This window comes from Companilactobacillus sp. y65-5, from assembly GCF_057541095.1.
In genome coordinates this window covers 115344-173014 of the sequence record NZ_BAAJOA010000005.1, presented here as the reverse complement: position 1 = coordinate 173014, position 57671 = coordinate 115344, and the positions used below count along the sequence as shown (strand labels likewise).

Annotated in this window: 59 protein-coding genes and 1 tRNA gene (2 of these 60 cut by a window edge); 36 read left to right on the top strand and 24 right to left on the bottom strand. The window is 40.5% G+C overall.

Annotated elements, in window-relative coordinates; genetic code table 11:
- The 8 genes from AC27FM_RS10085 to nrdH all read right to left on the bottom strand — a co-directional run.
- Nucleotides 1-719, bottom strand: partial view of a hypothetical protein gene (locus tag AC27FM_RS10085; RefSeq protein ID WP_487087924.1) — the 5' portion only. The gene continues 457 nt to the left of window position 1, outside the view; the window shows 719 of its 1176 coding nt (coding positions 1-719); the start codon lies at nt 717-719; the stop codon falls past the left edge of the window.
- A gap of 23 nt (nt 720-742) precedes the next feature.
- Nucleotides 743-2146 (bottom strand): hypothetical protein, encoded by a 1404-nt coding sequence (locus AC27FM_RS10080; protein WP_487087922.1) that lies wholly within the window; start codon nt 2144-2146, stop codon nt 743-745.
- A 251-nt stretch (nt 2147-2397) separates the two neighbouring features.
- Complete coding sequence (locus AC27FM_RS10075; RefSeq protein WP_487087920.1) at nt 2398-3741, bottom strand: DUF711 family protein; 1344 nt, start codon at nt 3739-3741, stop codon at nt 2398-2400.
- A gap of 10 nt (nt 3742-3751) precedes the next feature.
- A complete protein-coding gene (locus AC27FM_RS10070) occupies nt 3752-4021 on the bottom strand; it encodes an ACT domain-containing protein (protein ID WP_487087918.1) in 270 nt (89 codons plus the stop codon).
- A 138-nt stretch (nt 4022-4159) separates the two neighbouring features.
- Complete coding sequence (nrdF, locus tag AC27FM_RS10065; RefSeq protein ID WP_487087916.1) at nt 4160-5170, bottom strand: class 1b ribonucleoside-diphosphate reductase subunit beta; 1011 nt, start codon at nt 5168-5170, stop codon at nt 4160-4162.
- Nucleotides 5171-5182: 12 nt separating this feature from the next.
- Nucleotides 5183-7348, bottom strand: a complete 2166-nt coding sequence (gene nrdE, locus AC27FM_RS10060; protein WP_487087914.1) for a class 1b ribonucleoside-diphosphate reductase subunit alpha — start codon at nt 7346-7348, stop codon at nt 5183-5185.
- Nucleotides 7335-7706, bottom strand: coding sequence for a class Ib ribonucleoside-diphosphate reductase assembly flavoprotein NrdI (gene nrdI / locus AC27FM_RS10055; protein WP_487087960.1), 372 nt, complete (start codon nt 7704-7706; stop codon nt 7335-7337). Before nrdI ends, nrdE begins: the two co-directional genes overlap by 14 nt.
- 2 nt (nt 7707-7708) lie before the next feature.
- On the bottom strand, nt 7709-7939 hold the full coding sequence (gene nrdH / locus AC27FM_RS10050) for a glutaredoxin-like protein NrdH (protein WP_487087912.1): 231 nt from the start codon (nt 7937-7939) through the stop codon (nt 7709-7711).
- Between the two features lie 284 nt (nt 7940-8223).
- Between nrdH and AC27FM_RS10045 the strand changes: the two genes are divergently transcribed.
- On the top strand, nt 8224-8859 hold the full coding sequence (locus AC27FM_RS10045) for an LVIS_2131 family protein (protein ID WP_487087910.1): 636 nt from the start codon (nt 8224-8226) through the stop codon (nt 8857-8859).
- 48 nt (nt 8860-8907) lie between these two features.
- Here AC27FM_RS10045 and AC27FM_RS10040 read toward each other — a convergent pair whose 3' ends face one another.
- Entirely contained in the window at nt 8908-9108 is a 201-nt protein-coding gene (locus tag AC27FM_RS10040; RefSeq protein WP_487087908.1) for a DUF2187 domain-containing protein, read from the bottom strand.
- Nucleotides 9109-9192: 84 nt separating this feature from the next.
- Between AC27FM_RS10040 and AC27FM_RS10035 the strand changes: the two genes are divergently transcribed.
- Together AC27FM_RS10035 and AC27FM_RS10030 are read left to right on the top strand one after the other, a co-directional pair.
- A complete protein-coding gene (locus tag AC27FM_RS10035) occupies nt 9193-9750 on the top strand; it encodes a guanylate kinase (RefSeq protein WP_487087906.1) in 558 nt (185 codons plus the stop codon).
- Between the two features lie 227 nt (nt 9751-9977).
- Complete coding sequence (locus AC27FM_RS10030) at nt 9978-10685, top strand: C40 family peptidase (protein WP_487087904.1); 708 nt, start codon at nt 9978-9980, stop codon at nt 10683-10685.
- A gap of 152 nt (nt 10686-10837) precedes the next feature.
- Here the strand turns inward: AC27FM_RS10030 and AC27FM_RS10025 are convergent, their stop codons facing one another.
- From AC27FM_RS10025 to AC27FM_RS09990, 8 genes are all read right to left on the bottom strand, one after another.
- Nucleotides 10838-11215 (bottom strand): hypothetical protein, encoded by a 378-nt coding sequence (locus AC27FM_RS10025; protein WP_487087902.1) that lies wholly within the window; start codon nt 11213-11215, stop codon nt 10838-10840.
- Between the two features lie 116 nt (nt 11216-11331).
- Complete coding sequence (locus AC27FM_RS10020) at nt 11332-12657, bottom strand: MFS transporter (RefSeq protein WP_487087900.1); 1326 nt, start codon at nt 12655-12657, stop codon at nt 11332-11334.
- 7 nt (nt 12658-12664) lie between these two features.
- Nucleotides 12665-13177, bottom strand: coding sequence for a DUF1440 domain-containing protein (locus AC27FM_RS10015; RefSeq protein WP_487087898.1), 513 nt, complete (start codon nt 13175-13177; stop codon nt 12665-12667).
- A gap of 1569 nt (nt 13178-14746) precedes the next feature.
- On the bottom strand, nt 14747-16027 hold the full coding sequence (gene hflX, locus AC27FM_RS10010) for a GTPase HflX (protein ID WP_487087896.1): 1281 nt from the start codon (nt 16025-16027) through the stop codon (nt 14747-14749).
- 170 nt (nt 16028-16197) lie between these two features.
- The gene (locus tag AC27FM_RS10005; protein ID WP_487087894.1) at nt 16198-16482 is read right to left on the bottom strand and encodes a hypothetical protein; all 285 of its coding nucleotides are present in this window, start codon (nt 16480-16482) and stop codon (nt 16198-16200) included.
- A gap of 105 nt (nt 16483-16587) precedes the next feature.
- Nucleotides 16588-17325 carry a LytR/AlgR family response regulator transcription factor gene (locus tag AC27FM_RS10000; protein ID WP_487087892.1) on the bottom strand — a complete coding sequence of 246 codons (738 nt, stop codon included), beginning with the start codon at nt 17323-17325 and terminating at the stop codon, nt 16588-16590.
- 12 nt (nt 17326-17337) lie between these two features.
- On the bottom strand, nt 17338-18636 hold the full coding sequence (locus AC27FM_RS09995; protein WP_487087890.1) for a sensor histidine kinase: 1299 nt from the start codon (nt 18634-18636) through the stop codon (nt 17338-17340).
- Between the two features lie 26 nt (nt 18637-18662).
- Nucleotides 18663-19304: a CPBP family intramembrane glutamic endopeptidase gene (locus AC27FM_RS09990; RefSeq protein ID WP_487087888.1), complete on the bottom strand. Its 642-nt coding sequence runs from the start codon at nt 19302-19304 to the stop codon at nt 18663-18665.
- Nucleotides 19305-19521: 217 nt separating this feature from the next.
- On the opposite strand from AC27FM_RS09990, the gene AC27FM_RS09985 reads away from it, so the two are divergent.
- From AC27FM_RS09985 to AC27FM_RS09895, 19 genes are all read left to right on the top strand, one after another.
- A complete protein-coding gene (locus tag AC27FM_RS09985) occupies nt 19522-19878 on the top strand; it encodes a bacteriocin immunity family protein (protein WP_487087886.1) in 357 nt (118 codons plus the stop codon).
- Nucleotides 19879-19966: 88 nt separating this feature from the next.
- Complete coding sequence (locus AC27FM_RS09980; protein ID WP_487087884.1) at nt 19967-20281, top strand: bacteriocin immunity protein; 315 nt, start codon at nt 19967-19969, stop codon at nt 20279-20281.
- A 148-nt stretch (nt 20282-20429) separates the two neighbouring features.
- A complete protein-coding gene (locus AC27FM_RS09975) occupies nt 20430-22061 on the top strand; it encodes an ABC-F family ATP-binding cassette domain-containing protein (RefSeq protein WP_487087882.1) in 1632 nt (543 codons plus the stop codon).
- Nucleotides 22062-22274: 213 nt separating this feature from the next.
- Complete coding sequence (locus tag AC27FM_RS09970) at nt 22275-23027, top strand: ABC transporter ATP-binding protein (protein ID WP_487087880.1); 753 nt, start codon at nt 22275-22277, stop codon at nt 23025-23027.
- Nucleotides 23028-23047: 20 nt separating this feature from the next.
- Entirely contained in the window at nt 23048-24835 is a 1788-nt protein-coding gene (locus AC27FM_RS09965) for an FtsX-like permease family protein (protein ID WP_487087878.1), read from the top strand.
- Between the two features lie 286 nt (nt 24836-25121).
- Nucleotides 25122-26156: an SLAP domain-containing protein gene (locus AC27FM_RS09960; RefSeq protein WP_487087876.1), complete on the top strand. Its 1035-nt coding sequence runs from the start codon at nt 25122-25124 to the stop codon at nt 26154-26156.
- A 402-nt stretch (nt 26157-26558) separates the two neighbouring features.
- Nucleotides 26559-27290, top strand: a complete 732-nt coding sequence (locus AC27FM_RS09955; RefSeq protein WP_487087958.1) for an amino acid ABC transporter ATP-binding protein — start codon at nt 26559-26561, stop codon at nt 27288-27290.
- 17 nt (nt 27291-27307) lie between these two features.
- Nucleotides 27308-28135: a glutamate ABC transporter substrate-binding protein gene (locus tag AC27FM_RS09950; protein ID WP_487087874.1), complete on the top strand. Its 828-nt coding sequence runs from the start codon at nt 27308-27310 to the stop codon at nt 28133-28135.
- The gene (locus tag AC27FM_RS09945; RefSeq protein WP_487087872.1) at nt 28132-28770 is read left to right on the top strand and encodes an amino acid ABC transporter permease; all 639 of its coding nucleotides are present in this window, start codon (nt 28132-28134) and stop codon (nt 28768-28770) included. The genes AC27FM_RS09950 and AC27FM_RS09945 overlap by 4 nt, the downstream gene beginning before the upstream one ends.
- Before the next feature lie 13 nt (nt 28771-28783).
- Complete coding sequence (locus AC27FM_RS09940) at nt 28784-29437, top strand: amino acid ABC transporter permease (protein WP_487087870.1); 654 nt, start codon at nt 28784-28786, stop codon at nt 29435-29437.
- 115 nt (nt 29438-29552) lie between these two features.
- Complete coding sequence (locus tag AC27FM_RS09935) at nt 29553-29798, top strand: hypothetical protein (RefSeq protein ID WP_487087868.1); 246 nt, start codon at nt 29553-29555, stop codon at nt 29796-29798.
- A 29-nt stretch (nt 29799-29827) separates the two neighbouring features.
- Entirely contained in the window at nt 29828-31234 is a 1407-nt protein-coding gene (gene nhaC / locus AC27FM_RS09930; protein WP_487087866.1) for a Na+/H+ antiporter NhaC, read from the top strand.
- A 178-nt stretch (nt 31235-31412) separates the two neighbouring features.
- Nucleotides 31413-32321, top strand: coding sequence for an efflux RND transporter periplasmic adaptor subunit (locus AC27FM_RS09925; protein WP_487087865.1), 909 nt, complete (start codon nt 31413-31415; stop codon nt 32319-32321).
- 12 nt (nt 32322-32333) lie between these two features.
- Nucleotides 32334-33011 carry an ABC transporter ATP-binding protein gene (locus tag AC27FM_RS09920; RefSeq protein WP_487087863.1) on the top strand — a complete coding sequence of 226 codons (678 nt, stop codon included), beginning with the start codon at nt 32334-32336 and terminating at the stop codon, nt 33009-33011.
- Nucleotides 33004-34161 carry an ABC transporter permease gene (locus tag AC27FM_RS09915; protein WP_487087862.1) on the top strand — a complete coding sequence of 386 codons (1158 nt, stop codon included), beginning with the start codon at nt 33004-33006 and terminating at the stop codon, nt 34159-34161. The genes AC27FM_RS09920 and AC27FM_RS09915 overlap by 8 nt, the downstream gene beginning before the upstream one ends.
- Before the next feature lie 14 nt (nt 34162-34175).
- Complete coding sequence (locus tag AC27FM_RS09910) at nt 34176-34634, top strand: hypothetical protein (protein WP_487087860.1); 459 nt, start codon at nt 34176-34178, stop codon at nt 34632-34634.
- Nucleotides 34635-34727: 93 nt separating this feature from the next.
- Complete coding sequence (locus AC27FM_RS09905) at nt 34728-34937, top strand: hypothetical protein (protein ID WP_487087858.1); 210 nt, start codon at nt 34728-34730, stop codon at nt 34935-34937.
- A 129-nt stretch (nt 34938-35066) separates the two neighbouring features.
- Entirely contained in the window at nt 35067-35555 is a 489-nt protein-coding gene (locus AC27FM_RS09900; RefSeq protein ID WP_487087857.1) for a prolyl-tRNA synthetase associated domain-containing protein, read from the top strand.
- Nucleotides 35556-35709: 154 nt separating this feature from the next.
- Entirely contained in the window at nt 35710-35928 is a 219-nt protein-coding gene (locus AC27FM_RS09895) for a P8 family protein (protein ID WP_125565891.1), read from the top strand.
- A gap of 112 nt (nt 35929-36040) precedes the next feature.
- Here AC27FM_RS09895 and AC27FM_RS09890 read toward each other — a convergent pair whose 3' ends face one another.
- A complete protein-coding gene (locus AC27FM_RS09890) occupies nt 36041-37735 on the bottom strand; it encodes a phosphoenolpyruvate carboxykinase (RefSeq protein ID WP_487087856.1) in 1695 nt (564 codons plus the stop codon).
- Nucleotides 37736-38018: 283 nt separating this feature from the next.
- Here AC27FM_RS09890 and AC27FM_RS09885 point away from each other — a divergent pair.
- Nucleotides 38019-38091, top strand: a tRNA-Asn gene (locus AC27FM_RS09885).
- 34 nt (nt 38092-38125) lie between these two features.
- Here AC27FM_RS09885 and AC27FM_RS09880 read toward each other — a convergent pair.
- Nucleotides 38126-38956 carry a DNA-binding domain-containing protein gene (locus tag AC27FM_RS09880; RefSeq protein WP_487087854.1) on the bottom strand — a complete coding sequence of 277 codons (831 nt, stop codon included), beginning with the start codon at nt 38954-38956 and terminating at the stop codon, nt 38126-38128.
- The gene (locus AC27FM_RS09875) at nt 38953-40251 is read right to left on the bottom strand and encodes an ATP-binding protein (RefSeq protein ID WP_487087853.1); all 1299 of its coding nucleotides are present in this window, start codon (nt 40249-40251) and stop codon (nt 38953-38955) included. Before AC27FM_RS09875 ends, AC27FM_RS09880 begins: the two co-directional genes overlap by 4 nt.
- A gap of 110 nt (nt 40252-40361) precedes the next feature.
- On the opposite strand from AC27FM_RS09875, the gene argF reads away from it, so the two are divergent.
- The 5 genes from argF (at nt 40362) to AC27FM_RS09850 (ending at nt 46102) form a co-directional block, all read left to right on the top strand.
- On the top strand, nt 40362-41360 hold the full coding sequence (gene argF / locus AC27FM_RS09870) for an ornithine carbamoyltransferase (RefSeq protein ID WP_487087851.1): 999 nt from the start codon (nt 40362-40364) through the stop codon (nt 41358-41360).
- A gap of 13 nt (nt 41361-41373) precedes the next feature.
- A complete protein-coding gene (gene arcC, locus AC27FM_RS09865) occupies nt 41374-42303 on the top strand; it encodes a carbamate kinase (RefSeq protein WP_487087849.1) in 930 nt (309 codons plus the stop codon).
- 80 nt (nt 42304-42383) lie between these two features.
- Nucleotides 42384-43961: a YfcC family protein gene (locus AC27FM_RS09860; protein WP_487087847.1), complete on the top strand. Its 1578-nt coding sequence runs from the start codon at nt 42384-42386 to the stop codon at nt 43959-43961.
- Nucleotides 43962-44050: 89 nt separating this feature from the next.
- The gene (locus tag AC27FM_RS09855) at nt 44051-44779 is read left to right on the top strand and encodes an NUDIX hydrolase (protein ID WP_487087845.1); all 729 of its coding nucleotides are present in this window, start codon (nt 44051-44053) and stop codon (nt 44777-44779) included.
- Between the two features lie 135 nt (nt 44780-44914).
- Nucleotides 44915-46102 carry an MFS transporter gene (locus tag AC27FM_RS09850; RefSeq protein WP_487087843.1) on the top strand — a complete coding sequence of 396 codons (1188 nt, stop codon included), beginning with the start codon at nt 44915-44917 and terminating at the stop codon, nt 46100-46102.
- Nucleotides 46103-46225: 123 nt separating this feature from the next.
- Here the strand turns inward: AC27FM_RS09850 and AC27FM_RS09845 are convergent, their stop codons facing one another.
- The gene (locus AC27FM_RS09845) at nt 46226-46885 is read right to left on the bottom strand and encodes a histidine phosphatase family protein (RefSeq protein ID WP_487087842.1); all 660 of its coding nucleotides are present in this window, start codon (nt 46883-46885) and stop codon (nt 46226-46228) included.
- A 55-nt stretch (nt 46886-46940) separates the two neighbouring features.
- On the bottom strand, nt 46941-47597 hold the full coding sequence (locus tag AC27FM_RS09840) for a histidine phosphatase family protein (RefSeq protein ID WP_487087840.1): 657 nt from the start codon (nt 47595-47597) through the stop codon (nt 46941-46943).
- Nucleotides 47598-47703: 106 nt separating this feature from the next.
- Here AC27FM_RS09840 and AC27FM_RS09835 point away from each other — a divergent pair, with 106 nt between their 5' ends.
- From AC27FM_RS09835 to AC27FM_RS09800, 8 genes are all read left to right on the top strand, one after another.
- Nucleotides 47704-48324, top strand: coding sequence for an NAD(P)-dependent oxidoreductase (locus AC27FM_RS09835; RefSeq protein WP_487087838.1), 621 nt, complete (start codon nt 47704-47706; stop codon nt 48322-48324).
- Nucleotides 48325-48327: 3 nt separating this feature from the next.
- A complete protein-coding gene (locus AC27FM_RS09830) occupies nt 48328-48768 on the top strand; it encodes a flavodoxin domain-containing protein (protein ID WP_487087837.1) in 441 nt (146 codons plus the stop codon).
- Nucleotides 48769-48965: 197 nt separating this feature from the next.
- Nucleotides 48966-50342 (top strand): class II fumarate hydratase, encoded by a 1377-nt coding sequence (locus AC27FM_RS09825; protein WP_487087835.1) that lies wholly within the window; start codon nt 48966-48968, stop codon nt 50340-50342.
- Nucleotides 50343-50443: 101 nt separating this feature from the next.
- A complete protein-coding gene (locus AC27FM_RS09820) occupies nt 50444-51898 on the top strand; it encodes a flavocytochrome c (protein ID WP_487087833.1) in 1455 nt (484 codons plus the stop codon).
- Nucleotides 51898-53319, top strand: a complete 1422-nt coding sequence (locus tag AC27FM_RS09815; RefSeq protein ID WP_487087956.1) for an anion permease — start codon at nt 51898-51900, stop codon at nt 53317-53319. The genes AC27FM_RS09820 and AC27FM_RS09815 overlap by 1 nt, the downstream gene beginning before the upstream one ends.
- A 23-nt stretch (nt 53320-53342) precedes the next feature.
- On the top strand, nt 53343-54254 hold the full coding sequence (locus AC27FM_RS09810) for a LysR family transcriptional regulator (RefSeq protein ID WP_487087831.1): 912 nt from the start codon (nt 53343-53345) through the stop codon (nt 54252-54254).
- Between the two features lie 62 nt (nt 54255-54316).
- A complete protein-coding gene (locus tag AC27FM_RS09805; protein ID WP_487087829.1) occupies nt 54317-54823 on the top strand; it encodes a sunset domain-containing protein in 507 nt (168 codons plus the stop codon).
- Complete coding sequence (locus AC27FM_RS09800) at nt 54824-55678, top strand: DNA/RNA non-specific endonuclease (protein WP_487087827.1); 855 nt, start codon at nt 54824-54826, stop codon at nt 55676-55678.
- A gap of 51 nt (nt 55679-55729) precedes the next feature.
- Here the strand turns inward: AC27FM_RS09800 and AC27FM_RS09795 are convergent, their stop codons facing one another.
- Both AC27FM_RS09795 and AC27FM_RS09790 read right to left on the bottom strand, forming a co-directional pair.
- Nucleotides 55730-56131: a hypothetical protein gene (locus AC27FM_RS09795; protein ID WP_487087825.1), complete on the bottom strand. Its 402-nt coding sequence runs from the start codon at nt 56129-56131 to the stop codon at nt 55730-55732.
- 132 nt (nt 56132-56263) lie between these two features.
- On the bottom strand, nt 56264-57671 hold the 3' portion of the coding sequence (locus AC27FM_RS09790; protein ID WP_487087823.1) for an APC family permease. 11 nt of this gene lie beyond the right edge of the window; the window shows 1408 of its 1419 coding nt (coding positions 12-1419); its start codon lies off the right edge, out of view; it ends in the stop codon at nt 56264-56266.

Genomic DNA, 57671 nt, shown 5'->3' with positions numbered 1-57671 from the left:
GTTCCATACTGTTTAACTTCTTCAACGGCCTTTTCTAACATTTCCGTCTCGTTCTCTATTCTTTCCATCCGTTCATTTAGTTCAACAGCTGCTAGTTGGTAAGATTTGGTATCACGATGACTTATCGCAAGAAAAATATTGTTCAAGCGTTCTCGATCTTTATGGCCCTTAATCAGAGATAACCCACCGCCTAACAAAGAAACTCCAACAATCGTCCAGCCAATCGGTCCCAAGGCGCCTAAGGTAGCAGCTCCGGCTAACATTCCGCCACCTCCCGTTGCCAATGATCCTCCGCCAATAGCAGCTAAGGTTGCATTGGATGCAGCTGCTCCGGAAAGTGCTGCTATGGGCGTACCCGTGGAGGCGACACCGAAAGTTGTTACAAACCCCATTACAGCATGAGGTCCTAATGCCGCAACCGCAACTCCAGCGGTGGCTCCAGCGGCACCACTACCAACGGTTTTTGCCTTAGCAGTATCAAGGTCTGATTCGATATTCCTTACTTGACTGATCCAGTGAGCCCGAACTTTCTTTAATTCCTGCAGTGTCAATTCATCATCATTAGGAATCCCCCGAATTTCATCGAATACCCTTTGCAATGACTCCAATGCATCTTTTAGACCGCCCGTATGATTACCTAACTCATTGATTTTTTCATTAACTTGTTTTTCAGCCTCAGCAGTTTCCTCACCGGCTATTTTTAATACATCGCTTGACATAATTTCTGATCCTCCTTACTCATTTATATTTTAGGTTTGAAATAATTATCAATATCTTGCTTATCCTTTAAGATTTTTTCAGCCGGAACATTCCGTTTTTCAGCTAATTGTACCGACGCTTCAAAGGCTTGCTTATAAACATCACTGGATTTAAAGTCACCGATCAATTGCGTTAGTGCACGATCGTCATATTTAGAGGCTAGAACCTTCAAGCCATCAATGTAGAACAGAACTATCGTTTTTTCACGTTGAGCAAAATGTAGTTTCTGAGTGGCATTTCCATTCTGGAAGCTACGTTTGACTTCACCGTAGAGTGAGACCGCAAATCTCCCGATCCCAACGATATTCAATCTCATCACTATCTTGATAGGATTGCGAGTTGCTAGTCCCCGGGCTATGGCATCGCCAACATCCAACAAACAAAAGGTTCCATGAGCAACGGTCAACATCCGCTTGACTGTCGTATTCTTGAAGGGCTCCGCGTAGATCCACATCCCACTGAAACTACGCTGACCTACTTCTGTTACGGCATAGTATTTGAGTATTCTTCTGATCGAATAAAATAGCCTGACCAAAAGTTCGTTCAATAATACCGGTATGACTTGAACGGTCTGAAATCTGAAATCATAACCTTGGGTAAATATTTTGGAAGAGAATTCGCTGATATTTTTTCCGAAGTCAGAGTCAGAAATATTCAGTTTCTTTTTGAGTGCAATCACGTCATTGGTCCAGGACCAAAAAGGTGAGGGGATGCCCATGCCTCTACCGCTACTACCGGATGCCCCTGAAATATCAGACATCAAATGACCGATCCAGTTTACAAAGGCACAGAATAATTTACTAGGTATGTTTCCACCGCGTAATTCGAAGTTGTCATCCGCATGTTGCAGTGTGATCAATTCTCCGCCGAATACAAAATCCGAGGTATTAGTAAATTGATCTACAATGGAAAAAAATAATCCCAGTAAAGTTGGATTATGTGCTAGTGATTTAAAATGATGATTGGTCGGGGTGACACTACCATGTAGAAATTCAGAAGTTCCCGTCTGATCATAGGGGACTTTAAATCTCTGTTCTAAAAAAGAAATCGCAGACTTACTGGAACCACTTTTCCCGCCATCCCAACCACACAATTTGGCAAAATCTTTAGTCCTGTTCGCAAACCAGTTGTCGGTAATATTACTTAACGGTGACTTGCCCGGCTCACCTACCAAAAAAATATCGATGATACCGCATAACGTTCCCGAACTGACTGCCAGTAAATAGTCTACCTTGTCGCATTCCGGTTTAAGAGTTTTGATGGAATGAATATTTTCTTCTAGTTCAGTTAATTCTTGCTTAGCCGCAGTTAGAGCATCATCAATATTGGAAGAGAAATCAAACTTATTACCACTGACACTTAAATCAAAAACCAGACTTTGATCCATATTATTTCCCCCGCATTCACGATTATCTTATTGAAGTTAAATATTAAGGATTATATTCAAACTATACCGTTTTATCGCGGCGTAGTGCAGGTTTTCAAGATAATTGTTATGATAAAAATATCAAAATTTGATTGCCAATTAAAACAGCTTATTCATTTACTTAATAAGGCATGATTCCTTATCAAAAGTTCTGCCGATACTAAAAAAAGAGATGCAAAATTAGATTTTGCATCTCTTTTTGGAGGCTAGTTTTAATTCTTAAATGAATGAATTGGAGAAGGGATCCGACCACCACGATTGATGAAATCAGCTGAACTATTAGGATTGACGGGCATGATTGGAGCATGTCCGAACAACCCACCAAAGCTGATATCTTCACCGACACCTTGTCCAGTCGCAGGGATGACACGGACAGCGGTCGTCTTATTATTGATCATACCGATTGCAGCTTCGTCAGCGATCATGCCACTGATAGTTTCAGCTGGAGTATCACCGGGTACAGCCACCATATCGAGACCTACGGAACAAACGGCTGTCATGGCTTCAAGTTTTTCTAAGCCCAAGCTACCGCTCTCGACAGCTTTGATCATACCGGAATCTTCGGAGACGGGGATGAAAGCACCAGATAATCCACCGACGTGTTCACAGGCCATAACGCCACCCTTTTTGACAGCGTCATTTAACAAGGCTAGAGCGGCAGTAGTACCAGAAGCGCCGACGCTTTCCAAGCCCATTTCTTCTAAGATCTCGGCCACAGAATCACCTCTAGCAGGAGTAGGTGCTAGTGACAAGTCCACGATTCCGAAAGGAACACCTAAACGTTCGGAAGCAATATTACCTACGAACTGACCCATTCGAGTTACTTTGAAGGCAGTCTTTTTGATCGTTTCAGAGACGATATCGAATGGTTGACCTTTGACAGTTTCCAAGGCGTGTTTAACGACACCCGGTCCACTGATACCAACGTTTATGACACAATCAGCTTCACCAACACCGTGGAAGGCTCCAGCCATGAACGGATTGTCTTCAACAGCATTGGCGAAGACTACTAAGTTCATACACTTGATAGGGTCGATAGCTGCCAAGTCTTTGATGACATGTCCCATTTCCTTGACGGCATCCATGTTGATACCTGCACGAGTTGAACCGACGTTGATCGAGCTACAAACACGTTTAGTTTCGTCGAGGGCTTCAGGGATCGAAGCGATCAGTTTTTTATCGCCATTTTGATAACCTTTTTGCACTAGTGCAGAGAAGCCACCGATAATATCGATACCTAGGTCGTTAGCAGCTTTGTCCAAGACTTTGGCGTAAGGAACATAGTTGTCAGTTTGACTAGCGGCTGCCACGATCGATATTGGCGTAACTGAGATACGCTTGTTTACGATGGGAATACCATATTCAGTTTGGATCTCATTAGCGACTTTCACAAGGTTTTTAGCGTTGTACATCAACTTGTCATAGATTTTTTGGACTGCTTTATCGACATCACTGTCGATACAATCCAACAGTGAGATGCCCATGGTGATAGTTCTAATATCGAGATTTTCATCCGAAATCATATGGATAGTTTCTAAAATTTTATTAGTTTCCATGAGTATCCTCCTATAGTTTTTGTACAGCGTCAAAAATTTCTTGTCTCTGGACTCTGATGTCGATACCGATTTCATCTCCAGTAGTTTTTAGAGCTGTTTGGATCTTTTCAAAATCAATTACATCACCTTGGTACTGTCCCATCAGTGTCATCGTAAAATTGTCTTGCATCAATGTCTGTGAGATATCGAGGATGTTGATGTTCAATTCAGCTAATTGTTGGCTGATCTTCGCAACGATACCAATTTTATCTTTACCAATAACCGTAATAATTAATTTCATAATACTGCCCTCCAAATTTGTACTAAAGTTGTACTATAAGTTGATTATATCCGTTACTTGGGATAATGAATAGCGTAGGTATAGAAAAAACCATACTAAAAAAAGTCGAATCGCTTCGACTTTTAATTAAATGGATTATTATTTCAACTTTTTGATTTTATTCAACAGTGAATTATCGTTTTTAGGTATACCAATATCGTAGTCTGAATCTTGCATAGCTTCAACTTCACCCATCAAGTAGCCATTACCGACTTGTGAGAAGAAGTCGTGATTGCTAGTACCGGTAGAGATACCATTCATAACGATCGGATTGACATCTTCCGCATTGCCATCAGGGAAGAGCGGCGTCTGTCCTAAGTTCATCAGAGCCTTGTTGGCGTTATAACGCAAGAAGACCATAACTTCATCGACCCAACCGATTTCAGAATACAATTCTTTAGTGTATTTTTCTTCATTATCATATAACTTGTAGAGCAAGTCATACATCCAGTCTTGCATCTTCTCTTGTTCGTCCTCAGACAAAGCGTTGAAACCGAGTTGGAATTTATAACCGATATAAGTTCCGTGAACTGATTCGTCACGAATGATCAATTTGATGATCTCGGCTACGTTGGCCAGCTTGTTATTACCTAGATAATACAATGGTGTGTAGAATCCCGAATAGAACAAGAAACTTTCTAAGAAAACACTAGCAACTTTCTTTTGTAGTGGGTCGCCAGTTTGATAAATCTCGTTGATGATCTTAGATTTGGTTTGAAGATATTCGTTGTGGTCAGTCCAATCAAAGATCTCATCGATCTCCTCAGCACTGTTCAAGGTACTGAAGATCGATGAATAACTCTTAGCGTGAACTGATTCCATGAACTCAATGTTATTGAAGACGGCTGTCTCGGCTTGGGTGCGAACGTCTTTTAACATCGCTTGGATACCGTCTTGTGATTGTAATGTGTCCAATAAGGTCAGACCACCGAAGACGTGACCTACGACAGTGTGTTCTACGTCGTTCAAAGTCCGCCAGTCGTCCAAGTCATTTGATAGTGGGATACGGGTATCGAGCCAAAATTGTGATGTTAATTTTTCCCAAGTTGCCTTATCCACGACGTCTTCGATCGCATTCCAATTGATTGCTTTGTAATATGTATCAGCCATTAAATTTTCCTCCTAGATTGAGCAACTTTCGCATTCATTGCTGCCGATTTCATCGTTGTTCTCAGTAAATGTTCTGACGTAATAAAGAGACTTGATGCCTCGATAATAAGCATAGTTACGTAAGATGCTTAGATCGCGTGTCGTCTGCTTAGGTGTCGTCTTCCATTCGTAGATGCCTTCAGGGATCTCGGAACGAACAAATAAGGTCAAGCTCATACCTTGATCGACATGTGTTTGAGCCGCCGCATAGGTATCGATCACCTTACGCATGTCAGTATCATAAGCTGATTTGTAATACTTGATCGTGTCGTTGCTCAATAGTGGAGCTGGGAAGTACAACTTACCATTCTTCTTCTCTTGGCGCTCTTCAACCAAGCGAGTCACTGGTTGTAGACTGGCAGAAGTGTTGTTGATGTATGATATAGAGCCGTTAGGAGCAACTGCCAGACGATAAGCGTTGTAGAGGCCATCCTTTTGGATACGTTCTTTCAGATCTTTCCAGTCGGCTGGTGTAGGGACGTCGATGCCTTTAAATAGTGCTTTGACAGATTCGATCGTTGGTGTGAAATCTTGCTCTAAGTAGCGGTCAAAATAAGAACCATCGGCATAGGCTGACTTTTCAAAATCATAAAACTTCTCATTACGTTCGCGAGCGATATTGTTGCTCTCGACTAAGGTCCAGTAATTCATCAACATGAAGTAGGTACTGATGAAGTCAATGGCTTCGTCTGAACCGTATTCAATGTGATTCATGGCTAGGAAAGTATGGAGACCCATAGCACCTAGTCCGATCGAGTGGCTACGCTTGTTACCGTTGACGATCGACGGAACAGCTTGGATATCTGACGCATCACTGACAAAAGTCAGTGCACGGGTCATTGAACGGATCGACTTACCAAAGTCAGGGCTAGTCATCATGTTGAGGATATTTGTTGAGCCCAGATTACAACTGATATCAGTTCCCATCTTAACGTATTCTTGTGCATCGTTGAGTTCAGATGGTGTCTGAACTTGTTGGATCTCGGTACAGAGATTACTCATAATGACTTTGCCATCGATCGGGTTATCGCGGTTGACAGTGTCGATGTTCAGCACGTAAGGGTAGCCAGATTCTTGTTGTAACTTACTGATCTCATCTTCCAAGTCACGTGCGCTGATCTTGTACTTTTTGATGCGATCATCTTGTACCATCTTGTCGTATTCTTTAGTGATATCGATGTATGAGAATGGTTTGTTGTAGACTCTTTCCACGGAATAAGGGCTGAATAAGTACATATCTTCATTGTTACGAACTAATTCATAATATTTATCAGGGACGATGACACCTAGAGAGAGTGTTTTGACACGAACTTTTTCATCCGCATTTTCTTTTTTAGCGGATAGGAAGTCGATGATATCAGGATGGAAGACGTTCAAGTATACTGCACCGGCACCTTGACGTTGGCCGAGTTGATTACTGTAACTAAAACTATCTTCTAGCAATTTCATTACTGGCAATACACCAGATGAAGAATTGTTGACACCTTTGATCGGTGAACCAGATTCTCTCAAGTTAGAGAGCGTGATACCAACTCCGCCACCGATACGTGACAATTGGAGGGCACTGTTGATCGTACGACCGATACTATTCATATCATCTGTAACTTGAAGCAAGAAGCAAGATACGTATTCACCACGGCGCTTGCGACCAGCATTTAAGAAAGATGGAGTAGCTGGCTGATAACGCTGGGCGATCATTTCTTCAGCCAAGTCAGTGGCTAATTTCTGATCGCCATGAGCATACAATAGGGCGTTGAAAAGGATACGCATTTCGTAATTCTCTAGATAGAGGTCGCCGTCATTAGTCTTCAAGATGTATTGGTTGTAGAGTTTGTAGGCTGCCATGAAGGACTTGAATTGGAAGTGTTTGTCCATCAGTTGCTGATAGAGTTGTTCGATAAACTCGAAGGGGTATTCAGAAACGACTTCTTCTTCAATGTAATTGTTAGCTATTAAATAGTCGAGATGTTCTTTCAGTGAAGCGAATTGCTTGGTATTCGGCTCAACGTTCTCATTAAAAAAGGCCTCGATAGCATCTTGGTCTTTGTTTAAAGGAATCTTACCGTCTACGGGAATATTGATTTCATTATTTAATTTGAAGTAAGTTACTTTTGTTGTATCGAGATTATTTAGTCCCAAGGTCTTTCACTACTTTCTTAAAGTTTTTGACGTCTTTATCGGTACCATTGAATTCAAATTCAAAGACGACTGGCACATCAAGTCCGTTGGCAATATCTATGGCCGTGTGATTGTAAAGCGTGTTGAAATTACGATTACCGCCACCGGCGACACCAATACAATTATTGGCGTTGGATTTGTATTGCAAAAAATCAATTACTGGATCCATCATATCATCGTCGTAAGCTGGAACTATCAAAACAAAAGGCCGACCCATTTCGTAGAAAGGATCGGCGTCGTTTATTTCGTGATTATTTAGACCGGTCTTCTTTATGAACCGTCTGGTTTGACCAGTAATTGAGTAGTAGGCGAGATCGATCATTAATCTATGAGATCTTTGAGACTATCTGGACGGAACCCGACGATTGGTTCGCTATTTTCAGGCATAACTACTGGTACGCTTTGGTAGCCTTGTTCTTTTAGGTAATCAAGATATTGTGGTTCTTGATTGATATTGTGCTCAGTAAAAGAAACATTGTGTTCCTTAAGGTATCTCTTCGTCATTTTGCATTGCATGCAATTATTCTTGCTATATACGATTACATTATTCATAATCAGTCGCTCCCTCGTGTTGTTGATTTATATAGTATAAAACATTCAATATACCATTACTAGTACCTTTTCGTGAAAAAACACAATATGTAGTATTTGATAAAATCTTATATACATCATAATGTGTGATGAAAGACTGTTCTAACAGTTTTTATCTGATATCTAACATTCTGATTTTTATTAAATTGAGTTCTTTCGTGGTAAAATTACCGTAATGACTATTATATGTTTTTCAGTTAAAATTACAAATAAATGAAAGACAATAATTTAGTAGGGAGAAGATTATGAGTTCTTGGAATTTTGTGGGAATTATCGCGTGGGTCATAGTTATCGCACTATTGGTCTTTGTGGTATTTAATATTAGAAACAGACATTTAAAAATATTAGTTGTCAAAAAGAGTGGCATCACTTGGAAAACTATCATGGTGGATTTTTTGGAAATAATCGTAGTTATTTTTGCAGTGAGTGCAATGCTCTACATGACCTTGTTCTCCAGAGTTGATCTGAAGGATAAGAATGACATTGAAATGTCTTATAAGTATGAACCGATGATCGTGCAAACTACTACTGATGGTCAAGGTTATTACGTCAAGATCAATAAAAAAGACAATCATAGTGACAATGATGTCTACCAATATTGGGTCAACAACTCGACTTACACTGTTTCAAGTCACAATGCGACGATCTCTGATGCAACGTTGCCGTTCAATATTTCTGGCATGCATATGAGTTGGCCGATGGATAAGATCAAAAAGATGGATGCTAAGTATCAGTATGCCTATGTTATTACTGCTAATGCAAAGTATAAGAATAATTTCATCAATGGATTAGGACTTAGAGCTGGTCGCTTTGCGGTGGAATACCGCGTCTTACGAGTTCCAGCTCGATCATTCATCAATGTTGAAGTACCAAAAGAATAGCATCAAAAAAGCTGAGACAATTTTGTCTCAGCTTAATTTTTACACATATTATTTGATCTTGTTGATACTTACAACGATCTTATTGTTCAATTCCATCTTGTTAGTGTCATCTTTAGGATCGTTCTTGACGATTTCCATCAAAGCTGAATGTTCATAGACCTTTTCAACTTTACCCTCGAATGGATAATCCATATCTTCATCCACTTTACAATTATATATTTCTCCGACCTTCAAATCTTCTATTTTCATATGTATAAATCTCCTAGGATTTTTTACTTAACAGACTAGTATAATAGTATAGTAGAAGAAATAATTCAATAAATAGGGTACATTATGGATAAAAAAATTATTGTGATTACCGGTGCTAGTGGTACTGGCAAAACGACGATCAGCCAATATTTAAAGAAAAAATATAATATTCCCGCCGTGATCACCCATACTACTAGGGCACCTAGGGTCGGGGAAGTCGACGGGATCGATTATCATTTTGAGACGGATGAAACTTTTCCTAAAAATCACTATTTGGAAAAAGTAGAGTATTCGGGATTTCAGTATGGATCCTCTGAAGAAAGTCTAAATGCCATGTGGGAGCGACTAGATGTCGTGAGTATCGTAGTAGATACTGCCGGGGCTATCTCTTACAAGCAAAAGTATCATGACACGGCGGTGGTGATCTTTTTGGAGACTGATATCGACACAGTGGCACAGAGATTGCACACACGTGGGGATGATCCCGAACGATTACGCAAGCGGATAAGTAGTGAAGAATTTAAAAGGGATCTCAAAATTCCGGATGAATTAAAGGGCAATTCGTACGAAATTGTTAACAAAAACATCGATTTGACTCAAAAAAAGGTCGATAATATCATGAAATCTCTTAAAATAACCTAAAATCAAGCAATTTATCAATTTACAAAAAAAGGCTATAAATGCTGTTATAACAGCATTTATGGCCTTTTTATTTTTGTGAATAAAAAAGTGTAACATTCTTATACAATTGTTGTAACAATTCTGCAATATTCAAAGTGTATTATAGTCATCGTTGAGTGATAAGAAAATAATATTTAAGAAAATTTAAACAATTAAAAAAAACACACCATTACGGGGGATTTCACATTTTGAATACTAAAATTAAAAAGAGTTTAGTTACACTTACAGCAGCAGCTTCATTAGCAGTTACAGGATTAGGCGTTTCAAATGCAACAACAGTTCAAGCTGATACAGTCGCACCTACAGCTGTTCGTACAAACAGTATGACAATTCTATATTCATCAGCTTCATCAGACGCTAAGACAACTGGTCGTGCACTTGCTGCAAATACTGACTGGGCTGTTGGTAAGTCAGCTACAGACGCTTCTGGCAATGTTTTCTATTATGTTGGTAAGAACGAATGGGTTAAGGCTTCAGACGTTACAGACATGGCAACTATTACACAAGCCGCTGCTGAAGACACAACTTCAACACAATCAGATACAGACGCTATTATCAATACTGCAAAACAATACTTAGGTACACCTTATGTATGGGGTGGTAAGACACCTGCCGGATTTGACTGCTCAGGTTTCACATCATACGTATACCAACAAGCAACAGGTAAGAGCATCGGTGGTTACACAGTAGCTCAAGAATCAGCTGGTACAACAGAAGCCGTATCACAAGCTTCAGCCGGAGACCTATTGTTCTGGGGTAGCCAAGGTGCTTCATACCACGTAGGTATCTACCTAGGTAACAACCAATACATCGCTGCACCACAACCAGGCCAATCAGTTAAGATCTCAAGTATCTCAAGCTACTTCATGCCTTCATTTGCAGTTAAAGTTCTATAAGATAATTCAAAATTAAAATCCAAGATCGCCACGGGCGATCTTTTTTTGTACCCAAAAACCAGTTTTCGTCTTCAATAATTCTAGCTACAAAAAGCCAGTGGCGAAACCACTGGCTTGATGAAGGTTATTAATAATGAAGCCGGCAATTGATGTTAAGCAGTCTCAATGAGTAGTGAAATTATTTTTCCATCTTCATCGAAACGGTAATAATCAAAACCATGTGAGGCAAAAATAGAATTGTCATCTTTTAATCCAGCCACCGACCATTCAGTTTGATAGTAGTTTTCCAAAGTTTGAGTATGGTGGATGTATTTTAATTGTTTGTTGCGACAAAAGAAGGCTCTGAAGAAAATAGCTGTTTCTTCTTTATTAGTTGCCGTTTCATCCAAACCAGAGCAGATCGTAGCATTGTCCGCGAATAGATCAATGATATCATTGACGGCTTGCTCATCGCTGGAAGCAAAATCTGATAGTTCAAAGTATTTATTTATTGTTTCAAGATTCTTATCCATAGTTTTATTCATCATCATAATGCACCTTCTTACACTTTGATGACGCTAAGTATAGGCTGATTCTGTGAAAATGCGAACAAAGGTCCTCGAAAAAGTATTATATTTTTTCGAGGACCTTTATTAATAATTTGTTTTTAATTAGTGATTTCTTTTATTTTAGTTTGAATCTTAGTTTCGTTATAGGCTAGTAGGATGACGAACATGATGACGTATAGGACTAGCGGAATGATGGCAAAATTAAGATTAATAGCCGAGATAGTCGAAGCTGACTGTGTTTTGTTGGAGACGTAACCCGTCAGTTGGAGTGATTCGGCGGTAACGAGCCCACCTAGTCCTAAGCCTAGATTGACGCCAAAGTCATCAGTTGAAGCTAGGACACCCTCAGCTTGGATTCCCATCGCGGTCCCGTATCTGATCGTATCGGCGATCATGATCGATACTAGGCCGATGATGAAGCCGTTACCGATCGAATTGACGAAGATACCGACGAATAATAAAGGAATGTCTTCAGTGTAGGCTGCCAATGTAATGACTAATTGACCTACAAAAGCCGTGCCGATACCAGATAACATGGTATTTTTTTTGCCGATCTTACCGGAGACGAAGTAGATCGAGATGACACCGATCAGAGCTGTCAGTGTGAAGCTATTGGCGAGTGAGACCATAGTCTCATTCTTGAGGACGTATTTGAAGTAATAAATTATCGTCTGATTCTTGATGGCAGTAGTCATCCAGTAGAGGAAAATAACCACTGAGATGACCATCCAAGGTTTATTTTGTTTCAGCATATTCCAAACTTCTGACATCGGTTGATGGTTGATCTCGTCGTTAGTATACCGTTCACGAACGTGAAAGAAAGTATTGAGGATCAAGATCAAAGAGATCAATCCGAATAAGGCGATCGTCATCAAGAAGCCTTTTTGTTGGTCACCGTGTCCGAAGAAAGCAACCAAAGGAATCGTAAAGGTGGCAACGATAATCTGGACGGAACTACCGAAGAACTGTCTGATAACGCCTAAGAGGGTCGTTTCTTTTTCGTTCTCAGTCATCGTAGGTAAGATGGAAGTGATCGGTAGATTGACCGCGGTATAAAAGAATCCTAGACCTAAGTAGGTCACATAAGCCCAGATCAGCTTACCTGTATGTGGTAAGAAGTTGGGTGTGACAAAAGTCAAAACAGCGAAGACGACGTATGGGAAGGAGAACCACAAGAAGAATGGTCGACTCTTGCCCCATTTTGAATGTGTGTTGTCGATCATTACACCGATCAACAGACTTTCGAAGACATCGGCTGTACGTGCGACGACGAATAGGATCGCTACTTCATTAGGTGTTAGTCCAAAGACGTCAGTATAGAAGAACAGTAGATACATCGTCATCATTTGGAAGACGAGATTATCAGCCGCGTCGCTCAAACCGTAGCTCAGTCGTTCAGGAACAGATGTTACCCATTTATTCATAGTGCACCTACTTCTGTGCTTTTAAGCGACGGTAGATTTCTGCACCGACAACATCGTTGGTCCACATCCACGCGATGTGACCGAGTGCCTCTGACAGATGTTCCTCAGTGGGTTGATCCTTTGGGGAAGGGACAGTCTTCATCATCGGCATGATACCGATGTGAAAGGCTACCCAGATGGCTAAGCCAAAGATCGATCCTGCGCCGATTCGGATATAAGGTTTGTATTGCGACAATACTTCGTAGATGATCGCAAACGAAGTTGAGAAGCCGAAGTGCATCAAATAGCTGACCCAAGGTAGTTTCTCACCGGAATAAGTATAAGTAGCGTGTGTGATCCTTTCTGGTATGCCGAATTGCTGCAATAGTTTTTGTGGAGGATTAGTCGAGTTTCGCTCTGCAGTTCTAGGTGGTAAGATATTTTCCCAGCCAAGTTTTACTAGTCCAGAGATAACACCGGCGGCAGTACCAGCGATCACGGCGTCTTTTAAGTCATGTTTTTGTTCAATTGTTAATTTCATAATATCTCCCCTCGAGGTCGTATTTATTTTTATTATAGGACAAGACTTACGATAACTCAGGTGATAGGTCTCGAGATGTCACAGATTCTTCATACTTTATTACCCATTTATTCGTACTTTCCCAGCTATTTATTCATAATTAGACGTTATTATTTAAGCATAGTCAAATAACAAAGAGGTGACCGGATGGAGCGATAATTTTAGTATTCAGTTACAACCCCGTATAAATTTTTTCTTAAAAACTCACACAACACAAAATAGATAAAACCCTTAATTTATTTAATCCCCTAATTAAATAAAACCCCTATATAAAAACATATACACGTAAAATATATTTCCCCCCTGATTTATATTTTAAAAAAATAAACTCCTTTAGAAATCAGTTCATAGCTTGAACTAGTCCTAAAGGAGTTTTTGTGTTGGTTAGTTCACTGACCCTCACAATTACTTCACAAATTGTTATTGATTTATTCGTACTTCCCCAATCGTTTATTCATAATTGGGCGTTATTATTTAAGCATAGTCAAATAACAAAGAGGTGACCGAATGGCATTGATAAATTTTACTAACCGTAACACCAAACTTAAAATAGATAAAAACTTTAAAAATTAAAAATCCCTAAATAGTTAATCCCCTTATTTAATAACCCTCATTAATCACACAATTAAAAATATATTTCCTCCCCGATATATATTTTAAAAATGAACTTACATACAAGAATCTATTAGAAAGAGAGATAGGATCATGCAAATAATAAGAAAAGGAACTCGTGCCGGAAGACGCGAGCCTTTTTTTGTGCTTCGACTGGAGTATAGATCGATTGCATTCGTGTAGTGGGATTCTATCCTCACAATTTCTTCACAAATTATTATTGATTTATTCGTACTTTCCCAATTATTTATTCATAATTAGGCGTTATTATTTAAGCATAGTCAAATAGCAAAGAGGTGAATCAATGAAACGGTAGACCTGATAGCAAAACAACCCTTATAATTTCTAAAGAATAGCAAATACACAAAATAGATAAAACCCTTAAAACATATATTAATCCCTATAATTAAAACTTCATTTAATCCCCCCTTAATTAAATGAAACCCCTCATAAAAAAGCATATACACATAAAAATATATTTCCCCCCTGATATATATTTTTAAAGTTATAAAACCCGCATCTTTAGACGATGCGGGTTTTTTTGTAAAAAAAACCACGCAACTGGATTAATTGCGTGGTCTGGGGGAATTCTTGTGAATTCCAAGGTTGTGAGGATGGAGGCTGGATTGGGACCTCCGTAAAAGAATAATGGTAATTCCCGATCTGTTACTTAAACGATGCCGCGCCTGCAGCATGGCAATACAAGAAGTGACCGGGCAGAGCTTCTTGTAAGGCTTAGTTTTGGTGAAGGAATAACCGTAAAATTAAAATATACCATTAAATATTAAATCCTCATCTAATATATTAAAAAAAATCTAATACACTCTAAAATGATAATACTTAGTGGGAAAAATTGCAAAAAAAAACAGGGATATCTTTAAATTAGATATTCCTGTTGGTGATATTTCTAATGTAATTTTAAACATCTACTTGAACAAATTGTTCATACTGTTCTAACTCGTTGGGACTGAGATTAGCTTTTAACAGTGAACCTTCGTTAGTAAATTCCTTATTGATGATCTGGGAATTTTTGAGGATTTGTTCAGTGATTTTTTGCTTGTCATAAGGAATCAATAAATCGACCGTCTTATAACCAGCAAATAGTTTTATTTTTATCAATTCTACTAATTTTTCTATGGAAGCATTATCCAAGGCCGAGTAATAAATATTGTCACCCTCGATAGTGGGGAAAACTTGTCCCGGTTTCAGATCAGCCTTGTTAAAAGCGTAGATCATCGGCTTACCAGTGACACCTACTTCACGTAAGGTATTCTCGGTCACTTCCAGCATGTTCTTCCAATGATCATCACTGACATCTATCACTTGGACTAATAGATCTGCCTCTTTGGCTTCCTTCAGAGTAGTCTTGAAGGACTCGATCAAGTTGTGAGGCAACTTGCTGACGAAACCGACGGTATCTGATAATAAGAAGCTAGTATTATCTTCTAAGTCGATCTTTCTCACACTAGTGTCCAGTGTGGCGAAGAGCATATCCTTTTCAAAAACTTTACGATCATCAGAGTCTTCTTTGTTGAAGTTCAGTAATCCGTTCATCGTTGTTGATTTACCAGCGTTGGTATAACCGACTAAGGAAACTAGCGGTAGGCTGGTATTGGTCCGACGGCGACTTTGGATATTGATCGTCTTGTCAACGGTCTTGAGTTGGTCTTTCAAGTAAGTGATCCGTTTGCGGATGACACGGCGGTCTAATTCTAGTTTAGTTTCACCAGCACCACGGTTAGCTAATCCACCTGAAGCTGACTGTTGATCCAATGGATTACCAGATGGATGGATCCGTGGTAATTGATATTGTAATTTTGCGATTTCGACTTGTAGTTTAGCCTGACGCGTATGTGCGCGATTTGAGAATACTTGAAGGATCAATTCAGTCCGATCCATAAAGCTCAGCTTGGTTTCTTTTTCTAGATTCCGGATTTGCGATGGTGTCAGTTCGTCGTTCAAGACGATCGTAGTCACATCATCAGCGTTAGCGATCTCTTTGATCTCGGTCACTTTACCAGATCCGAAGTAAGTCTTAGCACTGACGTTATCGACATTTTGCTTGATCACGTCAGCGACTTCCATATTGTTGGCCTCAACTAGTGAGCCTAATTCTTCCATCGTATAATCGAAGTCAGTTTGTTTGTGACTGACTCCGGCAACGATCACGCGTTCTTTAGAGTTTATTGTATTTTCCATAAATCCTCCTGGTGGCACTTATACCCCAGGGTATTAATGCCATTTTATTTATTTGAGTATTGGTTGTTTAATCTTATTTCAATCCACATAGTTAGGTGTTTCCTTTCAATAATATGTTTATATCATAACATTTAAGAACTATAAGAACTATATAATAGGTAGGAAAGCGGTTACTGAATAAGCAATTTAGCCAGAATAATGACTAAAAAGACTGTTAGACCGCCAAAATAAACCTTCAAAGTTTGGTGACGATATTTGTCCTTATAGTCACAGTATTTGAAGATCAAAGTTAGGTTACTGAAGATCATGAAGAGAAATAATGGGTCCAAGAGTAACTGCTTGAGTGTGTCCCCAAAGATCAAACAAGCACTGGCATAGATAACGGTGTAGATGGCTACTTGTTGTAATAGTTGGAGTTTTCGACCCTTAGTCAAATTTAATTTAAATATATCCATAATTGTTCTTTTGTATTACCTCGTTTATTATATCTATTCCACCTTATCATAGAAAAGATACAATTTGTAGAATATATCCTAGGGTATAAGCTTTGCCGTCCGGAACTACATCAAAGTACGTAGTTTCTTGGACTTACCGATCGAAAATGATCGGACTAGTTCGGGACCAAAATGTATCTCACGTGCACTGAAGTCAGCTTCACTGATCGTCGTTGGATTGACTAGGCAGGAGCGATTGGCACGAAAGAAGGACGAGTAGTTCTTCTCTAATTCGTTCAGGTTACCGTAAAATTCGTACTGCCCGGTCTTGGTGTATAAGTTCAAGCGATGGGGGATGGAGGAGGTCTCCACAAATAAGACGTCGTCCAGATTGATATGGTAGATTTGATTGCCGATCGAAAAGGTAAAGCATCTTTTTTGGCAAGTCATGATGCGGTCGATCCGCTCTTTAGCTAAGGACAGCGTGTCATAAAATTCTTGGCGAAAACTCTCTGCGTCTTGGTCTTTGACGATGAAGTCTAGAGCTTCGACTTTTTGCTTGAAGGTCAACGGCGCCATCTCATCGTGGGTCGTCACAAAGACGATCTTGGCTTGAACGTCGATCTTGCGGATCTTGACTGCAAGGTCGATACCGTTGATGTCACAGCCTAAGTCAATATCCAAGAAGTATATCCCGTTGTTAGTCGGAAATTTTTGTAGATACTTGAGCACTTCATAGGGGCTCTGCGTCTTCAGAGCGATTTCAAAATTATCATTATGGAACAACATGTAATTGTTGACGAGGACTTCGAATTGTTGAAGCTGAATCACATCGTCCTCACAAATTATGATTGGATAACTCATTATTCGTCCTTTCTAAATCAAAACTAATTTGAAGTGAAACCAATTGCTATCTTCGCTGTATTGCACGAACAAGTTAGGATATTTTTTCTTGATATCTTGTAGATTAGCCAAGCCTAGACCAGCATGATCCGGTTTAGTCGAATAACCAGATTGACTGATTTCAGTGAGTTCTGGTTTTTTGGTCACAGTATTAGCGACGATGAAGGTCACTTGCTTTTCCTCAGTGACGATGGCCAATTGAATCTTACCGTTACTTTGTTTTTTAGTATCTTCGATAGCATTGTCGATGGTGATACCAAGTATCCGTACTAAGTCGAAGATGTCGATGGCGAGGTTCTTAACGGTATTGCGACATTCAAAGTGACAGTCGATGTGTTCGTGATTGATCTGATTCAACTTGCTGATGAATAGGCTCTTGAGGTAGGGATCTTTTATCTGATTGAGATCCTTGTACAATTCCATCGAGATGTTATTGAAGTAGTCATCAGAATAACTTTCAAACTTATTCAATGATTCAATCAATTGGTCGTTGTCATCAGAATCGGCCACGGTCCGTAGACTTAGTAGCAGGTTTTTATAATCGTGCTTGAATTTTCGCAGCGTCAATTGGTCACTTTCCAGTTGGTCAGTATACATCTTGAGATTCTTGAATTGTTCTTCTGAAAGTTGTTGTTGATAAAAGTTTTTTTGCCGTTTGGATTCTAGTTTGAAGATCAGCAGTAAAACGATGACTTGAATGACGACGAATAATAAAATACCGATTATTAATTTGCGATAGGCTTCGAAGTGGTCGATCAGGTTCATAAAAATCGACAAAACCACGAAGAAATATGCTAGTAGTAAGGTCATTACCGGAGAAGTCTCAGTCTTTTTGATGAGATTTCGCAAGTCGAAGTGATGATATAAGATGATGGTGATCACTGCCAAGCTCCACTCTATCAGCGCACAGATGATGGTAAAACCAACCCCTTGAGTACGCGTAGTCGTCACGAAGACTAAGATGATGGCAGAAGTGACGATGTCAACTAAGTAGATCGTGATACTAGCGATCAGAGCGGAATCCAATAAAAAGTAATTGAGCTTGCGCTGATGTTCGAAGATCAAGTAAGTTCCGATGACGAATATCAAAAAACTCCAGTCGTCGAATTTATTATCGGTGACAGCTGAGACGATCAATAAGGCACTTGTTGCTATCAGTGTTTTAAAATTTATCTTTTGTCGTTCATTATAAATCGAAAAAAACAAAATAAATGTCATAATCCAAGTTAAAAAGACACCTAGAATATAAGCATGGTCCTCTACATAAATCATCTTCGATCACCCCTGCTACTAGTATATCAGAGGACGAGAATCGTGATCCCCGCAAGAAAATTATTTAGACTGTGCAAGAACATGTTGTATCTGATGTCTTCGAAACGAACGTAAGCCAGTGATAGGATCACACCCATAATAAAATAAGGCACGATATTGAAACTAAAATTCAAATCATGTGCGAAGGCAAAGGCGAGCGAATTGATCACAACGTACCAGAATAATTTTTTGGGATCATTTGCTTGAGGAAAAAATAATTTGGCGAATAAACCACGAAAGATCAATTCTTCGCAGATCGGCGAGATGATCACTGTCGTCAGAATGGTGTTGAAAGTATTGGATCTAATCATTGAGACGACCTCTTTTTGATTATTAGACTCAGGCAAAAAACTGGTCAAATAACCAGTAATGAAGATAGCTGCGATGAAGATAACTAGTTCTAAATAAGGATGTCTAGTCTTGATACCGACAAAAATAGTTTGCTGATCAAAGAAATGCCAAAGGCGACGAATAAAAAAATACGAAGCGACGAGACCAATTATCGTCGAGAGTGCATAGATATAAACATTAGTCGCAATTTTTCCCATGATAAAGGGAATTATGCAAATTTGGTATAGTATGAGGTAAATAACGATCGTCAGAAGATTGTTCTTGTTAGTTTTTTCCATTTTGTTTCCTCAATAGTTCAGATTGATATGTTATCCCTAAGATAGCACAAATTTATTTTTAATTTAAATGGAGTATCTGGAATGTCCAGTTGGGAGTTTTTTGTTAGTCTTACGATTGAGATTCAAAGGATCTAGACGTTTGCTATTTTTGGTAGCTATGAAAAAAGAAAGAGATTACAATAAAAGTGTAAACTTTCAGAAAATGGAGCTTGTGAGAATGGATAAAGACAACAGAGAAAAAGCAAAACAATTGATCCATGACTTGTATAATTACTTGATCAAGGTACCTGAGCCCTCAAAAAACTTACTCAATGTGACGGATGTCTTGTTGCAAGTTTATCAAAAGATCGACGATACCAAAGATTTGGCGCCACTATTGAGTAAACTAGTCAATTATATTTATGTCGAAGGTTTCGATACTCTGACACTTCCTCGTGAACAGGAACACCAGTTGATTGAATTAGGTGATATGGCTAAGTCAGCCGGTTGGAATGGTCGTTATAGGGCCAATTATACTGATAAATCACAGTTTTACAGTTACTTTGACAAGAATAAAATGCCACGTAGAGAATAGGTTCCGGAAGAAAAACTGACAGTTCAGGATATTCTAAACTTTCGAGAAAAAATATCAGCTAGAATATGATCGAGAGGGGGGAAGTAATTTGTCAGAAAAAGAATTATTCAATTTGATCAATAAAGCTTATCTAGATCCTGAAATTGAAAAAAATAAAGATATTAGAACACGATTATTAAGGTTAGCACGTGAATTAGAGAACGGTAAAAATTACAAAGTCGTGTGTGTTCAATTAAGCAATTATATTTCATTTTATTTAGCCTCACATTGGTTGCGTGCACCAAAAGCATTGGTGAAACTTTCACAGAGTATTGAAAAGAATTCGCAGTTGTATCGCGGATCGAGTGCCAATAGTGTCTGGATCAGTGGCATGGATGAAAAAGTCCCTGTCGAAAGTAATTAATATCCTTAATAATAGTAGATAAACACTGAAATTCCTTGGTGTATGTGGTACACTACACTAATATATCAGAACGAATATGAATAAAAATTCAACGTCGCCGTTACTAGACACGTTGTTTTTTTTACGCGTAAATGCAGGAGGATAGTTAATGTTAAATGTCAACAATGTCAGTATGCAGTTTTCCGATCGGATGCTCTATGACGATGTGAATCTCAAGTTTACCCCAGGTAACTGTTATGGGGTGATCGGTGCTAATGGTGCGGGGAAGTCTACATTCTTAAAGATCATTGAGGGCAAACTCAAGCCAACGACTGGGGTAGTTTCTATGGGTCCCAATGAAAGAATGTCCAGTCTGAATCAAGATCACTTTGCTTTCGAAGATAACTTAGTTATGGATACTGTGATCCGTGGTCATCAAAAACTCTACGATATTATGACTGAAAAAAATGCCATCTACTTAAAGCCCGACTTCAGTGACGCTGACGGTATCCGTGCAGCTGAATTGGAGACCGAGTTCGGAGAGATGGGCGGTTGGGAAGCCGAAGCTGAAGCTAGTCAGATGCTACAAGCTCTAGGTATCGAAGAGTCCTTACATCAAGTTCCGATGAGTGAATTGACAGAGCCACAAAAAGTTAAAGTCCTACTAGGACAAGCTTTGTTTGGTCATCCCGATGTCTTACTCTTAGATGAGCCAACTAATGGTCTAGATGTTCAGTCGATCAGCTGGCTAGAGAACTTTTTAGCCGACTATGAAAATACCGTGATCGTGGTATCCCATGACCGTCACTTCTTGAACCAAGTTTGTACGCACATGTGTGACGTTGACCGTGGTAAGATCACATTATTTGTTGGTAACTATGACTTCTGGATGGAATCCAGTGAATTAGCTACGCAATTACGTGCTAACGCTAATGCTAAAAAAGAAGATCAGATCAAACAGCTACAAGAATTCGTGGCACGCTTTAGTGCCAATGCTTCTAAGTCTAAGCAAGCGACATCACGTAAGAAACAATTAGAGAAGATCACTCTAGATGACATCAAGCCATCGACGCGTAAATACCCATTCATCAAGTTCAATCCTGAACGTGAACTCGGTAAGGACTTGGTCAGCTTGGACAATATCTCGAAGTCGATCGAAGGGGTCAAGATCTTAGACAATGTCAGCCTGACACTGCGTCCTAACGAAAAGATCGCTTTTATCAGTCGCAATGACTTGACCACCACAGTCTTGATGCAGATCATTTCTGGCGAATTAGAACCTGATGAAGGCCAAGTGACTTGGGGACAGACCGCAACAACGACTTACCTACCTAAGAACGTCAATGATTACTTCGCTGAAAATAAATTGGCAGTGATCGACTGGTTGCGTCAGTATGCTTCTAAAGAAGAGAATGACAATACTTTCTTGCGTGGCTTCTTAGGTAAGATGCTCTTCTCTGGGGATGATGTCAATCGTGAAGTTGACGTCATGTCTGGTGGTGAGAAGATCCGAGCAATGCTCTCTAAGATGATGTTGAGCAAAGCTAATGTACTACTATTAGATGACCCAACCAATCACTTGGATCTAGAATCGATCACAGCATTAAATGACAGCTTGGTCGGTTTCAAGGGTAGTATCATCTTTACATCACATGACCACGAGTTCATACAGACGATCGCTGACCGTATCATTGAAGTCAGCCCTAAGGGTATCGTTGATCGTGGTGACACGACTTATGATGAGTTCCTAGCACACAAACAAGTTCAAGAGCAAGTTGCAAAATTATACGATGATAAATAATATCCCAAACGACTCGTTTTCGGTTACCGATGCGAGTCGTTTTTTTTGTGGTCTCAAAAAATAATTTATACAAGTGTTAGCAATGATTTATTTGTAAAAACAGATTACAGAATCCGTACAGCGTCTTACAAAATTGTAAGTAGATGTAATACGAATCGAACGCCCTTTGTCGATGTTTTTATTATGATAGATATATCAAATGGAGGTCAAGAAATGCAAAAAATCGTAGAAGTAAAAAATGTCGAAAAAATTTATGGTAAGGCTGACGAGAAACAATTCAAAGCCTTGTCGGATGTAAATTTTGAAGTTCAACCAGGAGAGTTTGTAGGTATCATGGGGGCATCTGGTTCAGGTAAGACAACCTTGCTCAATATTTTGTCAACTCTTGATACACCAACCAGTGGTTCAGTTAAGATCTCTGGACAAGACATCACCAAGTTAAATACGAATGAGATGGCAGATTTTCGTGCTAACAAGATCGGTTTCATTTTCCAAGACTTCAATTTATTGGAAAACTTAACGGCTTATGAAAATATCGCTTTGCCATTAGCACTACAAAGTGTCACACCTAAGAGCATCAAGCCAGCTGTGATGGCTATCGCCGAAAAACTCGGTTTGACGGACATCCTCAATCACTACCCAACTGAATTATCTGGTGGTCAAAAACAACGTGTAGCTGCTGCACGTGCACTAGTACATGAACCAAGTATCGTCTTCGGTGATGAGCCTACTGGAGCACTGGACTCAAAGAGTGCACGAGCTTTGATGGACACGATGACGAAGATCAATCAAGAAGATAACGTCTCGATCTTATTAGTAACTCACGATCCTTTTTCAGCTAGTTATTGCGATAGGATTTTGTTCATTCGCGATGGGGAGATCGGTCAAGAACTGAGAAAGGAACAAAGTTCACGTGGCGAATTTTATCAAGAGATCCTAGATTCCTTAGGAACATTCGCTGAATAGAATTGAGAGGAGATTAAATAATGTTAAACAAGTTAGCCCTCAGTGGCATACGACATCGAATGCGAGACTACACCGTGTTGTTCTCAGGTTTGATGATTGCTTCAGCAATTTTTTATATGTTCATGTCTTTAGCAACTAACAAGACATTTTTAAGTACTAACTCACCAGCGCAGGCGACGGCTTTTATCTTCGGTTTCGGAGTCGTCTTACTAGCAATAATCACGATCGTCTATATCAATTATGCCAATAGTTTCTTGCTCAGCATGCGACAAAAAGAATACGGAATGTTCATGATGCTCGGTGCTAAGAGCAGTAGGATCTCCAAAATGATCTTCGTTGAAACCTTTGCGATCGGTGCTATTTCAACACTGATCGGTATGGCTATCGGTGTCATCGCGACTAAGTACGTCAGTCAGTGGATGATCCAAGCCCTAGATATGAATATTAAACACTTTGATAGTTTTTATATGCCAGCCTTGATTTGGACTTTTGTCTTCTTCATCGTGATCTTCATTCTTTCAGCTATTCGTAATTCGATCTCACTACGTCGGACTAAGATCCTGACGCTATTGAATCGAGACAGCCAACCTAACAAGATCAAGCGCAACAGACTTGTTAAGGCAGTTCAAGCCGTGATCGGAATCGTCTTCTTAGTTCTCGGTTATTATTCCATGTGGATCATCGGTAAGGCTCCAGTATTTATCTATATCGGGGTACCTTTCGCCCTAGTTACGATCGTTATCGGAACTTACTTCACGATCAACGCTGCAATCACAGCCGTGATTGCAATATTAAAACGCAAGAATTTTGCACAAAGAGGTTTGAACAATTTTACATTATCACAATTGAGTTTTAGGATCGGTGACTACACCAAGATCTTGTCAATGGTCTCGATCATGTTTGCACTAGCTCTAGGTGCGATCACAGTCGGTCTAGGTTTTCAAAATCAAATCGAAACTGTCGTTAATGGACAAAATTACTACGATGTAGTAGTTCATAACGCCGATACGGCACAGAAGAATCGTATCAATCACTTGAGCGGTGATAAGCAATCTAATTATGAATTCAAAGCTGACGATAAGACTAAGACAGTCTACTATCGTGCTAGTGACTTCAAGAGCCAACCCTTCCGCTATGAACACTTCAATATGAAGAGCATGGTCGCTAAGACTAAGATCAGTCGCGACCTGAAAAATGACGAAGCCACTTACTCGATGCAACAAAACATGTTACCAGAATATCGTATGAGTAAGCTCAAAACGGTCAGTGACGCTGAATTTGATAACATTCAGTCTAAGACTGACACAGTGACTTTGGTCAAAACTAGCTCGTTCAAACAAAATCTCGACAAGATCAAAACGATCTCTAAAGAAGAGATCAAACGTTACCCTGAATTAAAGGTCGGTGGCGACAAGTATAGTGTCTATATCTTGATCAATGGTTTCTTCTCTGGTTTGGAATTCATGGGCTTCTTCCTCGGAATAGCTTTCCTAGCAATGCTAGCCAGTTGTCTGATGTTTAAGATACTCTCTGGCGCCAATGGCGACGTCAAACGTTACAACATGCTCTACAAGATCGGTACACGACAAAAAGCCCTACGTGCCACTATCAACAAAGAGATTGCAGTACTCTTCGCTGTTCCCGCTGGATTAGGGATCGTACACGTCTTAGTTGGATTACAGATGTTTAGAGCCATCCTATACAAGCCGTATATGAACATTGAAATTCCTTTTGGTATCTTCATCGTCTTGTATCTCGGATACTACTTCTTAACCCGTTATCTGTATAAGAAAATTGTTTTAGATTAAGCTTTCCAGTTTTCCTTCGGGGGAACTGGGGTCGCCGGGTATTCCCCCCTAACTAATACCTTGCGACCCCAGCTCCTCTGAAACAGGAGCAATGCATCGAAGTCCCCCCTAGGTGCAATCAATTATTGGATATCCCTCAACAAGAATCCTAAAATAAATTAAGAGACTGGCAGTCAGTCTCTTTTTTTGATGGTAAAGAAACATTTAAATTAGATGGTTATAGAATAATGAACTATCAAGTTGACCTATACTTAGGATGTACGATATTAAATAAGGGGTGTGAATTATGAAGAAAAATTCTATTTTATTAGGTGCAGCACTGGCTGTCTTACTGACTCCTTCAATGTTGAACAATTCTACTGAGACACAGGCTAGTGGAAATCTAGTCGGGATAGTGAAGCGTGACGGTGGTACTTTAGTTGATGGTAATGGCAATGTGATCACGAATCGCAAGTTGGGTAATTTTACGGCTTGGAAACTAGGCACGACTAAAACTATCAACGGCAAGTCCTACTACAAAGTGGCGACTAACGAATGGATCGAAGCAGATTCGATCGAAGTTCAAGGTGCTACGACTCAAGTGACCAAGATCAGTGGTATTGGAACAGTCTTACACGGTGGCGCTCCAGTAGTCGGTAATAATGGTGATTATAATGGTCAGTATTTGGGTAACTATACTAGCTGGCAAGTCAATGCCAAAAAAGTCGTCAACGGTTCGGTCTTCTATCGTGTTGCTACTGACGAATGGGTCTCAGGAGAATACATGAATGTCGGTACTCCAACAGTAACGACAGGTATTACGAAGACACCAGGCTATCTAGGGATAATCTTCCATGGCGGGACAGTCTCCAGTGATGACAATGGCAATATCACGACGAATGCCTTCGCCAATTCGAGTGAGTGGAGTCTCGACGAAAAGAAGACGATGAACGGTCAGGATTATTATCGAGTTGCGACTAATCAATGGATCGCTTCCGATGCGATGGCGATCTATGATGCGAATGGTACACCTGTCAATTTATCTGATATTCAAGCTAACCGTGATTCACTAGCCAACTCAGTCAACTATGTGAATTTCACCGCTCAATCAGTCGCACTGAGAGATTTCTATGATACACAAACTAACTCTTACATCACTAATCCTTATGGTGCTGGTTCGGTCTTCACCGTGACGAAGATCGTCAAAAATCGTAACGGTCAATACTTCTTCCAAGTAGAACCAAACCACTGGTTACCAGCGGATGATTTTGAACAACAGAGCAGTGATCTTTTAGCTCGAGCATACTATGAACCAGATTTTGCCATGAATGTGACGAAATAATTTATTTGTCGATAATAGTATCAAGATGTAATAAAGCTGGGATTTTCCCAGCTTTATTTTTTTTATCTAATGATTAAGATAAATATAATCTTAGGAAAATTTTTTAATCTATGCTAAAATTAATTACTTAATATTTTTTTAACCATTATTTAGTTCGTATTCTGAATAAATATATATTAATAATAACTTTTTTTATTTGGTAATATATCATGGCAAACCCTTGACATATTAGGGCTTGAGCGCAATAATCGCACTGTGCAAAAACCGAACATGTTCACTGTTTGGACGTTTTTTTGTTGCCAAATTCATTTTTAAACATTAGAATTTCTTTAATGATATTTTTTTCAGGAAATTTCAGTGTAGATTTCAAAGGGAATAGAAGGGAGAAAGTTTATGTCATCAATGATCGAATTCCGTGATGTACAAAAGTACTACGGCAAGTTTCATGCACTAAAGGACATTAACTTAAAAATCGATAAGGGAGAAACTGTTGTTTTGATAGGACCTTCAGGATCTGGTAAGAGTACTTTAGCCAGAACTGTTAATGGTTTGGAGACGATCCAGGAAGGACAGTTGATCGTAAACGGACGTGATATTGCTGACAAAACAACCGATATCAACCGTATTCGTACGGATGTCGGGATGGTTTTCCAACATTTCAACTTATATGCTAATAAAGATGTTTTAGAGAATGTAATGCTAGCACCTAGAATTGTTTTGAAATTAAACGAAGACGAGAATAAGAAGGCCGCTATGGCGTTACTAGACCAAGTTGGTTTGGCAGACAAAGCTCACAATATGCCTTCACAGATCTCTGGTGGACAGGCTCAACGTGTAGCTATCGCTAGATCACTAGCTATGAAGCCACGCTGTATGTTATTTGACGAACCTACAAGTGCCTTGGATCCAGAAATGATCGACGATGTTTTGGGTGTTATCAAATACGTTACTAACCAAAGTGATATGACGTCATTGATCGTTACTCACGAAATGGGATTCGCTCAAGAAGTTGCCAACCGTGTTATCTTCATGTCAGATGGACAAATCATTGAAGACGATGAGACAGAGACATTCTTCAAGCACCCTTCAAATGAACGTGCAAGTCAGTTCCTAGGTAAGATCATTTCGCATTAACAAAGGGGGTATTTGATATGAAAAGATTCAAGCTATTATCACTGATCATCACGTCATTACTCCTCGTCGTGACACTTGCCGGATGTGGAACACAACCACTGTCTTCCCAAAATGTTTTGGAAAATGACAAGAAGTCGAACACGATTACGTGGGGTGTAAAGGCTGATCAAAAGTTGATCGGATTGATCGATGTTAAAGATGGTAAAGAAAAAGGGTTTGAAATTGATTTGGCTAAGGCGATCACTAAGAAGATCCTTGGTAAGGATGGTAAGGCTAAGTTCGTTACAGTTACTTCGCAATCACGTATCCCATTGTTAAAGAATGGGAATATCGATGCGATCATTGCTACGATGTCGATCTTGCCTGACCGTAAAAAAGTAATTGATTTCTCAGATTCATATTTTAGTGCTGGACAATCGATCCTAGTTAAGAAGACGTCGTCCATCAAGAGTGTTAAGGACTTGAATGGCAAGACGGTAACTAGTGCCGTTGGTTCTAACTCAGTTGACAATATTCAAAAGATCGCACCTAAGGCGCGAGTATTGCAACTACCAGATTTTGCACAGGCTTTGACTGCTCTGAAGTCTGGTCAAGGTGACGCTATGACGACTGATAATGTTATCTTAGCTGGTCTAGCCGTAGAAAATCCCGACTACAAATTAGTCGGAGGGACTTTTACGACTGAACCTTATGGTATCGGTATCAACAAAGGTCAAGATGACTTCCGCAAGGCTATCAATAAGGGACTAGAAGAAGTTATCAAAGATGGTACCTATAACAAATTGATCATGAAGTGGTTCGGTAAGGTTCCAGGCTTCGACTACAAGGAGGTGCTGAGAAAATGATAAAATTACTCACTGATAATTGGTCAGCGTTTATTTCTGGCTTCGGTTGGACTGTATTATCCAGTATCTTGGCATTGTTCTTCAGTCTGATCATCGGTTCACTGTTTGCTATCTTGGAAGTTATGCCTAGCAAGGTAGCGCGTGTGATCGGTAATATCTACGTGGAGATTTTCCGTAACATTCCACTTTTGGTTATTACAATGTTCTTTTATTTAGTTATTCCACTGTACGTGGTGAAGATCAATGGTTTCACAGCTGGGACGATCGGTTTGACGATCTATACTTCAGCTTTTATCGCTGAAACCGTTCGTTCAGGCATCAACTCAGTTGATATCGGTCAGATGGAAGCAGCTCGTGGACAAGGGATGACCTTCTGGCAAGCCATGAGAAACGTAGTCTTGCCGCAAGCGTTCAAATTAGTTATCCCACCACTAGGTAATCAGTTCATCAACCTGGTCAAGAACTCATCTGTCTTAGCCTTCGTTGCTGGATTCGACTTGATGTATCAAGGTAACGCGATCGCATCAACGACTTTTGAAACTGTTAATACGTATTTGGTCGTAGGGTTATTTTACTTAATTATCACGCTACCGATCAGTTACTATATGCAACATCTAGAAAGAAAATTAGCTTAGGGGAGGACGTATTATGCAAAATTGGATAGACGCATATTCATGGATCAACATACGATTCCTGCTCCAAGGGCTAGAAATCACAATTTTGATCTCAGTTGTTTCAGTAGTATTGAGTTTTATCTTTGGTTCGGTATTGGGGATATTTCGTTACGCTAAGATCCCTTATTTTTCCAAGATCATTGGTTTCATCATCGACGTTATTCGTAACTTACCGTTACTTTTGATCATCTTCTTCACATACTTCGGTTTACCAGCCTTTGGCTTCAAGCCGGATACGATTCCTGCTGCCATCCTAGCGATGACGGTCTTCGAATCGATGATGATCGCGGAGATCATTCGTTCAGGTATCTTAGCTGTCGACATCGGTCAGATGGAAGCATCTCGAGCAATGGGTATGAAGATGGGCCAAGCAATGTGGCACGTCGTTTTACCACAAGCCTACAAGAAAATGATTCCGGCTCTAGTTAGTCAATTCATCTCGTTGATCAAGGATACATCTTTGGCAACGATCATCGTGGTGCCAGAGCTGATGCAACACGGTCAAGTTGTTTATGGACAAAATCCTAATTACATCATCCCTGTCTTCGTGGCTATGGCAGTCATGTACTTCATCGTCTGCTACGCCTTGTCGTTGCTCTCAAAATTCATCGACAGACGAATGGCTTAATAAAATTGCTTGACGAATAAAAAAATAACTGTTATTATACAAGGCAATCGAATAAACACTTATAAGTGTCTGAAGCAAGTAGTACTGCATCTGTGTGTAAGAAAGCCGGTGGTTGATGCGAATCGGTCAGGATGTACGTCACGAAATACCAGACATGACTTGGTTTTTCCAAGCGGGTAAAGAGACCGTTACTTCTCGAGAGTGGAGAATTTTATTCTCAAGTTGGGTGGTACCACGGTTGTTAGTCGTCCCTATTGCATACGCAGTAGGAACGACTTTTTTTATACCTCAGAATCGGAAGGAAAATACTAGTATGAAGAATACATCAGGTGGGAATCCACGATATCGAATCATTCGTTAAATAAACAGTCAAATATGAGGAGATTAATTATGGAAAACAAAGTCAGCTTCAAAGAAGCAATTTCAATTTTAGTAGTAATGTTAATAATTTTAGGTTTTGGTGTTATCAAATTTGGTTTATCACCACAAACTCCAGTTTTAGTAGTCATCGGTCTATTAGTGCTCTGGGCTAAACTCAGAGGTAATAGTTGGGATGACATCCATGCGGGTATTATCGATGGTGTTAAAAATGGTATCGTACCGATCTTCATCTTTATTCTGATCGGCGCACTGATCGGAACTTGGATCGCTGCTGGGATCATCCCTTCAATGATGGTCGCAGGTTTCCACATGATTTCGATCAGATGGTTCGTACCATCAGTATTCTTGGTTTGTGCCATTATCGGAACTTCGATCGGTAGTGCCTTTACGATCATTTCGACCTTAGGAATCGCCTTGTTCGGAATGGGTACGACTTTAGGTATCAATCCTGCACTAGTTGCCGGAGCAATCATCTCAGGTGCCATCTTCGGTGATAAGACTTCACCACTATCTGATTCAACTAACTTGGCTTCAGCGATTGCTGAAGACGACTTGTTCGCTCACATCAAGAACTTGATGTGGACGACTATCCCAGCCTTCTTGATTTCTTTGGTCTTATACGCAATTCTCGGTAACAGTGGTTCCAACGCCAGCTTAAATAGTATCGATACGACCTTAGCCGTATTGAACGCCAACTTCGCCATCTCTTGGTGGGCTATCCTACCGATCGCATTATTGTTCATCTGTTCACTCGCCAAAGTTCCTGCTATCGCTACTTTGATCTTAAATATCACAGTGACAGTAGGGATGATCTTCGTTCAAGTTCCTAATGTCAAAGTCAAAGACATCGCAGGTTTCATCGAGAGTGGTTTCGTTTCAAAGACTGGTAATGCAGCCGTTGATGCCTTATTGACACGTGGCGGCATCACGTCGATGATGGGTACTGTTTCCTTGATCTTCCTAACACTATCCTTAGGTGGTCTCCTAATGAAGTTTGATGTCATTCAGACAGCTATGAGCCCATTGGCCGCAAAACTCAAGACACCGGGTTCAGTCGTTACAGCTACGATCCTTTCAGGTATCGGTGTTAACATCTTTGTCGGTGAACAATACTTATCAGTTATCCTCCCAGGTAAAGCCTTCAAATCAACTTTCAACAAACGTGGCTTGGACAACTTAGCCCTCAGTCGGGTGCTAGAAGATGGTGGAACAGTCATCAACTACTTGATCCCTTGGGGAGTTGCTGGAGCTTTCGCCGCTAACACGCTCGGTGTATCCACACTAGCCTTCTTACCATTCTGCTTCTTCAGTCTTCTGTCACCAATCCTTTCGATTCTTAGTGGTTTCACTGGTATCGGTTTGAAACGTCTCGATAAGACCGTGGCGGATGAAAAAAGTAACACAGTGACAGCTTAAAAGATTTCAGAAAATATTCAATATGATTACTGAAAATAGTAATTTTATTGAATATTTTTTTGTACTTTTTAACCTTACAAAATTGTAAGGTGATGTTAGCTTAATAACGGTTCATTTCTATATTTATCAGCTAAGATTAAATGTATAATGAAGCAAGTCTTTTTTTTAGGGAGGAATTATGAAAAAAGTAAAAATCACTATTTGGGGAATCGCCGCAGTGATGGCGATCATTACGATCGCGGTCATTTTGGGCAAGGGTAATGATGAACCAGAGAGCAAGTACAATACTTATACCGTCAAGTCAGAACAGACTGACAACTTCACAGGTGTTGTTCAGGCAGATCAAAAACACGCGGTGAGCGATGAACCTAAGTCAGATGATGAAATATTGGCATCATCTAACGTTAGTAACGGCGAAGAGGTTATGAAAGGACAAGTTCTGTTTACTTTTTACAGAGACATGTCCAGTGACGTCAGTTCAGCGAATCTGGAGATCAGACAGGCTCAACTAGCCATTCAAGAATTGAACAAAACAACAGATAAAAATACTGATTATCAAATCGAATTAGCAAAAGATCAAGCAGCCTTGAACGAGGCACAATCGAAGTTGAGTAAAATAAATACAGAACAAAGTCGGACGGTCGTAGCACCGATCTCAGGAACTTACTTCAAGGATAGTGAAGGTCGTAGCTACATCTACGGCACACCGATCATTCAAGGTAACGTGAATGAATTCTCACTTGATAAGATCAAGACTGGTAAGACGGTCACTGTCATCAAGAACAATGGCGATAAGATCGACGGAAATTATGAGTCGAAGGATAAGATACCGTACAATAACGGTGCTGTATCTTACTATCACTTCCAAGTAAGTACCGCTGAGACTTTGACTTACGGTATGCACGTTCAAATTCAAAACAAGACTCGTGGTTATAAGATCCCTAAAGCCGCAGTCAAATCAGGCGACACGGTCTATATCGTTAAGAATGATAAAAAGCAAAAACGCGTCTTAGACCTCACTAAATACGATAATAACTATTACGTCAAAGAAGGAATCAAGGCTGGCGATAAGCTGGTCTTGTTCTAGGGCGGTGATTTCATGTTAAAGATAAATAACGTGGGAAAATCATACGGTCAATTTGAAGTATTAAAAAATATTGATCTGGAAGTCCATGACGGCGAGTTCTTAGCTATCATGGGTCCATCTGGATCAGGTAAGTCTACTTTGATCAACATCCTCGGCTTATTGGACCAAGACTACACGGGCGAATATCTGATAGATGACAAGAGTTACCAAGGGATGTCTGACAATCTCTTGTCACATATCCGTGGGGACCAATTAGGTTTCGTCTTCCAGAATTTCAAATTACTGACGACCTATAATGTCTATGAAAATATCGAAGTACCGCTGGTTTATAGCAAGACGGAACAACACAACAAGCGTGAGCGGGTCGAAGATGTGATCGAAAAGGTCGGTCTGGCAGGTCGAGAAAAGCATCGTCCGTCGGAATTATCTGGTGGTCAACAGCAGCGGGTGGCAATCGCACGGGCTATCGTCAATCGTCCTAAGCTGATCATCGCTGATGAGCCGACCGGTGCGCTAGATAGTAAGACTAGCACCGAGATCATGGATATCTTCACTAAGTTGAATCAAGACGGCACTACTATCATCATGGTAACTCACGATGAAGAAGTCGCTAAGTATGCCATGCGGACGGTCTACATCCGTGATGGCCAACTATACCATGACGCAAAGGATGTGTTTAATAATGATTGATAAAATTATGATTGCGTTTAAGTCGATTGGTAAGAATAAGAATCGTAATTTTCTAACGATGTTAGGAATTATTATTGGTATCTCCTGTGTTATTTGTATTTTAGCAGTCGGTGATGGTTTTACTAAGACGATGACTAAGGGTATGGGGACACATAATGACAAAGGTCGTGTGACCATAGCATTTCAATCGTCGTCATATGATGACGTCACGAGTGGTTTTACGCAGAATGATATCAGTACGCTGGAACGAGTGGACGGTGTCGACCACGTCAAGCTAGAGAGCAGTAACGCTGAAGCTAGTGCCAAGATCCAATACAAGACTAAGCACGAATCAACTAGTTTGAATAAGGTGCCGAAGCACTTGAAACTACGACAAGGTGCGGGAACGACGATCGATACGAATGATATGATTAATATCTTCATTTCACACGGACTAGCTTCACGGATCTTCAAGGATGAGAGTGCGCTGAACAAGCCCTTGATCATTGACGGTAACGTCTTCATCATACGGGGGATCTATAATGTTAGTGATTTCAACTATCGTCCAGACATCTACGTCTCAAAGGATGTTTTTAAACAATTATTCTCCAGTCAGATCACTAAAGATATGGCGCGGATATACGTTCAAGCAGACACGAATAAAAAAGCTGTCGGCAAACGAGCTTTGGCACAGATGAAGAAGTTCGGTGAGGATAAGCAGATGGGGAGTTACTCAGTCTCTAATCCGGATCAGATGAGTAAGACGTTCACGAAGATGCTGAACTATATCACTTACTTCGTCGCATTAGTGGCAGGTATCTCACTGTTGATCGCTGGTATCGGCGTTATGAACGTGATGTACATCACTGTTTCGGAGCGTCGCAAGGAGATCGGTATTCGTCGTGCTTTCGGGGCAACGTCAAACGACATCAGAAGTCAATTCTTGATCGAAAGTGTGGTCCTCTGTGTCATCGGTGGGTTGATCGGTATTCTGTTTGGTTACATCTTAGTTGCGATCATCAATGCCTTCTTGCCATTCAAGGCAATCATAACGGGTTATTCGCTAGTGCTTTCTCTGTCAGTCTCGACAGCAGTCGGTTTGATCTTCGGATTCATACCATCGAACAAAGCCGCACAGTCACCACTAGTGGGATTACTTAAGGAAGAATAAAAAAGGGGATCAATATGAAAATATTATACAAATTAGATAAGTGGACATTGTTTGCGCTGTTCCTGATCATGGCCTTTATGGAATTGATACAATTATTCCTATCTAATCAAAAGATCGGAGCAGCTCCAGAAATGGGCAAGGCACTGGAATTAGGTATCTATGCGATAACGATCGTCTTTAGTTTTATTATTTATTATGGCGTTATGTATCTAGTCTTGAACAATCATGAGACTGGGTTTCAAAAAACTATCTTCGTCAATATTGCTATCGGTTTGACCTTGGTGGCATTATTATCGATCATCGCTGGTTTGATCACCGACAAGAGCTTGAACATCTGGGTCAAGATGGTCATAGGTCTGATCGGTAATGGCTTGATCGCTTGGACTAATTGGAAAGAATTAGACGTGTCACAAAATAGTAAGATCAAGATCAGTGTTTGGACAGCGATTTGCTTCGTAGTTTCGTCGTTATAATAACGCCGTTATACGGATAGTGGTAAGTTCACAAACAATTAGGTAGTAAGCTGATAGTGTACATGATATTATTAACTTGAGGTGGTGATGATGATGTATTCTTCAGTTTTATTATTGATTTTGTTCCTAGGTATTATTTGGTATCTGGCTTCAAATAGAACTAATAACAAAAAACTCGTACCGATCTTGATCGGTGTAGCGGTTGTAGCAGTACTCGTCGTCGCTGTAATGCCAATGATGGGATTCGGGATGTTTCATGGGTTCCACGGGGCTTATGGTATGGGCGGCATGAGATGCTGGTAACTATTAATAATTAATGTAAAGAGTGCTGATAGGCGCTCTTTTTTTATTTGCGTTAAAAGTCGCTCAAAGTGGTCTATAATATACTCAAATATTAAAGAATCGATAACGCTGATTAAAGGAGAAATTTTTATGACACCAAGTGAGCAAGTTACTAGTTATTTAGACGATTTGGATATCAAATATAAGATTGTCGAGCACCCAGCCGCCTATACGACGGAACAAGCTGATGAGTATATCAAGGGCCTAGAAGGTGTACGAACTAAGTCGATGTTTCTGACTAATAAGAAGAAACGTAATTTTTATCTTGTGATCATGGACGACGACCAACGTTTAGATATGAAAGAATTCGGTGAGATCGTTGATAATAAGCGGATAAAAATGGCTTCGGAAGATAGCTTGAAAGAAAAAATGGGACTGAGTGCAGGGATGGTCTCGATCTTTGGACTATTGAATAATCAAGAAAAAGATATTGAAGTCTTCATCGAGAAAAAAATCGTCCCTGAAGAATGGATGACATTTCACCCTAATGACAACACGAAGACACTCTTCATCAAGACTGAAGATATGTTCAAATTTATCAAAGCCGTAGGCTTTGAGTACCAGATCATCGATCTCTAAAATAGCTATCTTTCATAAAACAAATTATATAAGGTTATTTATTGAATCATGGACTTGAAAAATAACGAGGGTTTTCACTAAACATCTGTAAATAAACGACTATAATGAGAGTTGTACAATGAAGATTGTATCAATTAGAAAGGAAGCTTTAAGTATGGCTGCAGTAGTTGAAAAAAGAAGTTTGTTAGATGAAAAAATGAGTGAAGTTTATGACTGGAGCGATTCAGATCTACCAGTTCGCGATGCCCTTTGGGATCATTTCATGGAAGCATCAAATCATAACACTGATAAAACTGAGGCAGAAGTCAAACCTTACAATGACATGAGTAATGACGAATTGAAAGGTAAGGTAGAAGCAGTATTGAAGGCTTAAATCATACAACCCTTGATAATTGTAAAAGATAACTTGAGCATGATGCCCAAGTTATTTTTTTTCGCAAAAAAAAAAGACTAGGACATCAGTCCTAGTCTCATATCAAATCTAATTAGAAATTCATCAATTGGTTCAATAATTCTTTAGCTGATTCATTCAAGCTATCCTTTGACTTGTCGTAGCCTAAGTGAGTATAGATCTCACCGACATAGATCTTGTCTTCGTATAGTTTTTTGAAAACTTTGTCGATGATTGGACGAGTTTTTTCTTCTTCTTGAACAGGTCCGAATGGGTTGGCGAAGAAGGTCGTACTCATACCAACTTCATCAGTAGTACCGAGAGCCTTTCTCTTACCAGAGATAAAGGTTGATTTAGCGAGGTCTTCATCTGGGAATTGGTGTAAGCCGATCGCTGAATCATAGTTGTTGGCATAGACCCACATGTCGATGCTGTGATGCTCGACCACACGTTTGTAGGTATTTGCAGGCAAGATGACACGGGCGTTCTTCAATTCAGGATTCAAGTAGATACCACGATCCATGTTGTTGAAGGCAACCGAACTACTCAAGTCATCGAGACGGACGAAAGCACCAGTCTCGGTACCTTGGGCATAGACGTTACCTTCTTCATCGAAGCCAAAGCTTCCCATGTCGTCGAAGATGGTCTCGATATTGATGATCTTGTCATCGGCGACTTCTTCCAGAGCTTCGATCGATTCAGACTTACCGGCACCAGAATCACCGAAGAAGACTACTGACTTAGTCTTGCCGTTAGAGAAGCTGATCCTTACCATTGAACCGTGGATCGGTAGGCGACTGTTGTAGATCATGTGTAAGTTGTGTAGCGTCAAGCACATCTTCTTCATGTAGCCGAAGTAGGTAGTCTTGTCGTTATATGGAACTTCACCGACCCAGATGTCATTGTCTTCATCATGATAGTAGTGACAAACATCGCCTTCAGTTTCGTCGAGACCGAATAAAAGGATCTCATCGGGTTTTTGTCCCTTGATGCTAGCTTCATCAGCTACGTCGAATAAGTTGGCTAGAGCCACACCACTGACGAAGTAGTCACGATGGAAGTAAATAAAGGCTAGACTTTCACCGATATGAGCTGGGAAGCAGAACCAGTCTTGTTGCTTACCGTCGAATTTGGCGATAGGATTGTCTGCAACTGAACTGAAGACCCCTTCACGTTTGTTAGACTTCGTATGCATCATCATTGGTGGACGAAGCATCAGAGTGTCTAAGAAGCGGATACTCTTGAGACTTTCGTAGCCAGCAGGCATGGACCAGTCGATCGATTGTGTCAAAACGCAGGCATTAGTTCCGGCGTTGACTTGTCGATATGTACGATTAGCGAACCCCTGAATTTTTTCTTCTACGGAACGGTACAAATGTAGAACTATTTCGTTGAAGTGATTGTCGATGTTCATGAAGTCATTTGTGACGATGTCACTGTTGTGTTTATTGATAAGAGAAACTCTAAAGTATGAACGATAGTAAGAATACAAATCTTCGATGCTAGCCAAGACCTGTTCACGATCGAACTTTTCGTAAACATCTTTATTATCAATTAAAATTGCCTTTAAGGTATCGATGTAATCTTTTGGATCAACGCCCTCGTAGCTATTGGTCAATGATTTTTGACTTTCGTCTAAGTATAGCTTTACAAAGTTGTAAAAGCCTTCGCTATTGATCAGTTGGAATATATCTTGTGTATACTCCTCGTTATAGTTGATAACTGCCACTGAGCGATCAGGATTCATATAAAATGCTCTTGATTCTACAGCGTTTGATGTTTTAACCATGTATATAAGTTCTCCTTTCAGATTGTGAGCTTAATTAACATTTTAAAACAAAACTGGTCAAACATACATAAGAAATTAAATGAAAATTAAAATATTCTAATAAAAGGCTGATATGCTAGTCTTTTTAGGTAGAAAAAACTTTTTTTACGGTTCAAAAAAGATGCCGAAATGACAACTGTACACACGTTTTTGCGCTGAAATAGACGAATTAGCAATAAATAGATTTTTAAATTAAAAAAATTGAATTATTTTTTTAATGATGTTATATTAGCAACCATAAAATTGATCAGTAGTTCAGTTGGTAGAACGCTTGACTGTTAATCATGAGGTCGCTGGTTCGAGCCCAGCCTGGTCAGTAGATAGAGCAACCGCGGTTGCTTATTTTTTTGCCTACATTTTGCTCTCTTCGACTAAACCATCGAAGAACTTCTGTAACGAAACTTTGCCACCAGTGCTCCGATTGCCTTCTAAGTATTGCATTTCATTCCTGACATTGCGGTATTCGTACAAGACGTTAGCGTATTCGACCACGATCTCATCACCGAGATTGTCGATCGAAATATTCGCCAAGTTAGTCAAGCCCGTTTTGACGGAACGACGGATCCGCTGGAGCAGGACTTTTCGTTCTTGGTCATTGATGTTGAACTCGTCTGATAAGTTGACTTCGCTGAAGCTGAGTTTTTTGGTCGTCATGATCTGACACAGTGACATGATATCTGAAGCACCTTTTTCGGAGGAGATACCTAAATAAGTCAGGATCGATCTGACTTTTTCTTTTTGCGCGTTCTTATGGTCAACGGGGGCAGCCATTCCACCACCGATCAGAGATTGAATGCTCGATAACTTACGTTCCATTTGGATACTTTGAGTGACTTTTTCAACAACCGTCTTCACTTCGATCATATTGATCGGTTTATCAATGAAGAATTCGATTCCAGCTTCATAGGCCTGTTCCCGCAATTCGGTATCACGAACTTGTGAGATCATAATGAACTTGAGACTATTTTTAGTTTGTTTTAGTTTTTTGATCAAGTCGATCCCGCTGATGTGTGGCATCAGCAAGTCTACTAAGACGATATCTACATCTAACAGCATGATCTCTGAGAGAGCTTTCTTGGCGTCGGTACTGATACCGACCACATTATTGTTCATATTCTTATCAATGATCCGATGCAAGATCATTGTGATTGATTTGTCGTCATCGACGATGTAAAAATTCATTCGGCGTTTCCCTCCTGAAGTAATTTATTTTTATTGAGAGTGATTTTAAAATTAGTACCTTTTTTTAGTTTCGATTCAACTTGGATCGTTCCATCAAACTGTTCTTTGACCAGCAGAGCGACGTGTGACAGTCCGATTCCGCGATAGACGTCACCAGAGGCGTTGAACTTAGTCGTGAAGCCCGGTTGAAAGATCATATCTTTAGTCTCCTCGTCCATACCGATACCGTTGTCAGCAATATTCAAGATGACGTGATTATTGTTATCTTCGACCGTCAGGCGAACTAAGCCATTTGGCTTGTTGTCTAGTGCGTCCACGGCGTTGAAGATCAAGTTGGAGATGATCGAAACTAAATAATAGTGATTGGGGATCAATAGATCGAGATTATTCTTCACTTCGATCACTACGTTAGGACTCTTTTGCTTGATCGATTCACGGATATAGTTGACGGTGACTTTGAGAACGTCGCTCAGCATCATCGGTTGGGTACTGTCATCGCTGAAGTAGTCGCCAAGACCTCGGATGACATTTTGATAGTCTTTTTTGATCTCATGGACGTCACGAGCGATGTCTAGTGCCATGTCCTGTTGTTTCTGATCGATATTTTGTTTGCGCAAGTCTTGGTTCAAGAGATAGGCATTCTTCATGACATTCTCGATCTCCGAGATGTTTTTTTTCATGAAGTAAACTTCACTTCTTACAGAAGCTGCGATCCAGATGAACTTGTAATAGCGTTGCTCGTGGTCTTCTTGGCGGATCATCAAGGTGAAGTAGTGATACAAAAAGGCCAGTAGACAGCTGATGATCGTCCGGACCAAGGCGGTGATAAAAAGGATCTGGAAGAGTTGGTATTTGTAATCAGAGAAACCAGTCAAGAGACTGATCTCTAAAAAATTGGCTGAATAGTCGCAGATCAAGATCGTCAAAAAGAAAGAACTGTTGTTGCGAACGCCGCGACGCCAATATAGGAAGTAATAAATAATTCCGTAAGTTATGTAAAAGGCCATGTCGGTCATTACGAATTGGAGAATCTTCTCGATACTACCATCGTGGCTGATGAATAAGAGGACACCACGAAAGATCGGTGAGGCCATCGCAATACAGAGTGACAATTGGATCGGATTAAGGTCGTCATTGAAATACAAGAAGATCGGTAGCAATAACGCTGCTAGTGTCAGGATAAAACCGGGAGTATAGACTTGAAAGTTGACCTGCGACGCTAAGGCGATCGAAGTAGCAGCGATAATGGTGCGGCGCCAGCGCCCCTGCATGATAAAACTATTGTTATTTAACAAATGTGAGCACCTCCAAAAAAATAATTATAAACAAATCTGAAGTTCTATGAAGTTTTATGAATACGCTTACTACAATTGAACTTGTAAATATCGAAGGAGGAATTCACAATATGTTCAATTTGCGTAATCGTAGTTTTTTAACACTATTAGACTTTACACCAAAGGAAATGGAATACCTATTAGATCTTTCAGCAGATCTTAAGAAAGCTAAATATACAGGTACTGAACAACAAAAACTTGCTAAAAAGAATATTGCTTTGATTTTTGAAAAAGCATCAACTAGAACTCGCTGTGCATTTGAAGTTGCCGCTCATGATCAAGGAGCACAAGTAACATACCTTGGACCTACTGGTACACAGATGGGTAAGAAGGAAACAGCTAAGGATACAGCTCGTGTGCTTGGTGGTATGTTTGACGGTATCGAATATCGTGGATTCTCACAACGTACAGTTGAAACATTGGCTAATTATTCAGGCGTTCCTGTTTGGAACGGACTAACTGATGAAGATCACCCAACACAAGTTTTGGCTGACTTCTTAACTGCCAAGGAATGCTTGAAGAAACCTTATAACGAAATCAACTTTACATACTTAGGTGACGGTCGTAACAATGTTGCTAACGCCTTGATGATCGGTGCTTCGATCATGGGTATGACATTCCACTTAGTATGTCCTAAAGAACTAGATCCAGCTCAAGACCTCTTGGACAAGTGTGAAGCTATTGCTAAGAAGACTGGTGCCAAGATCATGGTCACAGATGACATCGACAAGGGTGTTATCGGTTCAGACGTTATTTACACTGACGTTTGGGTATCAATGGGTGAACCTGATGAGATCTGGAAGAAACGTATCGAATTACTAGAACCATACCGTGTTACAAAAGATGTTATGGCTAAGACTAAGAACCCTAACGCAATCTTTGAACACTGCCTACCTTCATTCCACAATACAGATACAAAGGTCGGTCATGAGATCTATGAGAAGTATGGTTTGAAAGAAATGGAAGTTTCTGACGAAGTATTCGAAAGTGACCAATCAGTTGTATTCCAAGAAGCAGAAAACAGAATGCACACTATCAAAGCCGTTATGGTCGCAACTCTAGGAGAATAGGAGAAAAAAATCAATGTCTAAAATGGTCGTAGCTCTCGGTGGAAACGCCCTAGGTAAATCTCCTGAGGAGCAACTAAAACTAGTTAAGAATACCGCTAATTCACTCGTGGGACTAGTTGCTGCTGGTAACAAAGTCGTTATCAGTCACGGTAACGGTCCACAAGTTGGACAAATCAATCTTGGAATGAATTACGCTGCCGAACATGATCAAACAGCAGCCTTTCCATTCCCAGAATGTGGTGCAATGAGCCAAGGTTATATCGGCTATCATTTGCAACAAAGTCTTCAAAACGAACTTCACAGAAGAAAGATCGAAAAGGATGTCGTTTCAGTTATCACTCAAGTTGAGGTCGATGCTAACGATGATGCTTTCCAAAATCCAACTAAACCAGTTGGAGCCTTCTACGACCAAGCCACTGCCAAGAAGTTTGAAGATGAGAAAGGTTATACATTCGTTGAGGACGCTGGACGCGGATATCGTCGTGTTGTAGCATCACCACTCCCAAAGGAAATCATCGAATTGAAGAGTATCAATGATCTGATCGAAAATGATAACTTAGTCATCGCTGGAGGCGGTGGTGGCGTTCCTGTCATCAAGAATAGTGAAGGACTACAAGGAGTTCCAGCTGTTATTGATAAGGACCGTTCAAGTGCCTTGTTAGCTGACAAGATTCAGGCAGATACATTGATCATCCTAACAGCCGTAGATTATGTCTACGTAAATTATGGCAAAGATAACGAAAAGAAATTAACTGAAATCAGTAGCGATGAAGCACGTCAATATATTGATGAAGGTCAATTCGCCGCTGGTAGCATGTTACCAAAGATCCAAGCTTGCTTGAACTTTGTTGAAGAAGATAATAATCGTAGTGCATTGATCACATCACTAGATCACTTGGACGATGCACTTGCTGGAAAAGTCGGCACAATCATAAAGAAGTAACTTGTGAGAGGTGACTAATACCACCTCTCTCTTTTTTTGGAAAATAACGTAAGCGGAAACATTTTATGGGAGATGAAATTATGGGAAATGTAGGAGCAGTGAGTGAAACACCAGCACCAAAGAAACGTAAATTTAAATTAAAGATGCCCGGTGCCTTCGTAATACTGTTTATTTTGACGATCGTCGCCGTTATAGCGACATGGACCATTCCAGCTGGAGCGTATTCAAAGATGGTCTATAATTCTGCCAGTTCAGAATTGAAGATCACTAGTCCGACAGGAAAGGTTTCACAAGTACCGGCCACACAAAAAGAGCTGGATAAGTTAGGCGTTAAGATCGACATCAAGCAATTCACATCTGGTGGTATCACCGATGCCGTTTCGATTCCTAATACTTATCAACGCTTGAAACAAAAACCAGCTAAAGTGGGAGCTATCACCGAGAGCATGGTTGAAGGTACGATCGAAGCTGTCGACATCATGGTCTTCATCTTCGTACTAGGAGGTCTGATCGGTGTTGTAAAGGCCAGTGGTGCTTTCGAATCTGGTTTGATGGCACTGACCAAGAAGACTAAGGGTCACGAGTTCATGTTGATCTTCTTAGTTTCGATCTTGATGGTCTTAGGTGGTACTCTCTGTGGTATCGAAGAAGAAGCCGTTGCTTTCTATCCGATCTTGGTTCCTATCTTCATCGCCATGGGTTATGATTCGATCGTGTCCGTTGGGGCGATCTTCCTATCGAGTTCGATCGGTACTTGTTTTTCTACCATCAACCCATTCTCAGCCGTTATCGCTTCAAACGCTGCCGGTATTCCCTTTACCGAAGGTATCGTTTGGCGTGCAGTTGGATTAGTCATCGCAGCGATTTTTGTGGAATTTTACTTACATTGGTACAGTAAAAAAGTCAAAGCAGACCCTACATTTTCTTATACTTACGATGATCACGAGGAGTTCAACAATATGTGGTCAGTTGAGTCTAATGATGAAAAGAAAGGTGAAAAAGTCGGTTTTACTGGTCGTAAGAAGTTTATCTTGATCTTATTCGTCGCCGCCTTCCCAATCATGGTCTGGGGTGTTATGTCTCAAGGCTGGTGGTTCCCAACAATGGCTTCATCATTCTTGGCCTTTGCTATCATCATCATGATCATGACCGCTACTGGTCGTTATGGTATCGGTGAAAAAGGGGTCGTTGATGCCTTTGTTAACGGAGCTTCTAGCTTGGTCGGCGTTTCACTGATCATTGGTTTAGCCCGTGGTATCAATATCGTCTTGAACAATGGCTACATTTCAGATACGATCCTACAATACTCATCATCATTAGTTGCACACGTTAGTGGACCAATCTTCATTATCGTATTGATGTTCATCTTCTTCGTATTAGGATTTATCGTGCCATCATCATCTGGATTGGCAGTTCTAGCTATGCCAATCTTCGCTCCATTAGCTGATACAGTTAACATTCCTCGTTTCGCAGTCGTTACAGCTTATCAATTCGGTCAATATGCTATGTTATTCCTAGCACCAACGGGACTAGTTATGGCTACACTGCAAATGTTGGACATGAAGTACTCACACTGGGTAAAATTTGTTTGGCCAGTTGTCGTCTTCGTATTAGTATTTGGTGGCGCACTTCTAGTTATGGAAGTTGTTTTCTCATAAGTAAAACTAGCCATACATTAAAAAGTGTATGGCTTTTTTGTGTCTAATAGTAAAATGGAATTAACAACATATAAGGAGACTTATGCAAAATGACTAATAGACCGTTGATAAGTATTACCAATGTGATTTGGAGCTTTGACCTCAATTCAAATTCCTTGCTAGTTTTGTTATTGAAACGCTCCGAGGAACCTTACAAAGGTAAATGGGGTCTACCATTGACTTATTTGCGTGAAAACGAAAGTGCCGACGAGGCTTCTCTGCGTCTAGTCAGAGAAAAAATCGGTGTCAAACTGTCTAGGGTTAATACAGAACAGCTACAAACTTTCACGAATGTCAATCGGGTCGTGGGAGAGCGGACCTTGTCACTGACCTACATGCTTTACTTGCCAGATATGCCTAAGCTAGTTGCAGGCTACGGTGCTGATGATGCCAAATGGTTCAGAGTCTCTGCCACTGATACTAGCTACCTGTTGCGTAATTCTGATTTGGAATTAGAGACGTTATCCGAAAGAGTACCAGAAGAAACTTTTTATCTCACGACTGACCACACTTTAGTTTCTGATCACGCCTTGATCTTGCGGACGGCATTTATTCGAATCCGTAACCGCTTGGATTATTTGCCGACGATATTATTAGTCCTCGGTCCCACTTTTACACTGCGCCAAGCGAGAATGATCTATGCGATCTTCTTGCGGGTGAGTGTATCTGAGATCGATAATTCTAATTTCCGAAAAACTCACGGAGGCTTATTTGTCGAATCAGGATACGAGCACAAACCTAGTTCTGGACGCCCTGCCAAAATTTATCGATTGAAATAAACTTGACATCACTATAAAAGTGATGTTAAGCTTTTTTTGTTTTTAAAGGTATAAATTACCTAAATCATTATATTGATTTTTAAAAATAAAATTATTGATATTCCGGAGTATCAATAACCACGAAAAGGGGACAATATGCAAGATACATTGATTCAAAAGAGTACGAAAAAAGGTCGTAAGCTTTTATTAGTCATTGGTACAGCATGGTTATTCGATGCAATGGACGTCGCATTATTATCTTTTATCATGCCACTGATCAGAACTGAATGGAGTTTGACTCCAACTCAGGTCGGTTATGTTAGTTCAGTGACATCACTAGGTATGGTTTTTGGTTCAGTGATCTGTGGTTACATGGCGGATAAGTTCGGTCGTAAGAACGTCATGATCGTTACGTTGATGATATTCTCGATTGGGAATTTAGTATTAGCATTCACTACTAATGTGAATCAATTCATGGTCGTAAGATTTATTACTGGTATAGGTTTAGGTGGAGAATTACCTGTCGCCGCAACGATGTTGGCAGATAATTTCAAGGGTAAGACCCAAGCACGGATGTTGATCATGGCGGATAGCTTTTGGGCGATCGGCTGGATCTTAGCCTCGGTCATCTCTACTCTAGTCACACCGATCTACGGTTGGCGAGTAACCGTCATTATCACTTTCTTCGTGATGTTATACGCCTTCGTGATGCGTCGACATTTACCTGAAAATTACGAGAAAAAAACTAAGACGAATCTATCAGAACAATTTTCAGGAATTTTTAATCAAGAACATTTGAAAAAGACGCTAGCACTGAGTTTCTTATGGTTCGTGGTGATGTTTTCATATTACGGTATGTTTCTCTGGTTACCCAGTGTCTTAGTCATGCGTGGTAACTCGATCTTTCACAGTTTTGGTTACACTTTGTTGATGAGTTTGGCACAATTACCGGGCTATTATTTAGCCGCTGCCTTGATGGGTAGAGTCAGTCACAAAGTCATTTTGGTCTTTTATTTATTGGGCACCATCATCAGCTCGTTTGTCTTCGGTATCGCCGATACTGTTCCGATCTTGCTAGTGAGTGGAGCCTTTCTATCCTTCTTCAATCTCGGTGCTTGGGGTGCTTTGATCGCTTTTACACCGAGTCATTTTGCACAAGAATTCCGTGGGATGGGCGTCGGTTTCTCGCAGTCGATCGGTCGAATCGGGGCGACCTTAGGACCTTACTTGATCGGAGTTTTGATCGGTATGGGCTTTGGTATTCCCATGGTCTTTGGAATGTTCGTGGTTGCCTTGATGTTAGGCGTGATCGTCTTGATCTTTGGTACTTCAGAGACTTACTAAAAAGTGATTTAAAAGTTTAGACCCAAATTTATGCACATTCGAAAGAGTGTGCATTTTTTTGTATCTAAATTAAAAAAACTGGTATTGGATTTCACCAATACCAGAAAATTCAAATTTTTTATTTTATACCAACATTTGGTTATAACTAGTTACGCGATTGAAACCATCGTCACGTTCGAGCATCGTCAAATTAGAATTTTGAGGACTCTCAGTCACGTCAAAGTTACCAGCGTTATAACGGTCAGTGATCGAACGGATCGTTGTTCCATGTGAAACTAGCAAGATCTTATCACCGTCATTAGCGATGTCATCTAGCTTCTTGAAACCGCGGTTGAGGCGAGTCCAATATTCTTCAGCATTCTCAGCATCGTGAAAAGGATCGGCTTCTTTCATGAAGTCTTTGGTAGCATCTAAACCGTGCTTAGCGATGATCTCGCTAAAGGTTGAAGCCCCATGAGGTTGTCCCACCATGTACCAAGCTTCTGGAGAATTCATACCTTCAAAGTAACCGTAGAATTGTTCTCTGAATTCCATCAGTTTTTGAGGTTTAACTGTTTCGCTATTAACATTGACGTCCATGATCAACTTGCAAGTGTCCATAGCCCGACGAGCATCGGATGAATATGCACCCTTGAAGTCAACGTCCTTCAAGACTTCAGCTACTTTTTTAGCAACTTCGACACCATCTGGTGCTAGAGGTGTATCGGCCCAGCCTTGCATTTTGTTGTAGCGATTGAACCACGTTCTACCATGACGAATCATATAAATTTGATATTTTGCCATCTCTTCCTCCTAAGAATTTCATACTATAATTTTACTACAAATAGTACGTTTCTTCCTATTGTTGGAGTTTTTGATTGTAACTTGTAACGTGATTCGTGCCATCGATCCGCTCTAACATCGTCAAACTAGAATTACCGGGTAGTTGATTCAACTCGTAGTCACCATCTTGATACTTGAAAGCTAGTGAGAGGATGGTCGTGCTGTGAGTGACTAAGAGGATCTTGTCACCGTCTTGTGCGATCTGGTCTAGTTTTTCGAAGCCACGGTCGATCCTGCCCCAGTATTCTTCAGCGTTCTCAGCATCGTGGAAGGGGTCGGCATCTTTGACGAAGTCCATCGTTGCATCGAAGCCGTATTTATACACGATATCTTGATAGCTCTCGGCGTTGTGAGAGTTAGAGATCTTATCCCAAGCTTCGTCGATATTGTCACCTTCGAACGAACCGTAGAATTGTTCCCTGAACTCCGTGATCTTCTGTGGTAGAGGTTTATTTTTATTTTCTTTAGCAATGATTTCAGCTGTATCCATAGCACGTCTAGTATCTGATGCGAAAGCTGCAGCGAAGTCTACATCTTTTAGGGCGTCAGCGGCTTCGTGAGCGACTTCGATACCATCTTGAGTCAACGGGGTGTCGGACCAACCTTGAATTTTTTTATAGCGGTTGAACCAAGTTTTTCCATGGCGAATCAGATAGATTTGATATTTTGACATAATTTCCTCCTAGACTTTTCTATATTAGTATTTTACTATATCAAGTCTTATTCATAGAACTTTGAGACTTCATTGTGTAAAGTAAATAATAGCGGAGGTATTAATTATGAAAATAGCAGTTATCGGTGCCAATGGTAAGGAAGGTTCTCTGATCGTCAAAGAAGCAGAGAGTCGAGGAATCGCAGTCACTTCGATCGTACGTAGTGAGAAGAAGGCTGTCACAAAGGATTTTCTAGTCAGAGATGTCTATGAGATCACTGCCGATGATCTGAAGGGATTCGACGCAGTTGTCGATGCTTTAGGCTTCTTCGGTGATTTAGTGAAGGAATACGTTCCGTCTACACAACATTTGATCGACATCTTGGACGGTTCGACGACTAGATTACTAGTCGTCGGTGGTGCAGGTTCGTTGTATATGAATCCTGAGCATACAGAGCAATTGTTCCAAGGTGCAGACTTCCCAGCTGAGGTCAAACCTCTCAGTGAGGAAATGGGTAAGGCGCTCGATCTATTGAAACAAAGCGACATCAACTGGACTTATATCAGTCCAGCGGCGGACTTCGATGAAACAGCTGAAAAGACTGGTAAGTATACCTTAGCTGGTGAGGAATTCACGACTGCGGTCGATGGTCAAAGCAAGCTCAGCTACGCTGATTATGCGCTCGCTATGGTCGATGAGATTCAAAAGGCTGAACATAAAAATGAACGAATCAGTGTAAGGTGGTAGAAGATGAAGATATTAATTACTTATATTAGTATGAGTGGTCGCAACGAGAAGATCGCCAAGCACTTGGCCGAGTATTTAGTTAGCCAAGACGCTGAGGTCGTTTTGGAGCAGATGACTGATACTGACGCATATGAGATCTCCGACTATGATGCGGTCATTGCTGAGACTTACACTTATGGTGAGGGTGAAGTTCCTGAAGAAGCACAAGACTTCTATGAGGATCTAGCTGATGTAGATTTAGAACGGACGAAGTTTGCGGTGCTCGGTTCTAGTTCCAAAAATCACTTACACTTCGGTCGTGCGGTCGATTATTTTACGATGCAATTGAATTCTGCTAACGGTGAACAAGTGGCAGATTCAGTCAAGATCAATGAAGATCCTGATGAAGACGACTTCCAACGAGTTGAACGCTTGGGTGATTATGTGATTAAAAGTATAAATTAATTTTTTTAAGCTCATTATTATTATTAATAATGAGTTTATTTTTATGCTTATGAATCCCGTCACATCAACCTCATTATAATTTTTAATGAGGCATAGCTTATTTGACTATAACTTTATTGGTCATTTATGATAAAAACATCACAAGGTAAGCGGTTGCAATTTTGCAGGCACACCACAAATAATTGGAGGTTTCACACATGACAGATTTCAGAATTGAATCAGATACACTCGGCGAAGTAAAGATCCCAGCTGACGCCTTATGGGGGGCTCAAACAGAACGCTCACGCAATAATTTCCCAACTGGCGAGAAGATGCCACTAGAAGTTATCAAGGCTTTGCTTCAAATCAAGAAAGCTGCAGCAATCTCTAATAAAGAACTAGATACGATCGATTCTAAAAAAGCTGATTTGATCGTGGAATCAATCGATAAGTTATTGGCATTAGACGACGAAGACTTGAGAAAAGACTTCCCTCTAGTGGTTTATCAAACAGGTTCAGGTACACAAACTAATATGAATGCGAACGAAGTAGTTGCACATATGGCTGCTAAATTGAATTCAGACATCGAGATCCTACCTAACGATGATGTTAATAAGGGTCAAAGTTCAAATGATATCTTCCCAACTGCCATGAGCATCGTTGCTTCAGTCGCAGTGGACAACTTGGAGGATTCATTACAACACTTGATCGACGAACTAAAGATCAAACAAGAAGAATTTTGGCGCGTAGTTAAGATCGGTCGTACTCATCTACAAGACGCAACACCATTAACATTTGGTCAAGAAGTCAGTGGTTGGGCTAGCATGCTAGAACATGACCTATCTTACTTGAAGAGCTTGAATCATACTTTAGGCGAATTCGCTATGGGTGGAACGGCTGTTGGTACAGGTTTGAACGCTGCACCGGGCTTCGCTGATATCATTGCTAAGAAGATGACTGAAGTTTACGGCGTAGAATTCACAGCTGATACTAATAAGTTCTATGGACTAGCTGCTCACTCAGGCTTGAATGTTGTTCACGGTGCTATCAAGACTTTGGCAGCTGACTTGATGAAGATTGCTAATGATGTCAGATTCTTAGCCAGTGGTCCTCGTTCAGGTTATGGCGAATTACATATCCCAGCTAATGAACCTGGTTCATCGATCATGCCTGGTAAGGTAAATCCTACACAAGCTGAGGCTGTTACTATGTCAGCCGTTCGTGTCATGGGTAATGACGTTGTTGTAGATATCGCTTCAAGTCAAGGTAACTTTGAATTGAACGTCTACAAACCAGTTTTGATCAGTGCCTTCCTCGAATCTGCTGAACTTCTTACCGGTACAATGACAGGCTTCGCTGACAAGATGATCCACGGTCTAACAGTTAACGCTGATAGAATGGAACAATTAGTCGATCAATCATTGATGACAGTTACAGGATTGTCACCACACATCGGCTATCATGAGAGTGCTACAATCGCTCAAACAGCCGAAAAAGAAGGAACAACTTTGAAAGTAGCTGCTATCAAATCCGGCTTAGTTACTGAAGAACAATTCGACGAATGGGTTGATCCATTGAAGATGACAAATATTTAAACAAGGCTTAATCGGCTCCTGAGTTTTACTGATTGCAGTAAGCGCGGGAGCTACTTTTGTAAATCAGATTATTGAAAAAGCAATAAGGGCAGGAAAGAAAAATGACAAAAAAACACAGTAAGATCAAAAAGGCTAACAAGAAAAAACAAGCCGCAAAATTCAAATTTGAACCAACTGATATCAGTCAATTGCAAGATCATTACGATTTGATCATCGTAGGATCTGGGGGGACGGGCTTAACAGCTGCTATTCAAGCACATGAACTCGGATTGTCACCAGTCATCTTAGAGAAGATGTCCAGTATTGGAGGCAATACTACTCGTGCATCTTCAGGGATGAACGCCAGCGAAACTTCAGTGCAATTAGACCACAAGATTGTTGACAGTATGGATGCATTCTATAACGATACTTTTGTCGGTGGCGGTAAGAAGAATAATCCTGAGCTATTGAAGTTCTTCACAACACACGGCGCTCTAGCAATCGATTGGTTGGCTGGTCACGGTATCGAATTGGATGATCTAACTACGACTGGTGGCATGAGCGTATTGAGGACCCACCGTCCTAGTTCAATGGCACCGATTGGTGGCTTCTTAGTGACAGAATTATTGAAGCAAGTTGCTAAAGAAAACATTCCATTGTTCACTGATGTTTTAGTCAAAGAGTTATTACAAGATGACGACACGATCAATGGCGTAGAGATCGAAGTGGCTGGTAATAAGTCAACTATCCACGGTGATGCAGTGATCCTTGCAACTGGTGGCTTTGGAGCTAATCCAAAATTACTGACGAAGTATCGTCCTGACTTAGAGGGTTACAAGACGACTAACTCACCCGGTGCAACTGGTGACGGAATCACTCTAGCAGACGCCGTAGGTGCTAAATTAGTGGACATGGACCAAGTTCAAGTTCACCCCACCGTCCAACAAGATACTGATCATCCATTCTTGATCGGTGAAGCAGTTCGTGGTGAAGGTGCCATCTTAGTGAATAAATCTGCCAAACGTTTCGTTAATGAATTGGATACACGTAAGAACGTTACAGCCGCAATCGATAATTTGAAAGAAAACGGTGCTTATTTGATCCTTGATCAAGGCATTCGTGACCGCGTCAAAGCCATTGAATTCTACGATAAGGTGGGCTTGGTCGTAACTGGCCAATCGATCGAAGAATTAGCTGAGAGTATCGGACTAGATGCTAAAACACTAGCAGATACAGTAGATACATGGAATAAAGCAGTCGACGGTCATAACGATACTGACTTCGGCAGAACAACTGGTATGGATCGTAGTATCGTGAGTGGACCATTCTTCTCGATCCACATTGCTCCAGCCGTTCACTATACGATGGGTGGCGTTGCGATCGACGCTGATACACACGTCTTGGATAAGAACGACGACGTTATCAGTGGCTTGTTCGCTGCTGGTGAAATTGCTGGTGGCCTTCATGGAAATAACCGTATCGGTGGTAATTCAATCGCCGAAACAGTTATCTTTGGTCGTCAAGCTGGACAACAAGCCTTCAAATTTATTCAAAGCTTAGGAAAAACGGGTAACTAATTATGACATTGGAGAAGCTGGATTATAAAAAATTCATCGCTCCTCTAGCAGTTGGCATTTTGTTATGGCTACTTTCTCCAATCAAACCAGCCGGTGTATCTATGGCCGCCTGGCATATGTTCGCAATCTTTGTAGCCACGATCATCGGTTGTATCACACAACCCTTGCCAATCGGTGGAGTTGCTATCATTGGCTTTACAATTGCAGTTCTGACTAAGACCGTTTCAATGGACACGGCGGTGGCAGGGTTTGGTAACGGGAGTATTTGGCTCATCGTTATGGCCTTCTTCATCTCACGTGGTTTCATCAAGACGGGATTAGGACGTCGGATTGCTCTGATATTCGTTCGCATCTTCGGGAAGAAGACGCTCGGCTTGGCTTATTCATTGATCGGAGTCGATTTGATCCTAGCACCGGCAACACCTAGTAACACTGCCCGTGCCGGTGGGATCATGTACCCGATCATCAATTCGCTAGCCAAAGCTTTCGGTTCTTCACCTGATGATGGAACAGAAAGAAAAATCGGTTCATTCTTAGTTTTCTCAGAATTCCACGGTGATATTATCACGTCAGCCATGTTCTTAACTGCCATGGCTGGTAATCCGCTAGCACAATCACTAGCTGGACAACTGGACGTTAAGATCAGTTGGATGGGATGGTTCATGGCTGGATTAGTTCCAGGTCTAATATCACTAATAGTCGTACCGTTTGTTATCTACAAAATGTTCCCACCAAAGATCAAAGAAACACCTAATGCCAAAGAATGGGCTAACAAACAATTGGCTGAAATGGGTCAATTCAGTTTGCCAGAAAAATTCATGGCTGGAATCTTTGGAATTGCCTTGATTCTCTGGGTGACAGGTAGTGTCTTGGCGATCGATGCCACATTGACAGCCTTCATCGCACTAGGCTTGTTACTCTTGACAGGCGTCTTGTCATGGAAAGATGTTCTGCACGAAACAGGTGCTTGGAACACCTTGACATGGTTCTCAGTCCTCGTAATGATGGCTTCACAACTGAATACTTTGGGCTTCATTCCTTGGTTGAGCAAGTCGATCGCCTCAAGTCTCAGTGGTATGAACTGGTTGATCGTTATGATAGTGATCTTAGCAGCCTACTTCTATAGTCACTACCTATTTGCCAGTGCAACTGCACACGTCAGTGCCATGTACAGTGCTTTCCTAGCCGTAGCTATTTCAGCCGGTGTGCCTAGTATGTTGGCAGCATTGATGTTAGGATTCTTTGGAAATCTTTTTGCTTCTACAACGCACTACAGTAACGGTCCTGCACCAATTTTGTTTGGTTCAGGTTACGTTAAACAAGGTGAGTGGTGGAGAATGAATGTAATTCTCGGTATAATTTACTTTGTAATCTGGGTTGGATTCGGTTCACTATGGATGAAACTAATCGGGATGTGGTAAAAACGCAAAGTAGGTTGAGCAATATGAATACACGGGATTTGTCGTACTTTAGAGTACTAGTCGAGAAACGCAACTATACTGAGGTGGCGGAGATATTTTCGGTGTCACAACCGACGATAACGCAAGCTATCAAACGTCTAGAAAAAGAATTCAATTCTAAATTAGTTCATGTCGATCGGGTCCATCAAAAAACAGAGATAACTCGGTCAGGCTATTTATTGTACGAAAAAACCAAAGTTATTCAAAAAAATATCGATTTAGCTCGTCAGGAAATAAAGAACGCTGACAGTGATAAGATCAAGTTTGGTCTACCACCGATCATTGGAACACTCTACTTTCCACAGGTGGCTCAAAAATTAGCACAGGAATCGCTCTTTCAAAGACTAGAGATCTCAGAGAGCGGTTCGTCAGAGCTACTGAAGGAATTAGAGAATGGGAACGTCGATGTCGCTGTCATCGCTACGATCAAGCCGATTGAGAATCCCAACTACCAAGTGGAATACTTGGGCAGTCGTCCATTCAGTGTGATCGTCAGCGCCAATAATCCCCTAGCTAAACTAAATAAACCAGTAGACTTCAGAGACTTGATGAATGAGAAGTTTATCAAGTTGACGGGTAAATATATTCATTCGCAGATGTTAGATGACTACTGTGATTACTACGAGATCAAACCAGAGATCGTCTATGACACTCCAGATATCTCGTGGTTCAAGAGCTTGATCCGCGCCAATGTTGGCGTAGGCATTTTAGTCAAGGACGAAGTCAGTCAGTATGACAAAGACTTAGTCTGTCTAGATATCGCTGATCCTCTGCCCGAGAGTTTTAACATCTCGATCGTATATCGTAAGAGTTATATCTTAAAACCAGATGAGCAAGAGCTAGTTGATATTTTGAAACAAATGGATATTCAAAACGCAAAGGGCGGCTACTATTGAGGTAGTCGCTTTTTTGGTACACTTGATATCAGTGATACAAAAATAATTATGGGGGATAAGAGATGAACTTATACAAACGCTTCAAGCGTGTCATTTGGGGATGTCTGATCTTATTATTAGCTGGTACAGCTATCTACGGTACCGTTGTAACGACTGGTCTTGGGGAAAATATCATTCAAGCCGCACAAAAAATTAAGTATATCGGTAAGGATAAGTATCAGATAGCCAAAAAAGAGCATGCGGCCCTGCTGGCTAAGAAGAAAAAATTAGTTAAACAAGAAAAGAGCACCAAGTCACAAGTAAAGACTATCAAAAAGCAACAAAAAAAAGCTCAACAACAAGCCAAACAACAAGAGCAAGTGGCTGCTTCAGAGAGTAGCGATAGTAATAGTGGTAGTAATAGAGGAGATATGAATACTGCTTCTACGGGTCAGATCGTCGGTAATAAGAATTCACATATTTATCATCTTCCCGGTCAACGTGGCTACAATATGAATTCCAACAATGCCGTTTACTTCCAAAATGAACAAGAAGCAATCAACGCTGGATACAGAAAGGCTAAGGTGTAGATGATGAAAAAAATTATTAAAGTTTTAGCCGTTATAACGGTAGCATTGTCTGCCACAGCTTGTACCAAAACAGAAAGTACTGAGGCTAAAGACACTACTAAGTCGGAAGTCGTAAAAGACTATTCGTATCAAAAGAAAGCGAAAAAACTTCAGACTAGTAATAAGAAACTAAAAAAGTCGATCGCTCAACTACAAAAGAAAATTACGAAGAATCAAGCTTATTTAAGTAAATACAATCAAACTAGTTATAGTAATAATGATTCACAGACTTCTTCGACCGAAGCCTTAGCTAATCTAGAATACACTGGTACGCAGGAAATAACCGTCAATAACAATGATCCGTATTTTTCAAAAGATGACTTAACAACGACAAAAGGTGCTTGGCAAGCTTATGGTGACTTGGACAGTCTGAACCGTGCGACTGGTGCTAATGCGATGATGAATACGTCGCTGATGCCGAGTGCCAAGCGTGAAGGATTGACTTGGAATCCAACGGGATGGCACAATAAGCGGATCCGTTCAGGTTGGCTGTATAATCGTAGTCATCTGATCGGTTATCAATTGACGGGACAGAATAATAATCCTAAGAACCTGATCACTGGCACCCGTTCTTTGAATAGTCCTGAGATGCTAGCGCACGAGATGGATATCGCTTATTATTTGAAACAAAGTAGTAAACATTATGTCAGATATCGCGTCACACCAATCTTTAGAGGTAATGAATTATTAGCGCGTGGAGTGGAGATGGAAGCACAGTCAGTCGGTGATAATTCGATTCACTTCAATGTTTATATCTTCAACGTGCAGTCAGGTGTTACTTTGAATTACGTTGATGGTACTAGTCAGGTGGGATGAAATATGAAGCAGACCTCTTTTGAGGATGCTTTTTTATTTTGCGCAAACTAATCAATAAAAATAAAGAATATCATCCACAGTATCCAGCACATGTCCTCGTCTAAGCCCCGAATCATCTGGCATAGTCTCATGTGGAGCTTGATATTTGTGGCACATGATATTGATGTAGATAACATTACGTTTCTTCCATTCACCAGGGAGGTCGAAGGCGTCTCGTATCCGATCAATGACGTAGTCGGCAATGATACACACGTGATCAGTAGAAGAATCGTCAGGGAATGAGTCATCGTTCAGTTCTAAAAATATCTTGTACTCATTGTCGTTAGTATCGTACATGAGTGCGATGATAGCTTCATCGTCAGGAATATAGTCAGCCTTTTTCAAGAAGGCAGTATTTTGATATTTGTTGAAAAGATAGAGCACTTTGACCAGGACTTCGATTTTGTTATCCATGATTTCCTCCAATAATTGCTTCGTTGAATAGATTATAATGTTATATTCTTTAGCAAGCTACTAATTGCTCCTCAAAGAGCCAAACAAAAAAAGCATTGAACGGTTAAGTCCAATGCTTATAGGTTAGTATTATTATGGTTCAATCAAGTCCTCATCATCAACATCATCTTCTTCTTTATGGGCATTTTTACCAGTGAGAGTTACGTGTTTGAGAGAGTATGTTCCGTAAACTACAGCACCGAGAAGTAACCAAGCTCCATAACTTACCCAAGCGTTGAGGGGAAGGTTAAGCATTAAGAAGATACAAACAACCATTGAGAGAATTGGAATTACTTTTCCAAATGGTACTTTGAAAGGTCTTTCGATATTAGGATATTGTTTTCTTAATAAGATGACCATCAAAGAAATTAGGAAGAATACACATAATGAACCTGCATTTGAGAAAACAGCCAGATGCTTGATATCTAATAGTCCAGCAAAGATAGCGGCTAATGTTCCGATCAACCAGAGCGCTTTATTAGGACTCCCAGTTTTTTCGTTAAGTATCGAAAGTTTCGTTGGAAGGAATCCTCCACGACTCATCGACATTGTAATGTTAGAAGAAGCGTAAATAAAGGCTAATACTACTGCGATAATTCCTAGGATAGCACCTGCAGAAATTACTTGTGCAGCAACGTGGTGACCTTGAGAAATAACAACGTATGACATTGCTTCTGGTACGTTTAGTTCTTTATAATTAACAACACCAGTCATAACTAAACTAACAATGACATAGAGAACCGTAGCAACGATTAGGGAAATCAAGATTGCACGAGGTAATGTTTTCTGAACGTCTTTTACTTCCTCAGCAGATGTGGCTAAGGCATCAAAACCTAAGAAAGCAAAGAAAACAGTTGAAGCTCCGGCGAAGACCCCCGTAGTTCCATATGGTAAGAAGGGCTGCCAGTTACTTGGTTTGATATCAGCAAAACTAACAACGATAAATAGTAAGATGATAGCTAACTTGATGATAACTAAAATATTATTCAACCATTTACTTTCGCTAGTTCCACGTGTGAGTACAAAGGTTACTAAGAAAATCATGATAACCGCCGGCAAGTTTATCAGACCGCCGTTAGAAGGTGAATTCAATAAGTTATTGGAAATAGTGATATCGAATTCGTTTAAGAAAGAACTGACATAACCCGTCCAACCGTTGGCAACAGTTGCTGTGGTAGTTATGTATACTCCTAACAGAGTCCATCCGGCAAAGAAGGCAACGGTTTGCCCGATAGAAACCCAAGCATAAACATAGGCACTTCCTGAATTAGGAATGCTTGTGGTCAACTCCGCATAACATAAACCGATCAAACCGCTAGCTAGTGCGGCTATAAGAAAAGAGAAAATAACACCTGGTCCAGCGTCAGTAGCGGCAACGATACCAGTTAATACAAGGATACCAGTTCCGATGATCGCTCCAATACCGAGAATCGACAGATCAAATAGACCTAGTGTCTTCTTTCTTTCCACACGATCATGTAAGAGGGCGTGGACATCTATT

What these genes read in the sequence shown, in the direction of transcription:
- AC27FM_RS09915 (WP_487087862.1), top strand. Translation starts at nt 33,004, where the DNA reads ATGATTGATAAAATTATGATTGCGTTTAAGTCGATTGGTAAGAATAAG.
- nhaC (WP_487087866.1), top strand. Translation starts at nt 29,828, where the DNA reads ATGGAAAACAAAGTCAGCTTCAAAGAAGCAATTTCAATTTTAGTAGTA.
- AC27FM_RS09895 (WP_125565891.1), top strand. Translation starts at nt 35,710, where the DNA reads ATGGCTGCAGTAGTTGAAAAAAGAAGTTTGTTAGATGAAAAAATGAGT.
- AC27FM_RS09850 (WP_487087843.1), top strand. Translation starts at nt 44,915, where the DNA reads ATGCAAGATACATTGATTCAAAAGAGTACGAAAAAAGGTCGTAAGCTT.
- AC27FM_RS09910 (WP_487087860.1), top strand. Translation starts at nt 34,176, where the DNA reads ATGAAAATATTATACAAATTAGATAAGTGGACATTGTTTGCGCTGTTC.
- AC27FM_RS09975 (WP_487087882.1), top strand. Translation starts at nt 20,430, where the DNA reads ATGTTAAATGTCAACAATGTCAGTATGCAGTTTTCCGATCGGATGCTC.
- AC27FM_RS09970 (WP_487087880.1), top strand. Translation starts at nt 22,275, where the DNA reads ATGCAAAAAATCGTAGAAGTAAAAAATGTCGAAAAAATTTATGGTAAG.
- AC27FM_RS09905 (WP_487087858.1), top strand. Translation starts at nt 34,728, where the DNA reads ATGTATTCTTCAGTTTTATTATTGATTTTGTTCCTAGGTATTATTTGG.
- arcC (WP_487087849.1), top strand. Translation starts at nt 41,374, where the DNA reads ATGTCTAAAATGGTCGTAGCTCTCGGTGGAAACGCCCTAGGTAAATCT.
- AC27FM_RS09830 (WP_487087837.1), top strand. Translation starts at nt 48,328, where the DNA reads ATGAAGATATTAATTACTTATATTAGTATGAGTGGTCGCAACGAGAAG.
- AC27FM_RS10020 (WP_487087900.1), bottom strand. Translation starts at nt 12,657, where the DNA reads ATGAATAAATGGGTAACATCTGTTCCTGAACGACTGAGCTACGGTTTG.
- AC27FM_RS10025 (WP_487087902.1), bottom strand. Translation starts at nt 11,215, where the DNA reads ATGATGATGAATAAAACTATGGATAAGAATCTTGAAACAATAAATAAA.
- AC27FM_RS09855 (WP_487087845.1), top strand. Translation starts at nt 44,051, where the DNA reads ATGACTAATAGACCGTTGATAAGTATTACCAATGTGATTTGGAGCTTT.
- hflX (WP_487087896.1), bottom strand. Translation starts at nt 16,027, where the DNA reads ATGGAAAATACAATAAACTCTAAAGAACGCGTGATCGTTGCCGGAGTC.
- AC27FM_RS09960 (WP_487087876.1), top strand. Translation starts at nt 25,122, where the DNA reads ATGAAGAAAAATTCTATTTTATTAGGTGCAGCACTGGCTGTCTTACTG.
- AC27FM_RS09835 (WP_487087838.1), top strand. Translation starts at nt 47,704, where the DNA reads ATGAAAATAGCAGTTATCGGTGCCAATGGTAAGGAAGGTTCTCTGATC.
- nrdH (WP_487087912.1), bottom strand. Translation starts at nt 7,939, where the DNA reads ATGAATAATGTAATCGTATATAGCAAGAATAATTGCATGCAATGCAAA.
- AC27FM_RS09840 (WP_487087840.1), bottom strand. Translation starts at nt 47,597, where the DNA reads ATGTCAAAATATCAAATCTATCTGATTCGCCATGGAAAAACTTGGTTC.
- AC27FM_RS09945 (WP_487087872.1), top strand. Translation starts at nt 28,132, where the DNA reads ATGATAAAATTACTCACTGATAATTGGTCAGCGTTTATTTCTGGCTTC.
- AC27FM_RS09950 (WP_487087874.1), top strand. Translation starts at nt 27,308, where the DNA reads ATGAAAAGATTCAAGCTATTATCACTGATCATCACGTCATTACTCCTC.
- AC27FM_RS09825 (WP_487087835.1), top strand. Translation starts at nt 48,966, where the DNA reads ATGACAGATTTCAGAATTGAATCAGATACACTCGGCGAAGTAAAGATC.
- AC27FM_RS09920 (WP_487087863.1), top strand. Translation starts at nt 32,334, where the DNA reads ATGTTAAAGATAAATAACGTGGGAAAATCATACGGTCAATTTGAAGTA.
- AC27FM_RS09800 (WP_487087827.1), top strand. Translation starts at nt 54,824, where the DNA reads ATGATGAAAAAAATTATTAAAGTTTTAGCCGTTATAACGGTAGCATTG.
- AC27FM_RS10070 (WP_487087918.1), bottom strand. Translation starts at nt 4,021, where the DNA reads ATGAAATTAATTATTACGGTTATTGGTAAAGATAAAATTGGTATCGTT.
- AC27FM_RS10045 (WP_487087910.1), top strand. Translation starts at nt 8,224, where the DNA reads ATGAGTTCTTGGAATTTTGTGGGAATTATCGCGTGGGTCATAGTTATC.
- AC27FM_RS09985 (WP_487087886.1), top strand. Translation starts at nt 19,522, where the DNA reads ATGGATAAAGACAACAGAGAAAAAGCAAAACAATTGATCCATGACTTG.
- AC27FM_RS10040 (WP_487087908.1), bottom strand. Translation starts at nt 9,108, where the DNA reads ATGAAAATAGAAGATTTGAAGGTCGGAGAAATATATAATTGTAAAGTG.
- nrdF (WP_487087916.1), bottom strand. Translation starts at nt 5,170, where the DNA reads ATGGCTGATACATATTACAAAGCAATCAATTGGAATGCGATCGAAGAC.
- AC27FM_RS09995 (WP_487087890.1), bottom strand. Translation starts at nt 18,636, where the DNA reads ATGATTTATGTAGAGGACCATGCTTATATTCTAGGTGTCTTTTTAACT.
- AC27FM_RS10080 (WP_487087922.1), bottom strand. Translation starts at nt 2,146, where the DNA reads ATGGATCAAAGTCTGGTTTTTGATTTAAGTGTCAGTGGTAATAAGTTT.
- AC27FM_RS09935 (WP_487087868.1), top strand. Translation starts at nt 29,553, where the DNA reads ATGCGAATCGGTCAGGATGTACGTCACGAAATACCAGACATGACTTGG.
- AC27FM_RS09880 (WP_487087854.1), bottom strand. Translation starts at nt 38,956, where the DNA reads ATGAATTTTTACATCGTCGATGACGACAAATCAATCACAATGATCTTG.
- AC27FM_RS09940 (WP_487087870.1), top strand. Translation starts at nt 28,784, where the DNA reads ATGCAAAATTGGATAGACGCATATTCATGGATCAACATACGATTCCTG.
- AC27FM_RS10075 (WP_487087920.1), bottom strand. Translation starts at nt 3,741, where the DNA reads ATGGAAACTAATAAAATTTTAGAAACTATCCATATGATTTCGGATGAA.
- AC27FM_RS09820 (WP_487087833.1), top strand. Translation starts at nt 50,444, where the DNA reads ATGACAAAAAAACACAGTAAGATCAAAAAGGCTAACAAGAAAAAACAA.
- AC27FM_RS09925 (WP_487087865.1), top strand. Translation starts at nt 31,413, where the DNA reads ATGAAAAAAGTAAAAATCACTATTTGGGGAATCGCCGCAGTGATGGCG.
- AC27FM_RS10015 (WP_487087898.1), bottom strand. Translation starts at nt 13,177, where the DNA reads ATGAAATTAACAATTGAACAAAAACATGACTTAAAAGACGCCGTGATC.
- AC27FM_RS09900 (WP_487087857.1), top strand. Translation starts at nt 35,067, where the DNA reads ATGACACCAAGTGAGCAAGTTACTAGTTATTTAGACGATTTGGATATC.
- AC27FM_RS09810 (WP_487087831.1), top strand. Translation starts at nt 53,343, where the DNA reads ATGAATACACGGGATTTGTCGTACTTTAGAGTACTAGTCGAGAAACGC.
- AC27FM_RS09990 (WP_487087888.1), bottom strand. Translation starts at nt 19,304, where the DNA reads ATGGAAAAAACTAACAAGAACAATCTTCTGACGATCGTTATTTACCTC.
- AC27FM_RS10000 (WP_487087892.1), bottom strand. Translation starts at nt 17,325, where the DNA reads ATGAGTTATCCAATCATAATTTGTGAGGACGATGTGATTCAGCTTCAA.
- AC27FM_RS09890 (WP_487087856.1), bottom strand. Translation starts at nt 37,735, where the DNA reads ATGGTTAAAACATCAAACGCTGTAGAATCAAGAGCATTTTATATGAAT.
- AC27FM_RS09845 (WP_487087842.1), bottom strand. Translation starts at nt 46,885, where the DNA reads ATGGCAAAATATCAAATTTATATGATTCGTCATGGTAGAACGTGGTTC.
- AC27FM_RS09965 (WP_487087878.1), top strand. Translation starts at nt 23,048, where the DNA reads ATGTTAAACAAGTTAGCCCTCAGTGGCATACGACATCGAATGCGAGAC.
- AC27FM_RS09955 (WP_487087958.1), top strand. Translation starts at nt 26,559, where the DNA reads ATGATCGAATTCCGTGATGTACAAAAGTACTACGGCAAGTTTCATGCA.
- AC27FM_RS09795 (WP_487087825.1), bottom strand. Translation starts at nt 56,131, where the DNA reads ATGGATAACAAAATCGAAGTCCTGGTCAAAGTGCTCTATCTTTTCAAC.
- argF (WP_487087851.1), top strand. Translation starts at nt 40,362, where the DNA reads ATGTTCAATTTGCGTAATCGTAGTTTTTTAACACTATTAGACTTTACA.
- AC27FM_RS09860 (WP_487087847.1), top strand. Translation starts at nt 42,384, where the DNA reads ATGGGAAATGTAGGAGCAGTGAGTGAAACACCAGCACCAAAGAAACGT.
- AC27FM_RS10035 (WP_487087906.1), top strand. Translation starts at nt 9,193, where the DNA reads ATGGATAAAAAAATTATTGTGATTACCGGTGCTAGTGGTACTGGCAAA.
- AC27FM_RS10005 (WP_487087894.1), bottom strand. Translation starts at nt 16,482, where the DNA reads ATGGATATATTTAAATTAAATTTGACTAAGGGTCGAAAACTCCAACTA.
- AC27FM_RS09805 (WP_487087829.1), top strand. Translation starts at nt 54,317, where the DNA reads ATGAACTTATACAAACGCTTCAAGCGTGTCATTTGGGGATGTCTGATC.